The 55,417-nt window shown below is 71.5% G+C and carries 51 protein-coding genes, 1 tRNA gene, 2 pseudogenes and 1 riboswitch (1 of these 55 only partly in view); of the genes and pseudogenes, 20 read left to right on the forward strand and 34 right to left on the reverse strand.

The features are described 5' to 3' along the window. Positions 1-87, reverse strand: the 5' end (the start) of a protein-coding gene (locus ACFZCY_RS37360) for a response regulator transcription factor (protein ID WP_123101300.1). 594 nt of this gene lie to the left of the window's left edge; 87 of the gene's 681 nt are visible here — the first part of the coding sequence; the start codon lies at positions 85-87; its stop codon lies beyond the left edge, outside the window. Between the two features lie 355 nt (positions 88-442). Here ACFZCY_RS37360 and ACFZCY_RS37365 point away from each other — a divergent pair, with 355 nt between their 5' ends. Continuing rightward, positions 443-1,972 (forward strand): oligopeptide:H+ symporter, encoded by a 1,530-nt coding sequence (locus ACFZCY_RS37365; RefSeq protein WP_391183820.1) that lies wholly within the window; start codon positions 443-445, stop codon positions 1,970-1,972. Positions 1,973-2,125: 153 nt separating this feature from the next. On the opposite strand, the gene ACFZCY_RS37370 is transcribed toward ACFZCY_RS37365, so the two are convergent. The 6 genes from ACFZCY_RS37370 to ACFZCY_RS37395 form a co-directional block, all read right to left on the reverse strand. Continuing rightward, the gene (locus ACFZCY_RS37370; RefSeq protein ID WP_391183823.1) at positions 2,126-3,448 is read right to left on the reverse strand and encodes a hypothetical protein; all 1,323 of its coding nucleotides are present in this window, start codon (positions 3,446-3,448) and stop codon (positions 2,126-2,128) included. A gap of 14 nt (positions 3,449-3,462) precedes the next feature. Next, entirely contained in the window at positions 3,463-4,494 is a 1,032-nt protein-coding gene (locus tag ACFZCY_RS37375) for a neocarzinostatin apoprotein domain-containing protein (protein WP_391183825.1), read from the reverse strand. Beyond that, entirely contained in the window at positions 4,491-5,396 is a 906-nt protein-coding gene (locus tag ACFZCY_RS37380; RefSeq protein WP_391183828.1) for a hypothetical protein, read from the reverse strand. Before ACFZCY_RS37380 ends, ACFZCY_RS37375 begins: the two co-directional genes overlap by 4 nt. 10 nt (positions 5,397-5,406) lie before the next feature. Beyond that, positions 5,407-6,192 carry an LPXTG cell wall anchor domain-containing protein gene (locus ACFZCY_RS37385; protein ID WP_391183831.1) on the reverse strand — a complete coding sequence of 262 codons (786 nt, stop codon included), beginning with the start codon at positions 6,190-6,192 and terminating at the stop codon, positions 5,407-5,409. Between the two features lie 253 nt (positions 6,193-6,445). Continuing rightward, positions 6,446-6,967, reverse strand: a complete 522-nt coding sequence (locus ACFZCY_RS37390) for an ATP-binding protein (protein WP_361483804.1) — start codon at positions 6,965-6,967, stop codon at positions 6,446-6,448. Positions 6,968-7,150: 183 nt separating this feature from the next. Then, positions 7,151-7,519, reverse strand: coding sequence for an STAS domain-containing protein (locus ACFZCY_RS37395; RefSeq protein WP_055557610.1), 369 nt, complete (start codon positions 7,517-7,519; stop codon positions 7,151-7,153). A gap of 253 nt (positions 7,520-7,772) precedes the next feature. Between ACFZCY_RS37395 and ACFZCY_RS37400 the strand changes: the two genes are divergently transcribed. Further along, the gene (locus ACFZCY_RS37400; protein WP_391183835.1) at positions 7,773-8,720 is read left to right on the forward strand and encodes a SigB/SigF/SigG family RNA polymerase sigma factor; all 948 of its coding nucleotides are present in this window, start codon (positions 7,773-7,775) and stop codon (positions 8,718-8,720) included. Between the two features lie 80 nt (positions 8,721-8,800). Here ACFZCY_RS37400 and hutI read toward each other — a convergent pair whose 3' ends face one another. From hutI to hutU, 4 genes are all read right to left on the reverse strand, one after another. Further along, entirely contained in the window at positions 8,801-9,997 is a 1,197-nt protein-coding gene (hutI, locus tag ACFZCY_RS37405) for an imidazolonepropionase (RefSeq protein WP_391183837.1), read from the reverse strand. 74 nt (positions 9,998-10,071) lie between these two features. Then, positions 10,072-11,451, reverse strand: coding sequence for a formimidoylglutamate deiminase (locus ACFZCY_RS37410; protein WP_391183839.1), 1,380 nt, complete (start codon positions 11,449-11,451; stop codon positions 10,072-10,074). Beyond that, positions 11,442-12,629, reverse strand: a complete 1,188-nt coding sequence (locus ACFZCY_RS37415; RefSeq protein WP_391184007.1) for an allantoate amidohydrolase — start codon at positions 12,627-12,629, stop codon at positions 11,442-11,444. The genes ACFZCY_RS37410 and ACFZCY_RS37415 overlap by 10 nt, the downstream gene beginning before the upstream one ends. 95 nt (positions 12,630-12,724) lie before the next feature. Continuing rightward, positions 12,725-14,383, reverse strand: a complete 1,659-nt coding sequence (gene hutU / locus ACFZCY_RS37420) for a urocanate hydratase (RefSeq protein WP_391183842.1) — start codon at positions 14,381-14,383, stop codon at positions 12,725-12,727. A gap of 338 nt (positions 14,384-14,721) precedes the next feature. Here hutU and ACFZCY_RS37425 point away from each other — a divergent pair, with 338 nt between their 5' ends. Then, positions 14,722-15,075 carry a hypothetical protein gene (locus tag ACFZCY_RS37425; RefSeq protein ID WP_391183844.1) on the forward strand — a complete coding sequence of 118 codons (354 nt, stop codon included), beginning with the start codon at positions 14,722-14,724 and terminating at the stop codon, positions 15,073-15,075. Here ACFZCY_RS37425 and ACFZCY_RS37430 read toward each other — a convergent pair. Further along, positions 15,068-15,274: a hypothetical protein gene (locus tag ACFZCY_RS37430; RefSeq protein WP_391183847.1), complete on the reverse strand. Its 207-nt coding sequence runs from the start codon at positions 15,272-15,274 to the stop codon at positions 15,068-15,070. The genes ACFZCY_RS37425 and ACFZCY_RS37430 overlap by 8 nt on opposite strands. 96 nt (positions 15,275-15,370) lie before the next feature. Here ACFZCY_RS37430 and ACFZCY_RS37435 point away from each other — a divergent pair, with 96 nt between their 5' ends. Together ACFZCY_RS37435 and ACFZCY_RS37440 are read left to right on the forward strand one after the other, a co-directional pair. After that, entirely contained in the window at positions 15,371-16,390 is a 1,020-nt protein-coding gene (locus ACFZCY_RS37435) for a zinc-binding dehydrogenase (protein WP_391183849.1), read from the forward strand. 94 nt (positions 16,391-16,484) lie between these two features. Beyond that, on the forward strand, positions 16,485-17,852 hold the full coding sequence (locus ACFZCY_RS37440; RefSeq protein WP_391183852.1) for a diaminopimelate decarboxylase: 1,368 nt from the start codon (positions 16,485-16,487) through the stop codon (positions 17,850-17,852). A 21-nt stretch (positions 17,853-17,873) separates the two neighbouring features. On the opposite strand, the gene ACFZCY_RS37445 is transcribed toward ACFZCY_RS37440, so the two are convergent. From ACFZCY_RS37445 to ACFZCY_RS37455, 3 genes are all read right to left on the reverse strand, one after another. Then, positions 17,874-18,434 (reverse strand): hypothetical protein, encoded by a 561-nt coding sequence (locus ACFZCY_RS37445; RefSeq protein WP_391183855.1) that lies wholly within the window; start codon positions 18,432-18,434, stop codon positions 17,874-17,876. A 77-nt stretch (positions 18,435-18,511) separates the two neighbouring features. Further along, entirely contained in the window at positions 18,512-19,477 is a 966-nt protein-coding gene (locus ACFZCY_RS37450; RefSeq protein ID WP_391183858.1) for a MurR/RpiR family transcriptional regulator, read from the reverse strand. Next, a complete protein-coding gene (locus ACFZCY_RS37455) occupies positions 19,474-21,075 on the reverse strand; it encodes an aromatic amino acid lyase (protein ID WP_391183861.1) in 1,602 nt (533 codons plus the stop codon). The genes ACFZCY_RS37450 and ACFZCY_RS37455 overlap by 4 nt, the downstream gene beginning before the upstream one ends. A 175-nt stretch (positions 21,076-21,250) precedes the next feature. Between ACFZCY_RS37455 and ACFZCY_RS37460 the strand changes: the two genes are divergently transcribed. From ACFZCY_RS37460 to ACFZCY_RS37480, 5 genes are all read left to right on the forward strand, one after another. Further along, a complete protein-coding gene (locus ACFZCY_RS37460; RefSeq protein WP_391184010.1) occupies positions 21,251-22,351 on the forward strand; it encodes an ATP-binding cassette domain-containing protein in 1,101 nt (366 codons plus the stop codon). Then, the gene (locus ACFZCY_RS37465) at positions 22,348-22,989 is read left to right on the forward strand and encodes an ABC transporter permease subunit (protein WP_391183863.1); all 642 of its coding nucleotides are present in this window, start codon (positions 22,348-22,350) and stop codon (positions 22,987-22,989) included. Before ACFZCY_RS37460 ends, ACFZCY_RS37465 begins: the two co-directional genes overlap by 4 nt. A 1-nt stretch (position 22,990) precedes the next feature. Further along, positions 22,991-23,668 carry an ABC transporter permease subunit gene (locus ACFZCY_RS37470; RefSeq protein ID WP_391184013.1) on the forward strand — a complete coding sequence of 226 codons (678 nt, stop codon included), beginning with the start codon at positions 22,991-22,993 and terminating at the stop codon, positions 23,666-23,668. A gap of 63 nt (positions 23,669-23,731) precedes the next feature. Further along, positions 23,732-24,667, forward strand: a complete 936-nt coding sequence (locus ACFZCY_RS37475; RefSeq protein WP_391183867.1) for a glycine betaine ABC transporter substrate-binding protein — start codon at positions 23,732-23,734, stop codon at positions 24,665-24,667. An 8-nt stretch (positions 24,668-24,675) separates the two neighbouring features. After that, on the forward strand, positions 24,676-26,106 hold the full coding sequence (locus ACFZCY_RS37480; RefSeq protein WP_391183870.1) for a cytosine permease: 1,431 nt from the start codon (positions 24,676-24,678) through the stop codon (positions 26,104-26,106). Here ACFZCY_RS37480 and ACFZCY_RS37485 read toward each other — a convergent pair. The 4 genes and pseudogenes from ACFZCY_RS37485 to ACFZCY_RS37500 all read right to left on the reverse strand — a co-directional run bounded on the left by ACFZCY_RS37485 (position 26,090) and on the right by ACFZCY_RS37500 (position 28,380). Further along, complete coding sequence (locus ACFZCY_RS37485; protein WP_391183873.1) at positions 26,090-26,449, reverse strand: DUF397 domain-containing protein; 360 nt, start codon at positions 26,447-26,449, stop codon at positions 26,090-26,092. The genes ACFZCY_RS37480 and ACFZCY_RS37485 overlap by 17 nt on opposite strands. A 47-nt stretch (positions 26,450-26,496) precedes the next feature. Further along, positions 26,497-27,060: a hypothetical protein gene (locus ACFZCY_RS37490; protein WP_391184024.1), complete on the reverse strand. Its 564-nt coding sequence runs from the start codon at positions 27,058-27,060 to the stop codon at positions 26,497-26,499. Positions 27,061-27,200: 140 nt separating this feature from the next. Beyond that, positions 27,201-27,422 (reverse strand): annotated as a pseudogene (locus tag ACFZCY_RS37495) (transposase family protein); the annotation flags it as partial. 226 nt (positions 27,423-27,648) lie between these two features. Then, the gene (locus tag ACFZCY_RS37500; protein ID WP_391183875.1) at positions 27,649-28,380 is read right to left on the reverse strand and encodes an SDR family oxidoreductase; all 732 of its coding nucleotides are present in this window, start codon (positions 28,378-28,380) and stop codon (positions 27,649-27,651) included. 87 nt (positions 28,381-28,467) lie between these two features. Between ACFZCY_RS37500 and ACFZCY_RS37505 the strand changes: the two genes are divergently transcribed. Then, a complete protein-coding gene (locus ACFZCY_RS37505) occupies positions 28,468-29,064 on the forward strand; it encodes a TetR/AcrR family transcriptional regulator (protein ID WP_210947016.1) in 597 nt (198 codons plus the stop codon). A 174-nt stretch (positions 29,065-29,238) separates the two neighbouring features. Next, positions 29,239-29,411 (forward strand): annotated as a pseudogene (locus ACFZCY_RS37510) (IS5/IS1182 family transposase); the annotation flags it as partial. A 25-nt stretch (positions 29,412-29,436) separates the two neighbouring features. On the opposite strand, the gene ACFZCY_RS37515 reads toward ACFZCY_RS37510, so the two are convergent. After that, positions 29,437-30,780, reverse strand: coding sequence for a tetratricopeptide repeat protein (locus ACFZCY_RS37515; protein WP_391183879.1), 1,344 nt, complete (start codon positions 30,778-30,780; stop codon positions 29,437-29,439). Positions 30,781-31,130: 350 nt separating this feature from the next. Between ACFZCY_RS37515 and ACFZCY_RS37520 the strand changes: the two genes are divergently transcribed. Then, positions 31,131-31,919, forward strand: a complete 789-nt coding sequence (locus ACFZCY_RS37520) for a helix-turn-helix domain-containing protein (RefSeq protein WP_391183881.1) — start codon at positions 31,131-31,133, stop codon at positions 31,917-31,919. A 20-nt stretch (positions 31,920-31,939) separates the two neighbouring features. On the opposite strand, the gene ACFZCY_RS37525 is transcribed toward ACFZCY_RS37520, so the two are convergent. Beyond that, complete coding sequence (locus tag ACFZCY_RS37525; RefSeq protein WP_391183884.1) at positions 31,940-32,215, reverse strand: hypothetical protein; 276 nt, start codon at positions 32,213-32,215, stop codon at positions 31,940-31,942. A gap of 100 nt (positions 32,216-32,315) precedes the next feature. Then, positions 32,316-33,698, reverse strand: coding sequence for an AMP-binding protein (locus ACFZCY_RS37530; RefSeq protein ID WP_391183886.1), 1,383 nt, complete (start codon positions 33,696-33,698; stop codon positions 32,316-32,318). Between the two features lie 84 nt (positions 33,699-33,782). Between ACFZCY_RS37530 and ACFZCY_RS37535 the strand changes: the two genes are divergently transcribed. Then, positions 33,783-34,187, forward strand: a complete 405-nt coding sequence (locus tag ACFZCY_RS37535; RefSeq protein WP_391183888.1) for a hypothetical protein — start codon at positions 33,783-33,785, stop codon at positions 34,185-34,187. A 248-nt stretch (positions 34,188-34,435) separates the two neighbouring features. Here the strand turns inward: ACFZCY_RS37535 and ACFZCY_RS37540 are convergent, their stop codons facing one another. Continuing rightward, entirely contained in the window at positions 34,436-35,821 is a 1,386-nt protein-coding gene (locus ACFZCY_RS37540; RefSeq protein WP_391183891.1) for a cystathionine beta-synthase, read from the reverse strand. A 190-nt stretch (positions 35,822-36,011) separates the two neighbouring features. Here ACFZCY_RS37540 and ACFZCY_RS37545 point away from each other — a divergent pair, with 190 nt between their 5' ends. From ACFZCY_RS37545 to ACFZCY_RS37555, 3 genes are all read left to right on the forward strand, one after another. Continuing rightward, a complete protein-coding gene (locus ACFZCY_RS37545; RefSeq protein ID WP_391183893.1) occupies positions 36,012-37,019 on the forward strand; it encodes a GDSL-type esterase/lipase family protein in 1,008 nt (335 codons plus the stop codon). A gap of 965 nt (positions 37,020-37,984) precedes the next feature. Further along, a complete protein-coding gene (locus ACFZCY_RS37550) occupies positions 37,985-39,205 on the forward strand; it encodes an acetyl-CoA C-acetyltransferase (protein WP_391183896.1) in 1,221 nt (406 codons plus the stop codon). Between the two features lie 237 nt (positions 39,206-39,442). Continuing rightward, positions 39,443-40,399, forward strand: a complete 957-nt coding sequence (locus ACFZCY_RS37555) for a hypothetical protein (RefSeq protein WP_391183898.1) — start codon at positions 39,443-39,445, stop codon at positions 40,397-40,399. Between the two features lie 21 nt (positions 40,400-40,420). Here ACFZCY_RS37555 and ACFZCY_RS37560 read toward each other — a convergent pair whose 3' ends face one another. Next, positions 40,421-40,759 (reverse strand): hypothetical protein, encoded by a 339-nt coding sequence (locus ACFZCY_RS37560; protein ID WP_391183900.1) that lies wholly within the window; start codon positions 40,757-40,759, stop codon positions 40,421-40,423. 123 nt (positions 40,760-40,882) lie between these two features. Between ACFZCY_RS37560 and ACFZCY_RS37565 the strand changes: the two genes are divergently transcribed. Then, on the forward strand, positions 40,883-41,113 hold the full coding sequence (locus ACFZCY_RS37565) for a DUF4287 domain-containing protein (protein ID WP_055557681.1): 231 nt from the start codon (positions 40,883-40,885) through the stop codon (positions 41,111-41,113). Between the two features lie 148 nt (positions 41,114-41,261). On the opposite strand, the gene ACFZCY_RS37570 is transcribed toward ACFZCY_RS37565, so the two are convergent. Further along, positions 41,262-42,158, reverse strand: coding sequence for a Bax inhibitor-1/YccA family protein (locus ACFZCY_RS37570; protein ID WP_391183902.1), 897 nt, complete (start codon positions 42,156-42,158; stop codon positions 41,262-41,264). A gap of 206 nt (positions 42,159-42,364) precedes the next feature. Beyond that, positions 42,365-42,447: transfer RNA gene (locus ACFZCY_RS37575), tRNA-Leu, on the reverse strand. A gap of 400 nt (positions 42,448-42,847) precedes the next feature. Between ACFZCY_RS37575 and ACFZCY_RS37580 the strand changes: the two genes are divergently transcribed. Beyond that, on the forward strand, positions 42,848-43,630 hold the full coding sequence (locus ACFZCY_RS37580; RefSeq protein WP_391183906.1) for an ATP-binding cassette domain-containing protein: 783 nt from the start codon (positions 42,848-42,850) through the stop codon (positions 43,628-43,630). A 77-nt stretch (positions 43,631-43,707) separates the two neighbouring features. After that, on the forward strand, positions 43,708-46,254 hold the full coding sequence (locus tag ACFZCY_RS37585) for an FtsX-like permease family protein (protein WP_391183908.1): 2,547 nt from the start codon (positions 43,708-43,710) through the stop codon (positions 46,252-46,254). 75 nt (positions 46,255-46,329) lie between these two features. Here ACFZCY_RS37585 and ACFZCY_RS37590 read toward each other — a convergent pair whose 3' ends face one another. The 8 genes from ACFZCY_RS37590 to ACFZCY_RS37625 form a co-directional block, all read right to left on the reverse strand. Continuing rightward, the gene (locus tag ACFZCY_RS37590) at positions 46,330-47,646 is read right to left on the reverse strand and encodes a class I SAM-dependent methyltransferase (RefSeq protein ID WP_391183911.1); all 1,317 of its coding nucleotides are present in this window, start codon (positions 47,644-47,646) and stop codon (positions 46,330-46,332) included. 245 nt (positions 47,647-47,891) lie between these two features. Further along, positions 47,892-49,280 (reverse strand): FAD-dependent oxidoreductase, encoded by a 1,389-nt coding sequence (locus tag ACFZCY_RS37595; protein ID WP_391183914.1) that lies wholly within the window; start codon positions 49,278-49,280, stop codon positions 47,892-47,894. Between the two features lie 396 nt (positions 49,281-49,676). Continuing rightward, positions 49,677-50,639, reverse strand: a complete 963-nt coding sequence (locus tag ACFZCY_RS37600) for an exopolyphosphatase (RefSeq protein WP_391183917.1) — start codon at positions 50,637-50,639, stop codon at positions 49,677-49,679. Further along, positions 50,636-51,181, reverse strand: coding sequence for a DUF501 domain-containing protein (locus tag ACFZCY_RS37605; RefSeq protein WP_391183920.1), 546 nt, complete (start codon positions 51,179-51,181; stop codon positions 50,636-50,638). The genes ACFZCY_RS37600 and ACFZCY_RS37605 overlap by 4 nt, the downstream gene beginning before the upstream one ends. 67 nt (positions 51,182-51,248) lie before the next feature. Then, complete coding sequence (locus tag ACFZCY_RS37610; RefSeq protein ID WP_391183922.1) at positions 51,249-51,722, reverse strand: septum formation initiator family protein; 474 nt, start codon at positions 51,720-51,722, stop codon at positions 51,249-51,251. Positions 51,723-51,873: 151 nt separating this feature from the next. Further along, positions 51,874-53,160 (reverse strand): phosphopyruvate hydratase, encoded by a 1,287-nt coding sequence (gene eno, locus ACFZCY_RS37615; RefSeq protein ID WP_199831129.1) that lies wholly within the window; start codon positions 53,158-53,160, stop codon positions 51,874-51,876. A 114-nt stretch (positions 53,161-53,274) separates the two neighbouring features. Beyond that, the gene (locus ACFZCY_RS37620; RefSeq protein WP_391183925.1) at positions 53,275-53,946 is read right to left on the reverse strand and encodes a transglycosylase family protein; all 672 of its coding nucleotides are present in this window, start codon (positions 53,944-53,946) and stop codon (positions 53,275-53,277) included. A 6-nt stretch (positions 53,947-53,952) separates the two neighbouring features. Beyond that, positions 53,953-54,119, reverse strand: a riboswitch (cyclic di-AMP (ydaO/yuaA leader). A gap of 254 nt (positions 54,120-54,373) precedes the next feature. After that, positions 54,374-55,315, reverse strand: coding sequence for a transglycosylase family protein (locus ACFZCY_RS37625; RefSeq protein ID WP_391183928.1), 942 nt, complete (start codon positions 55,313-55,315; stop codon positions 54,374-54,376). Positions 55,316-55,417: the final 102 nt, after the last annotated feature.

The following is a 55,417-nucleotide window of genomic DNA, read 5'->3' on the forward strand; positions in this document are numbered from 1 at the left end:
CTCCACCTCGTACCCCTCACGGCGCAGGGCGCGGGCGAGGGGCTCCGAGATCGATGCGTCATCCTCGGCGAGCAAAACTCGGGTCATGAGGTGATGGTAGTCCGCTTGAGTTCACGCACGGGGCGCGCACGTGGCGACGCTGGGAGCACGACCGGTTGCGCAGCGATTCCGTGAGCTATGTCTCACCCGAGAGCGTCAAGTGCGTGTCGTATGGTGAAACAACGTCTGTAGCACTCCTCCGGGGCCTTTGGTGGTTCGACGCACCGAAGGTCTCTGTCATGTCCGGTCCGGGCATCGGGAGTCAGCGGAACGGACGGAGCCGGCAACGACCTAACCGAGCCTCGAAAAGGGATGGCCGCCCGGCGCTCAGCCACCCCCACGGGCGCTTCTACGCGTGTCGACGCGCGGCAGTGCACCCCTGAGTTCTGTAAGGAACCCCCACATGGCGTCCAGTATGTCGAAGGGCGCGACCGCGCAGGAGACCCCTGCCAGCGGTGGCAAGACCTTCTTCGGCCACCCGCGCGGCCTCGCCACGCTCTTCATGATCGAAATGTGGGAGCGCTTCAGCTTCTACGGCATGAGAGCGCTCCTCGTCGTCTATCTGATCTCCGGCGGCCCGGACGCCAAGGACGGCGGTCAGGGCGGCGGCCTCGGAATGACCGAGGGCAACGCGGTGGCCATCTACTCGGTCTACCTGGCCATGGTCTATCTGCTGGCCATGCCGGGCGGCTGGGTCGGCGACCGGGTCTGGGGGCCGCGCAAGACCGTCGTGGTGGCCTCCGGGATCGTGATGGCCGGGCACCTGGCGCTCGCCGTCCCCGGTGAGCCGACCTTCTTCCTCGGCCTCCTGCTGGTGGCGCTCGGCTCCGGGCTGATCAAGGCGAACATCTCCACGATGGTCGGTCAGCTCTACGACGGACCGCAGGACCCGCGCCGCGACGGCGGCTTCACCATCTTCTACATCGGCATCAACCTCGGCGCGTTCGCCGCCCCGCTGGTGATCGGCACCGTCGGCCAGTCGTACAACTGGCACCTGGGCTTCGCGCTCGCGGCACTCGGCATGGCGCTGGGCCTGGTCCAGTTCCTGATCGGCACCCGCCACTTGAGCCCCGCGAGCAGCACCGTGCCGACGCCGCTGGCGGCCGAGGAGCGCCGGTCCTGGCTGCGCAAGGGCCTGATCTGGCTGGCCGTCGCCGCCGTCTTCTACACCGGCGTGGTGCTCAGCGGCAGCTGGACGATCAACTGGGCGCTGGTCCCGATCACCCTGCTCGGCCTCATCATCCCGATCGGGGTGCTGGTGCGGATCAAGCGCGACCGGGAGCTGTCGGCGGTCGAGCAGACCAAGGTCAGCGGCTACATCTGGTTCTTCGCGGCCGCCGCCGTGTTCTGGATGATCTTCGACCAGGGCGGTTCGACGATGTCCGCCTTCGCCGAGGTCAAGACCGCGGACACGATCTTCGGGCTGCACTTCCCGTCCTCGTGGTTCCAGTCCGTCAACCCGCTGCTGATCATGGCGATGGCCCCGGTCTTCGCCTGGCTGTGGCTGTGGCTCGCGCGGCGTGACCGGGAGCCGAACACCACGCTGAAGTTCGCCTTCGGTCTGGTCATGATCGGCGCCTCGTTCTTCGTCTTCGTGCTGCCGATGCAGATGGCCTCGGACGGGACGAAGGTCAGCCCCCTGTGGCTGGTGTCGATCTACCTGATCCAGACCACCGGCGAGCTGTGCCTCTCGCCGGTCGGCCTCTCGGTGACCACCAAGATGGCGCCCGCGAAGTACGCCAGCCAGCTGATGGGCGTGTGGTTCCTCGCCGTCACCGCCGGCGACTGCGTCACCGGGCTGCTGTCCATCGCCGGGGTCGACCTGAGCGGTCCGGGCGTCATCGCGCTGGAGGCGACCGCGGCGGTGCTCGCGGGCCTCGCGGTCTTCACGTACCGCAAGAAGGTCGTGGCGCTCATGGCCGACGTGCACTGATACGGCCGACGAGGGCCCGGCCGCTGAACCAGCGACCGGGCCCGTCGCCCTGAGCCCGTCGACGGCCGTCCGCGTCATCTCGCCGAGAACGCAGCGTCGCGGCACCGCCGTTCGCCCCACCACACGGTGTGCGGCGGGGCGGGGCGGGCTCGTTCAGCGGGTGCCGCGCAGCTTGCGCCACGGGGTGAGGGTGAAGATCGCGCCGCCGAGCAGGATCGTCGTACCGGCGATCAGGCCGAGCGCCGTGAGGCCGCCGTGGTCGTTCGAACCGGTCTCGGCCAGGCCGCCGCTGGTGCCGCTGCCCGAGGTGCCGGTGCCGCCGGAGGTGCCGGTGCCGCCGGAGGTGGTGGTGCCGCCTGTGGTGCCGCCGGGCTGGGCCGTGGTGTCCAGCTCGAGCGAGGCGCCGGGGTCCTTGGCGGGGGTGCAGGTGGTGGTCGTACCGAGCGCCTTGACGGTCAGCACGCCCGGGGTGAGCGTCGACTTGCCGCTCGCGCCCGGCTTGTAGGTGCCGGTCAGATCCGGGATCTCGATCGGGGCACCGGACTTGATGGGCTCCTTGTTGGTCGGACCCTGCACCGCGACGGTGCCCTTGTCCGCGCCGCCGACCTTGACCGCCATGGACGGCTTGACCGAGTCCGCGGGGATGTCGGCCGGGCTGTCCATCACGGACTTGCTGAACTTCACGGTCAGGGCGAAGCCGCCGCCGCTCTTCTTGGCGTCGATACGGACCGGGGAGGTCGCGGTCTTGTCGCCGATGGGCGTCTTGCAGGCGTACTCGACCTGCACCTCCTTGCCGGTGTGCGAGTCGCCCCCACCGCCGCCGCCACCGGCGGTGGTGCCGCTGGTGGTGCCGCTGGTGGTGCCGGACGTCGTACCGCTGGTGGTCCCGGACGTCGTACCGCTCGTGGTCCCGGCCGTCGTGCCGGAGGTGGTGCCGCCCGACGTGCTGCCCTCCGTCACCTTGATGGTGGCGGCCGCCTTCACGGTCTCCTTCGCCGTGCACTTGGTGTCGGTCGACAGCGGCTTGCTGACGTTGATGTTGTACGCGCCGGGCGTCAGCGTGACCTCACCGGCCTTCGTCAGCTTCAGCTTGGCCTTCATGTCCGACAGCTTCATCGGGCTGTCCTTGGGGATCGCCGGATTCTCCCGCGGACCCTGCATGGCCAGTTCACCGGTCTGCGCGCCGCCCACCGTGAGCGTGCCGGTGGGCTGCACGGTGTTCTCCTCGATGTCGAGGATGGGCGGGTTCTTGGAGGCGGCCTGGACCGTCTTCCACACCACCTCGACCTCGTCGCCGACCTTGGCCGTCGCCGGGGCCTGGACGTCCACGGTCGTGGTGCCCTCCACCGGGGGCAGCCCGGAGATGGGCGGCGGCAGGCATTCGGTCTCGTACGAGACCTCGGCGCCGTACGCGGTGCTCGCGCCGAGCAGCACGCCCGCACCGCCGAGCAGCAGTGCGACGGCGGCCGCACTCACTCTTCGTTGCGTCCTCACGTCGTTCCCTTCGGGTTCGGTCGGTTCTCCTCGGACGGTGCGGAAAGGTGGTGCGTCGGTGTCCCCGGCAGCGTGTCCGGGGTGAACCAGGGCAGGGCGGTGGCCGGGGAGGCCGAGGCGGCCTTGTCGGCCTTGTCGGCTTCGCCGCCCGGGGGTGTACGTGGCCGTACCTTGTCCACGACGGCCATGCCGATGCGGAAGACCGCCGCCGGGACGACGACGCACAGCAGGATCCAGAAGAGGGTCACGCCCCAGGGCCGCCCCACGCCCCACGGCTGTTCGACGAGCACCTTGCGCCCGTACTCGAGCGACACCCGGTAGTCGCCGTGCGCGCCCGCCGACAACTCGACCGGCAGCTTGACCTGGGCCTTCTTCCCCGGCTGGATCGTGCCCCGCCACTGCTGCTCCTCCCAGTCGGGGGCGAAGACGCCGTGCGCGGTGCCCACCCGGAAGACCGGGTCGCGGGCGGGGGTCGAGCCGATATTGCCGACGGTGACGACGAGCCGTCGCTGCGGGGGCGCGCCGAACCAGGTCAGCAGCCCGCTCGACCCGTCGAGCCGCGCGGAGAGCACGCTGAGCCGTTCGCCGCCGGTGCGCTGCTCGGGCAGGGGCGCGACGGGATGTCCGGCGACCTTGAACGCCACGTCCGCGGCGGCGGCTTCGCCGGTCACGGTCGCGACGTGGACGACGCAGGGGCAGGGCTTGGGCGGTTCGGTGACCGGCAGTTTCCGGCGGAACGTGCCGTCCGCTTCGGTGGTGACCGCCCTGCCGTCGGCGTTGGCGCAGGAGTTGGTGCCGCCGATCATGTTCTGACCGCAGATGAGCAGGGTGAGCAGGGCGCGCGGCCGCCAGCCGGTGCCGCTCACGGTGATCGTGCCGCCCGTGCCCGCCTGCTGCTGGGACACCTTCGCGGCCGGGCCGTCGTCGGCCGCGGCGGCGGGCCCGGGGGCCGGTACGACGAGGGCGAGCGCGGTGAGCAGGGCGGCCAGCAGCCCGGCGTACCGACGGTGGTGTGTACCGGCGTTCACGCGCTCGCTCCTGACTCCGTACCGTCCATCCGGCTCCGTCTGCGTGTGCGTGTGCGTCTGCGCACCAGCCAGGTGCCGCCGCCCGCCGCGCCCAGCGCCGTGCCCGCCGCGGCGGCGAGCAGCCACCCGGGGGCGGCGGTGTACGTGGCGGAGGCCGCCGCGTGCGCGCCGCCGCCCGCGGTGACGGTGAGCCTCACGTCCACCGCGTCGAGGGCGGGGGCGTCCGGCCAGCGCTCGGTGAGCCGTACCCGCTTGCCCGGCGGCACCTGGACGGGGAGGGTGCGGGCGTCCCGGCGCAGCACCGCGCCGAAGAGGCCGTCGGCGCGTACGGCCAGCCGTGGCGTCAGCGCGGTGTTGCCGCGATTGACGACCGCGTAGCGGATGGCCGCCCCGCCGCCGTCCCCGGTCCGTACGACCCGTAGGTCCTCGACGGAGAGCGCGGACAGCGTGGCCCCGCTGATCCGCAGACGCATCCGTACGCCGGTCCGGTGGCCGTCGCCGGTGACGACGAGCGCGCCGGAGCGGTCACCGGGCGCCGCGTCGGGCGGAAGGGTGACGGTGAAAGGCACATCGGCGCGGGTGCGGGCCGGGACGCTGACCGTGCGGGCGGAGAACGCGATCCACGTTCCCTCGGCTCCCTCGCCCCGGAGCCGGAGGGTGTGGGGGCGCTGGTCCTTGTTGGTGACCGAGAGCTTGTCCCGGAGTACGGTGCCGGGCCGCCCCTCCAGGTAGAAGTACGGGCGGTCGGCGGCGCCCGGCGCGCTGCCCGCGCCGGGCGCGGGCGCCGCCGACCAGCCGGGCCCGGCGGCAGCGGCGGGCGTCGCGACCACGCCCAGCGGTGCCGCGGCCACGGTCAGTGCGGCGGCGCACGCGCGTAACGCGGCGCCGGTACGGGACGGCATCGCCCGCGCTCTAGCGCGCGGCCCGCCGGCGGCGGGTCAGCCAGAGCGCCCCGGCCGCCCCGGTGAGGAGCACCGTGCCGCCGAGGGTGCCGAGCGCGATGGCGGAGTCGGCGGGTCCGGTCTGCGGCAGCTGGCCGCCGCCGCTCGTACCGCCGCTGCCGCTCGTACCGCCGGTGCTGCCGGTGCCGCCCGTGCTGCCCGTACCACCGCTGTCGCCCGTACCGCCGCTGCCGCTCGTGCCCCCGGTGGAGTCGGAGCCGCCGGAGCCGCCCGCGGCCGTGACGTCCAGGGTCAGCGAGGGCTTGGGGTTGTTGCCCGGCGTACAGGTCGTGGTCGTGCCCAGCGCCTTGATGGTCAGGGTCGAGGCGGTGAAGGTGACCTTTCCGCTCTTTTTGGGGGTGTACGTGCCCGTCAGGGTGCTGATCTTGATGGGCGTGTTGGCGGGGATGGCCTGCGAGTTGGGGGGACCCGACACCGACACGGTCCCGGTCTCCGCGCCGCCCAGCTTGATGAGCGCGCTCGGATGCATGGCCCCCTTGCCCAGTTCCACCGGGCTGGAGGAGACGCCCTTCTCGAAGGACATGGTGAGCTTGTAGGCGCTGCCGCTCGGAACGCCCTTGATGTCGATGGGCGATACGGCGCTTTTGTTGCCGATCGGCGTCTTGCACTGATAATTGACGTCCACCGTGGCCGCGTGGGCGGCCGGAGCGGTGAGCAGTACCGCCGAACCGGCCACGGCCGCGGCCAACGTGAGGGCGCCGCCGCGACTGGCCGTACGGCGTTGTGGTCGGGACACCTGAGATCCCCTCTCGCCAAGCGCCGCAGCCGCAAGCTAACTGACGGCACATCAGATCGGGCGCCGACAGTACGCCGGGGACCTTGCCGAGGGAAGACAAAGAGCACGCCGAATCGGCGTGAAATGGATGAACTGGGTGCGACACTTCAGCACGGAGCCGAGACGGGCCGTACGACGGCCCGGAAGACGGCCCCGGAGAGCCGTACTAGAGGGCGCTCGACACCCGGGCGGTAAGGGGCCGGGGCCGTGCTCTTCAGGCGGGCGCGGCCAGCTCGGCCCAGACGGTCTTGCCGGATCCCTCCGCGTTCCGCACGACCCCCCAGTCGAGGCACAGCCGCTGCACGATGAACATGCCATGGCCGCCCGGCCGCCCGGCGCGGTGCGGGGTGCGGGGGGCGGGCGTACCGGTGCCGAGGTCCACGACTTCGAGGCGGAGCACCTTCGCGTTGCAGCTGACCCGCAGTTCCTCGGGGCCGTCGGCGTGCAGGCAGGCATTGGTGACCAGCTCGGAGACGACGAGCAGCACATCCTCCGCGGCGGCCCGCTGATCGGCGGTCGCGGCCGGAAGCCAGCCCCAGTCACGCAGCGCCTCGCGCGTGAAGTCCCGGGCGCGCGGCACCGCACCGCTGGCCCCGATCAGATGGAGCCTGCGGAGCTGACGGATCCGCCCGGGGGGCGGCCCGGGGGGAGGAGTGGCCGGTGGGGCAGCCGAAGCGGCAGGGCCGTCCGGATCCGGGCCGCGGTCGCCCGGCGGGTACGGCCGGGTGGTGCTCATCAGCGCTTCACCTCACCGATTCACCGATTCAGGGACAAGGGATACCTGATCTCTTCAACAGTTTCAGCCTGTCTCCTGCCCGGCCAAAGCGTGAGAACACCCACTTCTCCGGTACGGCTCATGTGACGCGGACAACGCCTCGATGACACCCTGCCGACACACCGGAAACAGGAGTGGCGGAGATCACTCGACCAGCGCTGCGTCAAGGGATTCATGGACCGTAAAGACGGCCTCCGCGCCCGTGATCTCGAACACACGGGCAACGACCGGCTGCATGCCGGCCAGATGGACGGCCCCGCCTTCGGCCTCGGCCTTCAGACGGGCGCCGAGCAGCACGTTCAGCCCGGTGGAATCGCAGAACTCCAGATGCGAGCAATCCACCACCAGTCGCACGCGTCCCCCCTCCACGCACTTCTCCAGCGGCTCTCGCAGCACCTCGGCGGTGTGGTGGTCCAACTCACCCGTCGGTGTCACGACCGCGCTCGCCCCGTGGTGCCGAACCTCGACCTGGAGCCGGCCCTTGCTGGCGCTGCCGACCATCCCGCGGTCCATGTGCGCACCTCTTCTGGCGTCTCGTTGCTTTCGATTGCGCGCAATGAACCTTACGCCTTTGGCCGGTCCTCCGGTAGCCGAACATTTCGCATAGTTCGGCAAATATGGACAACGTGGACTTGCCACGCACCAGCGAATACGGGTAGGCGTAGTAAGAACACATCCGAACCACGGCCCGGCTTTGGAGGCGCCGCTCACCGGAGCAGCACGTCATGGCATCGGCAGCCATATGCCGAGAACGACGGAGGAGACTATGTCACCCCAGCTCGACGACTCGCGTACCGACCCGTCTTGGAGTACCAGGGCCACCGTCTCGTCGACTCACGTACCCGAACAGTTCGTCCCTGATGCGGATGCCCAGGCGATCGCCGGATATTCCCTCGATGAATTGACCGAACTGTCCGATCTGCCGGAAATCCCGTCGTTTGAGACGGTGAGTCCGGTCGATGCGAGGGCCCTCTCGAAGACGCTCTTCGAGCGGATCGAGGTGCTCGAAGAGGGCACCCACGAGTACGCCTACGTCCGCAACACCCTGGTCGAGCTGAACCTGGCACTGGTCAAGTTCGCCGCCTCCCGCTTCCGCTCCCGCAGCGAACCGATGGAGGACATCGTCCAGGTCGGCACCATCGGCCTCATCAAGGCCATCGACCGGTTCGAACCGGGTCGGGGCGTCGAGTTCCCCACCTTCGCGATGCCGACCATCGTCGGCGAGATCAAGCGCTTCTTCCGGGACACGAGTTGGTCCGTGCGCGTTCCCCGGCGGCTGCAGGAGCTGCGGCTGGACCTGGCCAAGGCCGGTGACGAACTGGCCCAGCGGCTCGACCGCGCGCCGACCGTCGGCGAGTTGGCCGAGCGCCTGGACATCACCACCGCCGAGGTCGTCGAGGGCATGGCCGCGAGCAACGCGTACACCGCCAGCTCGCTGGACGCCCAGCCCGAGGAGGACGACTCCGAGGGCGCGCTGGCGGACCGCATCGGGTACGAGGACCACGGGCTCGAAGGCATCGAGTACGTCGAGTCCCTGAAGCCGCTGATCGCCGATCTGCCCGCCCGGGACCGCCAGATCCTCTCCCTGCGCTTCGTCGCCAACATGACACAGTCGGAGATCGGTGAGGAACTGGGCATCTCCCAGATGCACGTCTCCAGGCTGCTGTCGCGCACCCTCCGTCGGCTCCGCAAGGGACTGATGATCGAGGAGTAACGCTTCCGCAGACGGATAAGGGCCCGCCCCCGCTCGTTCGGGACGGGTCCTTATTCGTGCCCGGTTTCTCTGATGTGCGGTCAGACGAGCGTGCCGGCGCGCCAGACCGCCGAGACCAGCGGCACGCCGGGGCGGTACGCGAGGTGGACGTGGGAGGGCGCGTCCAGCAGCGCGAGGTCGGCCCGGGCGCCGGGGGCGATCCGCCCCACGTCGTCGCGGCGCAGCGCCCGCGCCCCGCCCGCGGTGGCCGCCCAGACCGCCTCGTCGGGGGTCATCCCCATCTCCCGTACGGCCAGGGCGACGCAGAACGGCATCGAGCTGGTGAAGGACGAGCCGGGGTTGCAGTCCGGCGACAGCGCGACCGTGGCGCCCGCGTCCAGCAGCCGGCGCGCGTCCGGATAGGTGGAGCGGGTGGAGAACTCCGCCCCGGGCAGCAGGGTGGCGACGGTGTCGCCCTGCGCCAGGACGTCCACATCGGCGTCGGTGAGATGGGTGCAGTGGTCGGCGGAGGCCGCGCCCAGCTCGACGGCGAGCTGCACACCGGGGCCGTACGAGAGCTGGTTGGCGTGGACGCGCGGGATGAGCCCGCGCTCCTTGCCCGCGGTGAGGACGGCGCGGGCCTGGTCGCCGTCGAAGGCGCCCTGTTCGCAGAAGACGTCGACCCAGCGGGCGTGCGGGGCGCACATGTCGAGCATCGGGCCGGTGACGAGGTCGACGTACGCGGCGGGGTCGTCGGCGAACTCGGGGGCGACGATGTGCGCGCCGAGGAAGGTCACCTCGTCGGTGTGGGCGGCGGCGATGGACAGGGCGCGGGCCTCGTCCTCCGAAGTGAGGCCGTAGCCGGACTTGATCTCCAGGGTGGTGGTGCCCTGGTGCAGGGCCTCCACCACATAGCGGGCGACGTTGGCGTTCAGCACATTGTTCGAGGCCGCGCGGGTGGCGGCCACGGTGGTGCGGATGCCGCCCGCGCTGTAGGCCCGGCCGGACATCCGGGCGTTGAACTCCTCGGTGCGGTCGCCCGCGAAGACCAGGTGGGAGTGGGAGTCGACGAAGCCCGGGATGGCGGCCCGGCCCGCCGCGTCGACCCGGTTGTCGGTGGCGGGTGCTTTGCTTGTCTCACCGACCCAGGCGATGCGGTCACCGTCGATGACGACCGCCGCGTCCTGGATCAGACCGAGGGGGCCTTCGCCGAGGGAGGGGTCGTTGGTGACGAGGCTGGAGATGTGGGTGAGGGCGGTCGTGGTGGGGGTCGCGACCGTGTCCGTGGCGGTGGTCATGGTGGGGGCGTTCTCCTTGATCAGCCGGCTCGGCCTGGTCGGCCTGGTCAATGTGGTCGGCCTGGTCGGCCTGGTCAGCCGTGCAGGGCCGCGATGGCTCCGGCCAGTGCTTCGGGGACGCGCGGGACGAGCTGGTGGGCCCCGTCCCGTACGACATGGCGGCCGCCGACCACGGTGTGCCGGACGTCCGCGTTGGTCGCCGCGAATATCGCCGTCTCGGCGCCCAGCCGGGCCGGCGGCCCCGCCGTGCGGACCGAGTCCAGCGCGATCGTGGTGAGGTCGGCGAGCGCGCCCACCTCGATGCGGCCGGTGTCCGCACCCCAGCCGAGCGCCGCGTGACCGTCGGCGGTGGCGGCGCGCAGCAGCTGGGCGGCGGTCCAGTGGCCGCGGGTGCGGGTGTGCAGCCGCTCGTCCAGCTCCATGGCGCGGGCCTCTTCGAGGATGTCGATCATGGCGTGGCTGTCGCTGCCCAGGGACAGCGGTGAGCCCGCCTGGCCCAGCTGGGCGGCCGGGCCGATGCCGTCGGCGAGGTCCCGCTCGGTGGTCGGGCACATGCACACACCGGTGGCCGAGTGGCCCAGCAGCCGGATGTCGCCGGGGGTGAGGTGGGTCGCGTGCACGGCGGTCGTGCGCGGGCCCAGCACCCCGTGGTCGGCGAGCAGCCGGGTGGGGGTGAAGCCGTGCGCCTCCACGCAGGCGTCGTTCTCGGCGGTCTGCTCGGAGAGGTGGACGTGGAGGGGCGCCGCCTGCCCCTCGGCCCAGCCGGACACCGTCGCGAGCTGATCGACGGGCACGGCCCGCACCGAGTGGATGGCGGCGCCGATGCGGGTGTTGCCGTCGCCCTTCAGCGCGGAGACCCGCTCCGCCCAGGCGTCCGCGGTGCCGTCCGAGAAGCGGAGCTGGTGCTGGTCCGGCTCCTTGCCGAAACCGGAGGAGAGATAGCAGGTGTCGAGGAGGGTGATGCGGATACCGGCCTCGGCCGCGGCCGCGATCAGGGCCTCCCCCATGGCGTTGGGGTCGGCGTAGCGGCCGCCGCCGGGCGCGTGGTGCAGATAGTGGAACTCGCCGACGCAGGTGATGCCCGCCATGGCCATCTCGGCGTACACGGCCCGGGCGAGATCGAAGTAGCTGTCCGGGGTGAGCCGGTCGGCCACCTCGTACATCACCTTCCGCCAGGTCCAGAAGGAGTCCGGCGCCGCCCCGTCCGACGGGCGCGCCGAGGCGCCCGCCTGCACGATGCCGCGCAGGGCCCGGTGGAAGGCATGGCTGTGCGCGTTGGCCAGGCCGGGGACGGTCAGACCGCGCAGGGTGACGGAACCGGCCGGATGCAGGGGGCTCCCGGGCCGCACGGCCTTGATCCGCCCGTCCGTGGCCACCACGATGACCACGTCCGGCACCACCTGCCCGTCCAGCCAGGCGTACTCCGCCCAGTAGGTCTGCGCCGTCAGTGACACGCCAACCCCTCCAGTACCTGCGCGAGCGCGGCCACACCGGCGAGGCAGTCATCCTCGCCCGCCGTCTCCGCGGGTGAGTGCGAGACGCCGGTGGGGTTCCTTACAAACAGCATGGCGGTCGGAACCGACGCGGACAAAATGCCCGCGTCGTGCCCGGCCCCGGTGGGGAGGACCGGAACGCCGCCGAGCAGGCCCGACAGCTGGTCACGCAGGTCGTGGGCGAATTCCACGATGGGGGTGAAGGACTCCCGGGTGACCCGGACGTCCACCCCGTCGCGCTGCCCGCGCTCGACCGCGGCGCGCTCGATCTCGCCGACGACGGCGGCCAGGGTCTCCTCGTCGGGGGCCCGCGAGTCCAGCCAGCCGCGCACCAGGCTCGCGATCGCGTTCACCCCGTTCGGCTCGACGCCGACCTTGCCGAAGGTCGCGAGCGCCCCGGCCAGGCGGGCCTTCTTGCGGGCCGCGAGCACGGTGTTCGCGTAGGTGAGCATCGGGTCGCGGCGGTCGTCCAGCCGGGTCGTCCCGGCGTGATTGGCCTCGCCGTGGAAGTCGAACCGCCAGCGGCCGTGCGGCCAGATCGCGGAGGCGACGCCCACGGGGTCGGCCGTGTCGTCCAGGGCGCGGCCCTGCTCGATGTGCAGCTCCACGAAGGCGCCGATGCGGGCCAGCCGCTCCGGGTCCGGCCCGATGGCCTCCGGGTCGTACCCGGCGCGCTCCATGGCCTCGGGCAGCGTGACGCCGTCCGCGTCCCGGAGGGCGTGCGCCTGCTCCGGGCCGAGCTGTCCCGCGGTGAGTCGGGACCCGACGCAGGCCAGGCCGAAGCGGGCGCCCTCCTCGTCGCCGAAGTTGACGATGGCGAGGGGTTTGGCGGGCGCGACGCCGCGTGCCCGGAGCTCGTCCAGCGCGGCGAAGGACGAGACGACGCCGAGGGGGCCGTCGAAGGCGCCGCCGTCGGGGACGGAGTCCAGGTGGGAGCCGGTGACCACGGCGTCTCCGGCTGCCGGGTCGCCGAGCCAGGCCCACTGGTTGCCGTTGCGGTCCAGCTCGTAGGTGAGGCCGCGGGCCTCCGCCTGTGCCTGGAACCAGGCCCGGCAGTCGGTGTCGGCACCGGTCCAGGCGTAGCGGCGGTAGCCGTTGGTCGTGCCGTTGCGGCCGATCGGCGCCAGGTCGCGCCACATCTCGTGGAACGACGCGCCGGTCGTGTGGGGTGCGCCCACTGTGGTCTCAGCCTCCGTTTCGTGAGCGGGTGCGGGCCGGTGGGCGGGCACAACGCTCACTCCGACTCCCTCATGGGGACCCTTACGTTACGTTCGGCGGCTACCTCGTCGGCACGGTCGTAACCCGCGTCCACGTGGCGGATCACGCCCATCCCCGGGTCGTTCGTCAGGACGCGGCGGATCTTCTCGGCCGCCAGCGGCGTACCGTCGGCGACCGTCACCTGGCCCGCGTGGATCGAGCGGCCCATGCCGACCCCGCCGCCGTGGTGGAGCGAGACCCAGGAGGCGCCCGAGGCCACGTTGACCATGGCGTTCAGCAGCGGCCAGTCGGCGATCGCGTCCGAGCCGTCGAGCATGGCCTCGGTCTCGCGGTACGGGGAGGCCACCGAGCCGCAGTCCAGGTGGTCGCGGCCGATGGCCAGCGGCGCGGCGAGCGTCCCGTCGGCCACCATCTCGTTGAACCGCTCCCCCGCCTTGTCGCGCTCGCCGTAGCCGAGCCAGCAGATGCGGGCGGGCAGCCCCTGGAAGTGGACCCGCTCCCCCGCCATCTTGATCCAGCGGGCCAGGGACTCGTTCTCCGGGAAGAGGTCGAGGATCGCCTTGTCCGTGGCCGCGATGTCCTTCGGGTCGCCGGACAGCGCCGCCCAGCGGAACGGGCCCTTGCCCTCGCAGAACAGCGGCCGGATGTACGCGGGGACGAAGCCGGGGAAGGCGAAGGCGCGCTCGAAGCCCGCGAGCTTGGCCTCGCCGCGGATCGAGTTGCCGTAGTCGAAGACCTCGGCACCCGCGTCCATGAAGCCGACCATGGCCTCCACGTGCCGGGCCATCGCCTCGCGCGCCCGCTGGGTGAAGTCGGCGGGCTTCTCGGCGGCGTACGACGCCATCTCGTCGAAGTCCACCCCGATCGGCAGGTACGCCAGCGGGTCGTGGGCGCTGGTCTGGTCGGTGACGATGTCGATCGGCGCGTTCATCGCGAGCAGCTGCGGGACCAGCTCGGCCGCGTTCCCCAGCACGCCGATGGACAGCGGGCGGCGGGCGTCGCGCGCCTCGACCGCGAGCTGGAGGGCGTGGTCCAGGCTGTCGGCGCGCACGTCCAGGTAGCGGTGCTCGATACGGCGCTCGATGGCGCGCGGGTCGCAGTCGATGCAGATCGCGACGCCGTCGTTCATGGTGACCGCGAGCGGCTGGGCGCCGCCCATGCCGCCGAGTCCGGCGGTGAGGGTGATCGTCCCGGCGAGGGTGCCGCCGAACTTCTTCTCCGCGACGGCCGCGAACGTCTCGTACGTGCCCTGCAGGATGCCCTGGGTGCCGATGTAGATCCACGAGCCCGCGGTCATCTGGCCGTACATGGTCAGGCCCAGCGCCTCCAGGCGGCGGAACTCCTCCCAGTTCGCCCAGTCGCCGACCAGGTTGGAGTTGGCGATCAGGACGCGGGGCGCCCATTCGTGGGTCTGCATGACGCCGACCGGCCGGCCCGACTGGACGAGCATCGTCTCGTCCTGCTTCAGCGTGCGCAGCGTACGGACCATGGCGTCGAACGAACGCCAGTCGCGGGCCGCCTTGCCGGTGCCGCCGTAGACGACGAGCTTGTCGGGGTGCTCAGCGACCTCCGGGTCGAGGTTGTTCTGCAGCATCCGCAGGGCGGCTTCCTGCTGCCACCCCCGGGCGCTCAGCTCCGTACCACGCGGGGCCCGTACGGGTCGCGGTCCTGACATGGGCCGTGCCTCCCTGTCATTGACTGGATCGAGTTATTCACATCTTGGATGCGATGAATATAGCTAGTCAATAGGGATCGGCGGTGACATACACCCGGGTGGTTCCACGAAAGGGCGCGCCCGCCGCCTCAACCACCGCCACGAACGAACCCGGTAACCACCTGGCCCTTCTCGGACAGCAGTCGCACTCTGCCGTCACAAACAGCACTCAAAACCGACCAAACAGGGCACTTCCTAGCAAATATCGAATACTGGGGTTCTTTCAGTCTTCCGAGTGGAATTCAGGAATCAGTCTCTGCCGGTCGGCAGGTCACGCGCTCGCAGACAGGAGTCCCGACATGTTCAAGCAGATAACGACCCTTGCGGTGGCCACGCTTGTCACCGGGCTGGTCACCGTCCCCGTCGCCGAAGCGGCGCAGACGCGGTCCTCCGCGGCGGGCAGCGTCACGCTGTGCTCGCAGGCGGATCTGAGGGGGACCTGCAAGACGTTCCTCCGGCCCTCACCGCTCAGGGACGTGTCGATCGCGGCATTCACGATGCGATCGGTGAAGAACACCACCACGGGCAAGGTGTTCCTCTACTCGGGCGCCCCCTCGCAGGGCAGGTGCACCGGCCTGTACAGGAGCGTTGACGCCGCCCACTGGAGGAACATCACCCCCGCGAAAACCGTCAGGTGTATCCACTTCACCTGACCCCGCCTCCTTGGCGGCCCGCCGGTTCGACCGGCGGGCCGCCAAGGCCCGTTCGGCAGAGCAGATACCACCCCACCGATACCAGCCACAGCGCGGAGGCCAGTCCGACCAGGGCTCTTCCGGCGATCACCGGAGCGTGCCCGGCCTGACCAGCGGTCACCCCGGCGCCGCCGAGACCGGCCAGGCCGTCCGGGGACACCGGCAGCCACGAAACGCGGGATCTGCGAGATGCCCTGAAGCGATCTCGTCAGCGTCATGGCCTCCCCCGCCGCCGCTCGCCCCCCCGGAGCCCACCGTGTCCCTGCCCGCCACCCATCGCGAGGTGCGCCTCGCCGCCCGGCCCGAAGGGCCGCTCACCACCGACCACTTCGCGGTCGTCCACGCCCCGCTGCCCACCCCCGGCCACGGCCAGGTGCTGGTGCGGAACCGGCTGATGAGCGTCGCCGCCGCCATGCGCCCGCTCACCTCGGCCGACCCCGCCGCCCTCGGCCTGCCGCAGCTGCGCAACCGGGTCGGCGACGTCATGCGGGGCCCCGCCATCGGCGAGGTGGTCAGCGCCCCGCCGGACACCGGGCTGACCCCCGGCGCCCTCGTCCGCCACCACTCCGGCTGGCGCGAGTACGCCGTCCTCGACCCGGCCGAGGCGCCCCCGCTCGACCCCGACGCGCTGCCCGACCCCGCCGCCCACCTCTCCCAGGGCTTCACCGCCTGGCTGGGCGTGGTGCGCGGCGCCGGGGTGCGGCGCGGCGACACCGTGTTCGTCACCGGCGCGGCGGGCGGGGTCGGCACCCTGGCCGGGCAGTTCGCGCGGCTCCACGGCGCCGCGCGGGTCATCGGCTCCACCGGTTCTCGTGCGAAGGCCGACCGGCTCATCGAGGAGCTGGGCTACGACGCGGCCGTCATCCGCGGCGCGGGCCCCATCGAGGAGCAGCTGCGCGCGGCGGCGCCGGACGGCATCGACGTCCTGTTCGACACCGTCGGCGGCGAGCAACTGCGCGCCGCCCTCGCCCTGGCCCGCCGCAAGGCCCGCTTCGCCCTCGTCGGCGCGCTCGCCGCCCAGCTGTCCGACGACGCCCTCGCCACCACCCCGATCAGCACCCTCGCCCTCATCGCCCGCGGCGTCACCCTCCGCGGCATCAGCGGCTACGACCACCCGGACGCGGCCCCGACGTACGTGCGCGAATTCGGCCGCGCGCTGCGCGAGGGCGCCATCACCTACCCCCACACCCGCCTCACCGGCATCGCCCAAGCGCCGCGCGCCCTGGTGGAGTTGCTGGAGGGCCGCCACCTGGGGGCGGTGCTGGTGGAGCTGTGAGTCGGAGCCGGGGCTCCAGCCGTGCCGGGCGCCACGGCGCCCGGCACACCCGCCGGCCTGGCCCGGGGCCCGGCTCGGGTGGTTGGCTGAGGACATGACTGCGAACCCGGTCTCGAACCCGACCCCGGCCACCGCCGTCGAGCGGCGTGAGCGGGCCGTGCGCGCCGCCGTCGAGCAGGGCCTGCTCGGGCCCGAGCAGCCCGTCGTGGGGCTGCTCGACGTCACCGGCATCCGCGCCGCCGCGGCCGAGTTGCGCGCGGCCTTCGACGAGGTCGTGGCGCCCGGCACGCCCGTTCTGCACGCCTTCGCCGTGAAGGCCGCCGCGCTGGTTCCCGTCCTGCGGCTGCTGACCGACGAGGGGCTGGGCTGCGAGGTGGCCAGCCCCGGCGAGCTGGCCCTCGCCCGGGCCGCCGGGGCGGACCCCGGCCGCATCGTCCTCGACTCGCCCGCCAAGACCCCCGCCGAGCTGCGCGAAGCCCTCGACCTGGGCATCGCCGTCAACGCCGACAACCCGCAGGAGCTGGCCCGGCTCGACGCGCTCGTGGGCGCCGCCTTCCCCCGGTCCCCGCTGGGCCTGCGGGTCAACCCGCAGGTGGGCGGCGGCAGCATCGACGCGCTCAGCACCGCCACGGCGACCTCCAAGTTCGGGGTCGCGCTGCGCGACGTAGGGGCGCGCGACTGGGTCGTACGCGCCTTCGCCGAGCGGCCCTGGCTGACCCGGCTGCACGCCCACGTCGGCTCGCAGGGGTGCCCGCTGGAGCTGATGGCGGCGGGCGTCCAGGCCGCGTACGAACTCGCCGAGGAGATCAACGAGACCATCGGCCGCCGTCAGATCGACACCCTCGACATCGGCGGCGGCCTCCCCGTGAACTTCACCTCCGACGAGATCACGCCCAGCTACCGGGAGTACGCGCGGCTCCTGCGGGCCACCGTGCCGGGGCTCCTCGACGGGCGGTACGGCCTGGTCACCGAGTTCGGGCGGTCGCTCCTCGCCAAGTCGGGGGTGGTGCTGGCGCGCGTCGAGTACGCGAAGTCGGCGGGCGGCCGCCCGATCGCCGTGACGCACGCGGGCGCGCAACTGGCCACCCGTACGGTCTTCGCCCCCACCTCCTGGCCCCTACGGGTCGCCACATACGACGCGGACGGCCGCCCCAAGCGCACGGGCCCCGACGGCCCGGTCACCCAGGACATCGCGGGCCCCTGCTGCTTCGCGGGCGACCTGGTGGCCGAGAACCGGGCCCTGCCGGAGCTGGCGGCGGGGGACCTGGTGGCCCTGCTGGACACGGGGGCGTACTACTTCTCCAACCACTTCGCCTACAACAGCCTGCCCCGGCCGGGCGTGTACGGATTCGCACCCAGCACCGACGGCGTCCGCTTCGCGGAGGTCCGGAAGCCGCAGACGGTGGCGGAAATCGTGGCCGAGAGCGGCGGCGCGGAGGCCGAGGGCCTGACGGCCCTGTAGGGCGGGGAGCCGCAGGCGGGGTCACCGCTTCGCGCCGCCCGGCCCCGCGTCGCCCGCCGCCGGACCCGTCGTCTGGTAGGCGCGGACGGCGGGGCCCGCCGGGCGGCCGTGGGGGACCCAGTCCGTGCGGACCCACAGCAGGGCGTCGTGGGCCTGCTCCCAGCGGCCCAGCCACAGCGCCTTGGCCCAGAGCCCCGCACCGAGGCCCGCCAGCAGCAGGCCGCCCGCGGCGGGGACGGCGAAGGACGAGGCGACGGCGGCCAGGAAGGCCAGGAGCAGCCACCACCGCAGGGCGCTGCGGCGGGTTCGCAGGGTCACCGCGCGGTCCTGCAGGAGCACCGACTTGCCCGCGCGGGTCGCCTCCTGGGCCAGCGTCAGATACCGGCCGCGCCGCACGGCGAAGACCGCTGCGGCGGCGAGCAGGAAGAGCGCCGCCCCGGCCAACAGGCCGATGCGGCGTCCGGTGAGGCCGGGGATCAGCGTTCCGATGCCCGCTGCCAGGAGGCCCGGCCACCACAGCCATCCGGCGGATGCCCGTACGATCACGGCAACCCGTACCAGCGCATACGTCCCGCGTCCCACTGCCGACCTCCTCGACGTCTCAGGCCATCGAGCGCGGACTGTAGTCAGGGTGGCTGAGAAAAAGGTGAGACGGGGGCCTACTCCACGAAAAGGCCGCGCGCGGCCGCCCGCGCGTCGAACTCCTCCAGCCGCGCCTGCGCGTCCGGCAGCGCGTCGCACATGGCCTCCAGCAGCACCCGGCCCAGCAGCATCGGCGCGCAGGCGGTGTCGAAGGCCAGCCCGGTCCCGACGGCGGCGGGCAGCAGCAGGTCGCTGTGGCGGGCGACCGGGGCGAAGGTGCTGTCGGCGACGGTGACGACGGTCAGACCGGTGTCGCGCGCGTACTCCAGGCCCTCCACGACCTCCCGCGGATGGCGCGGCAGGGCGAAGCACAGCAGGGCGGTGGCGCCCGCGCGGTGGGCGGCGTCGACACGGTCGGCGAGCATCGTGCCGCCCTCGTCCAGCAGCCGGACGTCGGGGTGGACCTTGCGCGCGAAGTAGGTGAAGCCGCGCGCCTGGGCGGAGGCGGCGCGCAGGCCGAGGACCGGCAGCGGGCGGGACGCGGCGAGCAGCCGGCCCGCGCGGAGGACGGGTTCGGGATCGGCGAGCAGGGCGGCGAGGTGGCGCAGGTTGTCGATCTCGGACTGCACGGCCTGCTGGTACTCGTTGTACGCCCCGTCCCCGGCGGCCCGCTCCTCGGCGGCGGGGGCGACGTCGCGCAGGTGCTTGCGCAGCGCGGGGTAGCCGTCGAAGCCGAGCGCGACGGCGAAGCGGGTCACGGAGGGCTGGCTGACCCCGGCGAGTTCGGCGAGTTCGACGCTGGAGAGGAACGGGGCGTCGGCCGCCCGCCGCACCATGCAGTGGGCGATGCGGCGCTGGGTGGGGGTGAGGCGGTGCCCCTCGAACAGGGCCTGGAGGCGGGCGGCGCTCCCCGATCCCGCCCCGTTGGCCACACCGGCCCCGTTGGCCACACCCGTCGCCCCGGCCACGCCCGCCTCCGCACCGGCCGTCTCCGTCTCCGTCTCCGCACCGGCCACGTCCGCCACCCCGTTGTCCGTACTCATCGGTCCTCCTGACCCTCGGCACTCTCACGAGCCACGGCAAGCTCAACGGCCTCGCACACGTCGGCCAGCGGGTCCAGCAGACCCACCGCGTCCGCCACATCCTCCGTCAACGGCCGGTCCTCCATCCGCGGATCGAGAACTTCCGCCGCCAGCGCGTAGGCGGTGGCCGCCGGTACCCCGGGCTCCGGTTCCATGCCGCGCTGCCGCAGCGCGCGTACGGCCGCGACCAGTTCGCACGCCAGCACCTGCCGGTAGTGGTCGGCCACCCGCAGCGTCTGGCGGGCGCCGAGCGAGGCGAAGCTGGCCTGTTCCTCGACGCCGCGGGAGAGCACGGCGTGGCCGAGGGAGGCGGGGTGGGAGACGGCCCGCATCTCGCCGAGGGCCGCGCCCGCCGCGTACTCCAGGATCATCACGCCGGAGCTGGCGGGCGCGGGGTCGCCGAGGAAGGGCCGCAGCCGGGTGAAGTCGGGTTCGCTGAGCGCGGCGAGCCGGGCGGTGGACAGCCGCGCGGTCTGCAGGGCGGCGAGCCGGAAGTGGTCGAGGGCGAGGGCGGCGTGCGCGACGTAGAAGTTGCCATTGTGGTACGCGGCCTCGTCCTCGGCGCTGATCAGCGGGTTCTCGGCGGCGGCGTTGACGTCGACGTCGAGCACCCGCTCCAGCATGTCGGCGGCGTCCAGCGCCGGGCCGTGGATCTGCGGCAGACAGCGGAAGCCGTACGGGTCCTGGATGCGGCCGAGCGGCGGGGTGGGCCGGGCGGGGACGCCGATGAGGGCACGTATGTGGGCGGCGGCGCGGATGGAGCCGGGGTGCGGACGGGCGAGCTGGACGGGTTCGGCGTACGCCTCGTACGAGCCGCCGACCGCGATCAGCGAGAGCGCGGCGACGGGGAGCGAGGCGGACAGCAGTCGCCGCAGGTCGGCGAGGGCGAGCGCGGCTTGACCGAGGGTGAGGGCGTTGCTGCTGATGAGCGCGAGGGCGTCGTTGCTGTCGAGGGTGATGGGGTCGGGGGCGCGGCCGCCGGGGGCGGCATCGCTGAGGTCCCAGGGGTGTTCGCCGACCAGGGCGAGCCCGGCCTGGGCGAGCGCGGCGATGTCGCCGGTGCCGACCGCGCCGAATTCGTTGACCACGGGGTGGACACCGGCGTCCAGTGCCTGGACGAGGGAGGTGACGACGGAGGGGCGCAGCCCGGCGCCGCCCGCGAGCACCTGGTTGGCGCGGACGGCCATCATGGCGCGGACCTCGCGGCCGGGCAGCGGGGCGCCGATGGCCCCGGCGTGGCTGCGCAGCAGCCGCAGGCCGTGGTCGGCGCCGGGGCCGACGTCCTCGGTGCGGTTGGCGCCGACGCCGGTGGAGCGGCCGTAGACCCGTCCGGTGGCGGCGAGCCGGTCGGCGGTCTCCCAGGCGCGTTCGGTGAGGGCGAGGGCGGCGGGGTCGGGGGCGGCGGGTAGGTTTCTGCGGTCGGCCAGGCGTACGACGTCGGCGACGCGCAGGCCGCGGCCGTCAAGCGTGATCCGCGGCGCGGCGGCGGCAGCAGCAGTGCGGTCCGCCGTCGTGGCCGATGCGGCGGTCGCCGCGCCGATGGCCGTCGAATCCAGCATGTGAGACACCATCCAGGGCAACCCCTTCCGAACGCACCCTTATCGGGCTAGCCACCAAGCGTTTTCGTCCCATATTGCGAGCAGAAGTAACCGGCGATTAACGCAGACCTATTGACTTCTATTCACTCGACTATGACTGTGCATGACTATATGCAGACAGGGCAAGGGGAAGCGGATGATCAGCTTCAAGCACGTCAGCAAGCACTACCCGAACGGCACCACTGCCGTCGACGATTTGAGTCTTGAACTACCCGAGGGCGACATCACCGTCCTGGTCGGCACCTCGGGCTGCGGTAAGACGACCACCCTCCGGATGGTCAACCGCATGGTGGAGGCGAGCAGCGGCACGGTGAGCGTCGGCGGACGTGACGTCCTCCAGGCCGACGCCGCCGAGCTGCGGCGCGGCATCGGCTATGTGATCCAGCAGGCGGGACTCTTCCCGCACCGCACGATCCTGGACAACATCGCGACCGTCCCGCTGCTGCTGGGCTGGGGCCGCCGCAAGGCGCGGGCGCGCGCCGCCGAGCTGCTGGAGCTGGTCGGGCTGCCCGCCGGGTCCGGCAAGCGCTATCCGCACCAGCTCTCCGGCGGTCAGCAGCAGCGCGTCGGCGTGGCCCGGGCACTGGCCGCCGATCCGCCGGTGCTGCTCATGGACGAGCCGTTCGGCGCGGTCGACCCGGTCGTCCGCACCCAGCTGCAGAACGAGCTGCTGCGACTGCAGAGCGAGCTGCACAAGACGGTCGTCTTCGTCACCCACGACATCGACGAGGCGGTCCGGCTCGGCGACCGGATAGCGATCTTCCGCACCGGCGGCCACCTCGTGCAGTGCGCGCCCCCGGCCGAGCTGCTGGCCGCCCCCGCCGACGACTTCGTGGCGGGCTTCCTCGGCGCGGAGCGCGGGCTCAAGCTGCTCTCGCTGTCCACCCTCGCCGACGTTCCGCAGGAGCCCGCCTCCGCCGCCGACACGGACCGCTGGCGGCTGGTCACCTCCGGCCGCGGCGAGCCGCTGGGCTGGCGCGACACCGAGGGCCCGGACGGCGACGAGGCCCCGCTGCTGCCGGTGCGGCCGTTGCGCGACACCGACACGCTGCTGGCCGCCCTCGACGAGTCGCTGGCCTCCCCCGCCGGGCTGGTCGCCCGGGTGGACGCGGACGGCGTGCTGACCGGGGTCACCGGGCGCGACCGGATCCACGAGCACGCGGGCCGCCGCCACGCGGAGGCGGGCCGTACCAACGCCCCGCAGGCTCCCGACCCCGACGCGAGCGTGACCGCATGACCATCGACTGGGGCTGGTTCCCCGACCATGTGGACGACCTCACCACGCTCACCTTCGACCACCTCTCCACCGCCATGCCGGCCGTCCTCTTCGGCCTGCTGATAGCGGTGCCGCTGGCGGTCGTCGCGCATCGCGTACGGCCGCTGCGCGGCGTCCTCCTCGGCATGTCGAACGTCCTGTTCACCATCCCGTCCATCGCGATCTTCGTGCTGCTGCTGCCGATCACCGGCCTCACCCGCACCACCGCGATCACCGGCCTCACGATCTACACCCTGACCGTGCTGCTCCGGAACACCGTCGAGGGCCTGGACAGCGTCCCCGCCAAGGCGCGCGAGGCATCCACCGCCATGGGCGCGCGCCCGCTGCGCACCCTGCTCACCGTCGAGCTGCCGCTCGCCTTCCCCGTGATCATGGCGGGCGTACGGGTCTCCAGCGTGATGGCGATCTCCCTGGTCAGCGTCGCCAGCTACATCGGGTACGGCGGCCTCGGCCAGTTCTTCACCGACGGCTTCCAGCGCAACTACCCCACCCCGGTGGTCGCCGGAGTCGTCCTGTCCCTGCTGCTCGCCCTGGCCGCGGACGCCGTCCTGGTCGCCATCCAGTGGCTGTGCACCCCCTGGCTGAGGAGGCGTGCCTGACATGATCGAACTGCTGCAGAACCTCGGCCGCTGGCTGACCAGCGGCGCCCAGTGGTCCGGGCCGGACGGCATCACCACCCGCCTCCTGGAACACCTCCAGTACTCGCTGCTGGCCACGCTGGTCGCCGCCCTCATCGCCCTCCCCGTGGGGCTGCTCATCGGCCACACCGGGCGCGGCGCGTTCCTCGCCATCAACCTCTCCGGCTTCGGCCGCGCGCTGCCCACCGTCGGCCTGGTCACCCTGGTCTTCCTGGCCAGCGGGCTGAGCATGTGGCCCATCTACGTCTCGCTGGTCGCCCTCGCGATCCCGGTCATCGTCACCAACACCTACGCGGGCATGGCCGCCGTCGACCCCGAGGTCCGGGACGCGGCGCGCGGCCAGGGCATGCGCTGGCACCAGCTCCTCTTCCAGGTCGAGCTGCCCCTCGCCCTGCCCCTGATCATGACCGGGCTGCGGCTGGCCTGCACCCAGGTCGTCGCCACCGCCACCATCGCCGCGTACGTCAGCTTCGGCGGCCTCGGCCGCTACGTCTTCGACGGACTCGCCCAGCGCGACCTGGTGCAGGTGCTGGGCGGCGCGGTACTGGTCGCCATCCTGGCCATCGCCCTGGATCTGGCCCTGGCCGGAGTGCAGCGCCTGCTCTTCCGCAACCGCCCCGCCCCCTCCCAAGCGCACTGACGACAGCCGCGCGCCCTGACGACAGTCGCGCGCACCGAGACCTGCCCCAAGGAGACCCGACCCATGAACCGCAGGAAACTGCTCGGCGGCCTGCTCGCCGGAGCCTCCGTACCCACCCTCGCCGCGTGCAGCGGCGGCGTCACCTCGCTCAAGGGCGACGGCTCGGGCGGCGGGGGCGGCGGCAGCAGCGCGGGCGGCCTCGTCATCGGCACCGCCAACTTCACCGAGAACCAGCTCCTCGGCTACCTCTACGCCGAGGCCCTGAGCGGCGCGGGCGTCAAGGCCAGCGTCCGGCCCAACCTCGGCTCCCGCGAGATCGTCCTCCCCGCCCTCCGCCAGGGCGACATCGACCTGCTCCCCGAGTACCAGGGCAATCTGCTCCTCTACTTCGACGACAAGGCCCCCCAGACCCAGGCGGGCGACCTCCAGAACGCCCTGACCGTCGCCCTCCCCTCCGGCCTCGAAGCCCTCTCGTACGCGGCCGCCGAGGACAAGGACGTCTTCTGCGTCACCAGCGAGACCGCCGACAAGTACGGCCTGCGCAGCTTCTCCGACCTCAAGAAGCAGAACGGCAAACTCGTCTTCGGCGGCCCAGCGGAGGACAAGAACCGCGTCGTCGGCCTGGTCGGCCTCAAGAACCGCTACGGCGCCACCTTCAAGGAGTTCAAGGCCCTCGACGCCTCCGGCCCCCTGGTCAAGGGCGCCCTGAAGAAGGGCGACGTCGACGTCGCCAACCTCTTCTCCACCGACCCCGACATCGAGGGCAACGGCTGGGTGATCCTCGCCGACCCCAAGGCCCTCATCCCCGCCCAGCACATCGTCCCGGTCATCCGCAGCGCCAAGGCCGACACCAAGGTCCGCAAGGCCCTGGCCAAGCTCGGCGTCGCCCTGACCACCCATGAGCTGGCCAAGCTGAACAAGCTGGTCGACAAGGAGAAGAAGGACCCGGACGAGGTGGCCGCCAACTGGGCCGCCGACCACGGCCTCACGAAGAAGTAAGGCCCGGGATGCCCACCTCCCTGGTCGAAAGGCGCTCGATCGACGTCGTCCCCGACGCGGAGCGCCATGGCACCGCCTTCAGCCAGTTCACGCTGTGGCTCGGTGCGAACCTCCAGATCACCGCCGTCGTGACCGGCGCCCTGGCCGTCGTCTTCGGCGTGGGCGCCTTCTGGTCGGTCATCGCCCTGCTGGTCGGCAACGTCCTCGGCGGAGCGGTCATGGCGCTCCACTCCGCCCAGGGACCACGGCTCGGCCTCCCCCAGATGATCTCCTCCCGGGCCCAGTTCGGGGTCCGTGGCGCGATCGTCCCGCTGCTGCTGGTCATCGTCATGTACGTGGGCTTCTTCGCCAGCGGCAGCGTGCTGGCGGGCCAGGCCGTCGGCGAACTCACCCATCTCGGCGACACGACCGGCATCGTCCTCTTCGCCCTGATCACCGCCGTGGCCGCCGCCGTCGGCTACCGCCTGATCCACACCCTGGGCCGGATCGCGGGAGTCATCTGCGCCCTGGCCTTCGTCTACCTGGGGATCCGGCTGCTGGACCGCGCCGACCTGGCCACCCTCCTCCACGACCGGAGCTTCGACTTCCCGCTCTTCCTCCTCGCGGTGTCGCTCTCCGCGTCCTGGCAGCTCGCCTTCGGCCCGTACGTCGCCGACTACTCCCGCTACCTGCCGCGCACCACCTCGGCCAAGGCCACCTTCTCCTGGACCCTCGCGGGCACCGTCCTCGGCTCGCAGTGGTCCATGACCTTCGGCGCCCTCGCGGCCGCCGCGGCCGGCGACGCCTTCGTCGGCCACGAGGTCAGTTACGTCGTCGGCCTCGGCGGCGGCGCGGCCGTGATCACCTCACTGCTGTACTTCGTCATCGCGCTGGGCAAACTGACGATCAACGTCCTCAACACCTACGGCGGCTTCATGTCGATGGTGACCAGCGTCAGCGGCTTCCGCGGCAACGCCACCCTCTCGCCGCGCGCCCGGACCGCGTACATCGCCGGGATCATGGTCGCGGGCACGGCCGTCGCCCTGCTCGGCAAGGACAGCTTCCTGTCCTCCTTCAAGGACTTCCTGCTGTTCCTGCTGACCTTCTTCACCCCGTGGAGCGCGATCAACCTGGTCGACTACTACGCCATCGCGCGCGAGCGCTACGACATCCCGGCGCTCAGCGATCCCCACGGCCGCTACGGCGCCTGGCGCTGGAAGGCCCTGACCGCCTATGCCCTCGGCGTCCTCGCCCAACTCCCCTTCCTGTCCACCACCTTCTACACCGGCCCCCTCGTCACCCCACTGGGCGGCGCCGACATCTCCTGGCTCATCGGCCTGGCCGCCCCCGCCGCCCTCTACTGGCTCCTGGCCCGCCGCGACACCCACCACGTCCCGGACCGGATGATCCTCACCCCGGAACCGGCGCCCGGTCGCTCGTACGTCACCGGGTCGGGGTGAGGTGGTCGAGGCCGCCGCGCTTGGCGGTGCGTATGAAGACCCCGAGCGAGGCGGGGGTGATGGTGACGACCTCTGCGGGGTCGTCACTCTCGCGCAAAGAGATCTTGCCGTCCAGAGCGGCAAGTTCCACGCAACGATTTTCCGGATTGGTGCCGGAGAACGAAGACTTGCGCCAGACTCCAAAGCTGACCATGGCCGACCTTTCACAGTTCCTGTGTGAGGCGGTGGATGAAGTCTCGCGACTCCTCTGCCGCCAATGAGGAGAGCGCCGCCCGGTCACGCAGCGCGCGACACCTTGCAAGCTGCGACTCCGCGTCCATCCACAGTGAACCGTGCCAGGCATCGAGCTGTACGGTGTCGAGCTTGGCCGTGGCAGCGCATGCAGCCCGATCACCTGGGGCCGGTCGCCTCGACGGTGACGTCGGCGACCACTTCCACCATGTCCGGACCGTACGCGTCCGAGTTGAGCACCTTCAGCAGGAGGCAGAAGACCCCATCGAGCCCGTAGCGGGAGGCAAGCTGGACGTGGTGCCGGACCAGGTAGCGTATAGCTGCCTGATTGTTTACCCCGCGCTGGCCGGAGGCAAGGAAGATCGGACGATCGCCCTCTGGTGTGGTGAGGCGGGCGAGCACCACATACTCGGCTACGCCCTTGGACAGCCGGTACACCTCACCACCGATGGTGAATGCCAAACCGTCGGGAATGTTCTCGTAGTCGGTGTTCACCGCGATCCCCGGCAGTAGCGAACGCATATGGGCCTCGGTGCGACGGTTCGACGTCGGGCCACCGACGCAGAACTCCGTCCGTGCGCCGAAACCCAGGCGGGCGACGTCGTGCGCCACGATCTCCGCACGCGCTCCGCACTCCTTGATGAGAGCGGAGAGTTCGAGGAGTGCGAAGGCATCATGGCGCGAGACACTGTGGCCAGGCGCGCTCGGGTCCTGGTTGACCACGAGCCCGCCAGCTCGTGCTCAACTCGCCCGAGCGGGCAACCCGGTATTTCGGACCACGGACTGACGGCTCCATCCAGGCCGCGCGGCTCGTCCGGCTGGCCCCCTCCGGGGCCGCCGCGCTGGACCGTGCCGAGCACTGAGCGGTTCGGGCCGCAGCGGGCATGACGGAAGATCCGCCAGGACTTGAGGCGGGCGACGCCATGCTCGGCCGGGGCGCGGGTCCGGGCCAGCGCCCGGTTCACGGTCTTCTGGGTGGGAGTGAGGCCGTGGCGCGGCCGACGCTTGACGCCGGTGGTGACCCAAGGACCTCCTCCTTGGTAGGCGAGGTCGGCCAGGATGGGGATGTCCTGGCGTTCGCAGACCGCCTTGTCGGGGCCGCCCTTCGAGCCAGTACCGGGCTGGAGTTCGGCGCAGGCGAGCCGCTGGGGCCGTAACGCCCCGCCCACGGGCGGGTTGGCGGGGGCACCAGGTGCTGCCGCCAACCCTCCCACCTGGTCACCACGGGACGTAGGCAAGCAGTCAGGCCCCATGGGCAAGGCCGTCCGGTGAACCAGGGTGCCCGGTATGCCCACCGCATGAAGGGCGCGGTCAGACCTGCGCCTGGCCTCCGTCGACGAACCAGTCGACGCCGTTGACGAAGCTGGAAGCGTCCGAGGCCAGGAACGTCGCCACGGCGGCGATCTCATCCGGGCGGCCGATCCTGCCGAGCGGCACCTCCGAGGCGAGCTGGTGGTCCGGGCCTACGGCGCCGACCAGGCCCGGGGTCTCGGTCGGGCCGGGGCTCAGCACGTTCACCCGGAACTTCCGTTCCCGCGCGCTGAGCGCCCAGCTGCGCACCAGGTTGCGCACCGCTGCCTTCGATGCGCCGTAGACTTCCAGGCTCGGTCCGGGGCGGAGGGTGCTGGTCGATCCTGTCACTACGATCGAGGCGCCGTCCGACAGCAGGGGCAGCGCCTTCTGCACGGTGAAGATCGTGCCCTTCACGTTCGTACCGAAGGTGGCGTCGATGGCTTCCTCTGTGATCTCACCGAGACGCTGAGGGACAGCGCTGCCGGCGTTGGCGACAAGCACGTCGATGCGGCCCGCCTCCTCGCGCACGACCGAGTAAAGGTCATCGAGGTCCGTCTGAACCGAAACGTCGGCCCTCACACCGGTGGCCGCCGGCCCGATCTCAGCGACGGCCGCGTCGAGCGGCTCCTGACGGCGACCGGCCAGGAACACCCGTGCCCCCTCCGCGGCGAACCGCTTGGCGATGGCAAGCCCAATGCCGCTGTTGGCTCCGGTGACCACTGCCACCTTGCCTGCGAGTACTTCCGTCATAACGCGCCCACTCCTCAGTTCTTGACTGGTTCGTCCATAACGCTAACCGTTATGGACGAACCAGTCAAGAATGGGTAAGCTGCCCCCATGGCACGACCTAGGAAGTTCGACGAGCAGCAGGTACTGGACACTGCCCGGGAGCGGTTCTGGTCGGGTGGGTACGCCGCCACGCGCATGGAAGACATCGCCGAGGCAACGGGGCTCGGCAAAGGCAGCCTGTACGGCGCGTTCGGCGGAAAGCAGGAACTGTTCCACCGCGTGTTCGACGATTACTGCGGCTCCGTCGTCGATGCTGTGAGCCGGCAGCTGCGCGGCAACGACGCGGACGCCTACGCGCGGCTGTCCGCCCACGTGTACGCGGTGGCGGCGGCGACTGCCGCAGACACCGCCCACCGGGGATGTCTGTTGGCCAAGGGCGCCGCCGAGCTAGCCGAACACGACGAGACGGTGGCCAAGCGGGCGCGCGCGGCCATCGAGGCGCTGCAGGCGCTGCTGGAGGGCGACATCGCAGCCTGTCAGCGCAATGGCGATATTGCCGCGGACGCGGATCCGGGAAAGCTGGCTGCGCTGGTGCTCGCCGTACTGCGCGGCATTGAAGCGCTGGGCAAGGCCGGAGCGAGCGAGGAGACGCTGACCGATATAGCCCGGACAGCCCTTGCTGTACTGCCCCGCCCCGCTCACTGAGCTCTTCAGTCTGGCCACCGATCGAGGGATGGCCGAGGATGCGTGACAGACGAGACCCCCGGGTTGTTGGTGGAGATGTCTGACGTCTCAACCAAGCAGCCCAGGGGCCTCGTCGATCATCTATCCTGCCGCACTCGACGTGTCACATGCGCTCGTGGAGTGGGTCACCATCACGACTTCACTCCCACCCAGAAGACCGTGAACCGGGCGCTGGCCCGGACCCACGCCCGGCCGAGTGTGGCGTCGCCCGCCTCAAGTCCTGGCGGATCTTCCGTCACGCCCGCTGCGGCCCGAACCGCATGACATCAATCGCCAAAGCCGTACTCACCCCGGAGCGGCGCCGATGAAGAAGCTCACTCCTGACGGGCCTCGTTACGCGAGGGCGGCGGTGATGCGTTCGCGCAGAGCGGCCGCCCGCAGGTCGTCGTAGGAGGCGAGCGCGCGCAGGGCCTCGGCCCAGTGCCGCCGCGCCTCCTCCTCGGCTCCCGTCTCGTCCGCCTCGCGCAGTGCACCGGCGAGGCCGTCGAGGGCGAGCGCCGTGTGCCACTGGTCGTCCAGCTCCCGGTGGGCCGCCACCGCGCGGCGGTGGAAGTCGGCCGCCTCCGCCGGGCGTCCGAGCCGCCGGTACGTCTCCCCCGCGCCGTCCCACGCCAGCGCCTCCCGCGACCGGTCGCCGAGACGGCGCTGGAGCGAGGCGGCCCGCTGGAACGAGACCAGGGCGTCGCCGAACGCGCCGTTGGCCTGCTGCGCCCGGCCCAGCTCCAGCAGCCAGTAGCCCTCCCACATGTGATTGCGGTGGGCGAGGGCGATGTCCAGCGCGTCCTGGGCGGACCGCAGCGCCTCCTCCGGCTGCCCGCTCTCCCGCTGGACGGCGCTCAGGATGCGCAGGGCGTTGCCCTCGCCGCCCTGGTTGCCCAGCTCGCGGTGCATCTCCAGGGCGCGGTGGACGAAGTCGGACGCCTCGTCCAGTTGGGCCAGCCCGTACGTCACCTCGGCGAGGTTCGACAGTACGACGGCCTCCCAGTGGGCGGCCTCCAACTCCCGGAACAGGGTCGCGGCCTGCTCGAAGTGGTGCTTCGCCGCCTCCAGCCGACGCCCCCGCAAGTGGATCAGCCCGATGTCGTTGAGCGACAGCGCCTCCCCGAGCCGGTCCCCCGTCTCCCGGCGGGCGGCCAGGGCGCCCTGGTGGTACTCGGCGGCCTCCTCAAGGCGATGGGACTGCGTGCAGGCCATTCCCAGGCTCTCCAGAAGCTCGGCCTCCGCCGTGCGGTCGCCCACCCGGCGCGCCGCGCCCAGCCCGATCCGGCTCATGGTGAGCCATTCCTCGAACGGGTTCAGGATCATGTGCACGCTCCGCAGCACCGCCGGAAGCTGCCAGGCGATCACATCGAGACCGGCCTCCTCTGCGGCGCGCGTGGCGGCCAGCAGATTGCCGCGCTCCGCCTCGTACCACCGCATGGCCTCGTCGTAGTCCGCGAAGGTGGCGGGGGTGACGCCCTCACTCAGCGGTTCGAGCGGGATATGGGCCTCGTGCGGGTTGATCCAGGTCTGGGCCGCGTCCGCGGAGTGCAGATACCAGAGCAACACCCGGCGCAGCGCCGCCTCGCGGTCCTCGGGCGGCTCCTCGTGCCGCGCCTGGTCGGCCGCGTAGGCGCGCAGCAGGTCGTGGAATTCGTAGCGATCGGGCCCGGGGACCGCTGGCGGCTCCCCGCTCACTGGGCCGTTCCGCCCGTCCACCGGTTGGACTCGGCACCTGACCTGGGCACGCAGCGTAAACATCGGCACGGTGGCCACGCCGAGGTGAGCAGGGGAGCCAGCGGGCCGCTGCTGATGACCAGCACTTCGGCGCCCCACGTCCGGCCACTGTCACGGGACACACGCATACTCATGAGCCGCTCCCCTCTTGCCGCCCTGTCCATCGCGATCCGCCCTTTCTGTCGCGTTCGGTCGTGATGGTGCCGTCGGCGGCCAGACCATCGCGACGACAGAAAGGGCGTTGTTCGGACGTCCCCCAAAAGGCGTCATTTAGGTGTCATTGACGGGCATCTGAGGCTAGCGTGGACGCCATGACGACCGAGGTGCACGTACCGAACGACGCACTGCGGGCCGTGCGGATCGGCCTGCGGATGAGCCAGGACGACCTGGCGAGAGCGCTTCGCCGAGCAGGTGTGGAGCTGGGTGAGCCGAACGAGGCCAGCAAACGGCTGGTCCAACGCTGGGAATCCGGTATCAGCAGGTCGCCGAGGCCGGTCTACATCCGCGCGCTGGAGAAGGTCACAGGGGTGCCGGTCGAGTCGTTGGGCTTTGCCCCGCAGGTGCCCATGGCGCGAGTGCGGGGCGATGGGGCGGGAGGCCACGACATGGCGCCGAGCACGGAGGGCACCGTCGGTATCGCCCCCGCATCCGCCGACACCCGGGCGAGCGGGCAGACGACGGGAGACAACTTCAGCGGCGTCTGGCTTTCCCGGTACGAGTACTACTCGTCAGGCCGTGAGGACGTCTACGAAGGCAGGCATCACGTGGTGCTCGTCCAGCACGGCAACCGCCTGACGGGACGGTCACTGAACGGGGCGTCCCTGAACCCCGATTCACCACTCTCCCTGGACCTCACCGTCGACCGCAGCGTGGTCACGGGCACCTGGACCGAGCAGACGGCCACGGACGGCTACTACCAGGGGGCGTGTTACCACGGCGCGATCCAGATGCTCGTGGAGCCGACGGGTCGCCGCATGGCCGGCAAGTGGGTCGGGTTCGGCAAGGACTTCGACGTCAACACAGGGCCGTGGGAATTGCGGCTGATGGACACCTCGACATCGAAGGCGACCCTGGAGCGGTACAGCGTCCCACCGGAGTGACCGACTCGCGGCGGAGACGGTCAAGCCCGGGCATCGGGTATGTCCGGCTTCGCGGCGCTCAGGGTGGCACCCGGGATGACGACGAGCCGCTCGTCCGGGGCGATGCTGGCGTCCTCGGGGAGTTTCGCGCGGTAGGCGTCGGTCAGGTCACGGCCGATGACCGCGATGTCACCGTTGTCGAGCTGCCAGATGTCGGGGCATCCGTCGCGCCCTCCGGTCTTTCCGAGTTCGCGCGCCGACTTGCCCAATCGGCGCGCGAACGATGCGGAGCGGTCGGCTTCCCAGGCGCGGGCCATCGGTCTCTCCAGTCATCCGTCTGTCCGGAATGGCCAACGGTAGACAGGGAGTTCATGGGTGGCAATGGCGCCTGGACCCCGACCGAGGGTCCGGCCCCGGTCAGGCCGGGGGCAGGAGCTTCTTCTGGGGCTTGCCCATGGCGTTGCGGGGGAGGGCGTCCAGGAAGCGGACCTTGCGGGGGCGCTTGTGGACGGAGAGCTGGGTGGCGACGAAGTCGATCAGGTCCTGTTCGCCGATGCCGTCGGCGACGACGTACGCGACGATCTGCTGGCCGAGGTCGTCGTGCGGGGCGCCGACGACCGCGGCCTCACGGACGGCGGGGTGGTCGAGGAGGGCGTTCTCGACCTCGCCAGCGCCGATGCGGTAGCCACCGGACTTGATCATGTCGGTGGAGGCGCGGCCGACGATGCGGTGGAAGCCGTCCGGGTCGACCGCGGCGATGTCGCCGGTGCGGAACCAGCCGTCGTCGGTGTACGAACCGGCCGTGGCCTCGGGGCGGTTGAGGTAGCCGTCGAAGAGGGTGGGTCCGGTGAGCTGGAGTTCGCCGATCTCGGCGCCCTCCTCGGCGACGATCCGGGTGCGGATGCCGTTGATCGGGGTGCCGACGGAACCGGGGCGGCGTTCGCCGTTCGCGCGGGTGGAGATGGTGATGAGGGTTTCGGTCATGCCGTAGCGCTCCACCGGGCGCTGGCCGGTGAGCTGTTCCAGGTCGCGGAAGACCGGGGCGGGCAGCGGCGCCGAGCCGGAGACCAGCAGGCGGGCGGCGGACAGTGCGCGGGCGGACTCGGGGTCCTGGACGACGCGGTTCCACACCGTCGGTACGCCGAAGTAGAGGCTGCCGCCCGCCGCCGCGTACGCCGCCGGGGTCGGCTTGCCGGTGTGGACGAGGCGGCTGCCCGTTCGCAGCGCGCCCAGGACGCCCAGCACCAGGCCGTGGACGTGGAACAGCGGCAGCCCGTGGACCAGGGTGTCGTCCGGCGTCCAGGCCCAGGCCTCGGCCAGCCCGTCCAGGTCGGCGGCGACCGCGCGGCGCGAGATCAGGGCGCCCTTGGGCGCGCCGGTGGTGCCGGAGGTGTAGAGGATGAGCGCCGTCGACTCCGGGTCGGGCTCCGGCTTCGTCCACGCCGCCCGTTCGGCCAGGCTCACCGGGATCGTCTCGATCGGCGCCTCCACATCGGCGTCGCCGGTCAGCAGCAGCGTGGCGCCCGAGTCGCGCAGGATGTGGTCGCGTTCGGCGGGCCCGGAGTCCGGCGGTACGGGGACCACGGGCACCCCGGCGAGCAGGGCGCCGACGACCGCCGTGACCGTCTCCGCGGTCGCGGTCGCCCGGACCGCGACGACCGGCGCCCCGGCCACCCGGGCGGCCACCGCGCCCGCGGCGCCCAGCAGTTCCTCGCGCGAGAGGGCACGGCCGCCGACGGTGAGCGCGTCGGGGCGGTCACCGTCCGGTGCGGCGAGGGAGGTGAGGAGAGGTGCGGTCACGGAACTGACTCCTTTCGGGCCCCCTATGCCTTTCGGGGGCTGGCCCTACCGACACAGCGTCCCCGTGACCGTACCTTTCGATGCATGGACGGCTATGAGCCCGATCTCAAGAAGGAACTCGACGCGACCCTGCAGGCCCGCAAGGAACTGGGCGCGGAGTACGAGTCGGAACTGATCGACGCCTTCCTGGAGAAGGTCCAGCAACGCTTCGACGCCACGTCGGACCGGGAGCTGCGCCGCCAGCAGGCCGAGCGCCAGATGGCCGCCGCGCGCGGCGCGCGCCCCTCCCCGGGCGGGGAGGCGGCGGGGCTGGGGCTCGGTGAGCGGTTCGCCTTCGTCGGGGTGTCCCTGGTGCTCGCGGTGCCGCTGTCGGCGATCGGCGCGGTCAACGCCGGGGAGACCGGGCTGCTGATCACCTGGGCCGGGATCGTCGGCGTCAACGCGGTGCACGCGCTGGGCTTCTTCTCCCGGTTCCGCCGGGACCGATGAGTGGCGCGGGAACCGCCGCACCCCGGCGTATGCCGAGGGCGGGACGACGGCGGTTCCCGCGAGGGACGCGGCAAGCCGCGTCCCGGGCGACCATGGAGGTCCGGGAGCCGCTCCGGAGGTCCTGTCGCCACATCCAGGGTGTCGGTGTCGTCCTTTCCGACATCCCCTAATCTGCCGGAGCTGTGTTAACCCTGTGCTGCGGGAGCGTGACGCTCACGTACCACTTCGCCGAAGCGCCAACCCGGGGGTCACTTCGCGCCGTTGGCCAGGTAGGCGAGCAGGTCCTGACGGCTCACCACACCCTTGGGCTTGCCCTCGACCAGTACGACCGCCGCGTCCGCCCGGCCCAGGACGGCCATCAGGTCCTCGACCGCCTCGCCCGAGCCGACGTGCGGCAGGGGCGGGCTCATGTGCTTTTCGAGCGGGTCGCCGAGGGAGGCGCGCTGGGCGAACAGGGCGTCGAGCAGTTCGCGTTCCACGACCGAGCCGATGACCTCGGCGGCCATCACGTCGGGGTGTCCGGCGCCGGGCTTCACGATGGGCATCTGCGAGACGCCGTACTCCCGCAGGACCTCGATGGCCTCCCCCACGGTCTCGTCGGGGTGCATGTGGACGAGCGAGGGCAGCCCGCCGGTCTTGCCCTGGAGGACGTCGCCGACGCGCACGGCCGGGCCGTCCTCCTCCAGGAAGCCGTAGTCGGCCATCCACTCGTCGTTGAAGATCTTGGAGAGGTAGCCGCGGCCACTGTCCGGGAGCAGCACGACGACCACGTCGTCCGGGCCGAGCCCTTCGGCGACCTTGAGCGCGCCGACGACCGCCATGCCGCAGGAGCCGCCGACCAGCAGCCCCTCCTCCTTGGCGAGCCGCCGGGTCATCTGGAAGGCGTCCTTGTCGGATACGGCGACGATCTCGTCGGCGATGGTCCGGTCGTACGCGGTGGGCCAGAAGTCCTCGCCGACGCCCTCGATCAGGTACGGGCGCCCGCTGCCGCCGGAGTAGACGGAGCCCTCGGGGTCGGCGCCGATGACCTTGACCCGGCCCTCGCTCACTTCCTTCAGGTAACGGCCGGTGCCGCTGATCGTCCCGCCGGTGCCGACGCCCGCCACGAAGTGGGTGATCTTGCCATCGGTCTGTTCCCACAGCTCGGGGCCGGTGCTCTCGTAGTGGGAGCGCGGGTTGTCGGGGTTGCTGTACTGGTCGGGCTTCCAGGCGCCGGGGGTCTCGCGCACCAGGCGGTCGGAGACGTTGTAGTACGAGTCGGGGTGCTCGGGGTCGACGGCGGTCGGGCAGACGACGACCTCGGCGCCGTACGCCCGCAGCACGTTGATCTTGTCGGTGGAGACCTTGTCCGGGCAGACGAAGACGCACTTGTAGCCCTTGCGCTGGGCGACCATCGCCAGACCCACACCGGTGTTGCCGGAGGTCGGCTCGACGATCGTGCCGCCGGGCTTCAGCGCGCCGGACGCCTCCGCCGCCTCGATCATGCGTACCGCGATGCGGTCCTTCACCGAGCCGCCGGGGTTGAAGTATTCGACCTTGGCCAGAACGGTCGCCCGGATGCCCTCGGTCACGGTGTTGAGCTTGACCAGCGGGGTGTTGCCGACCAGCTCAATCATCGATTCGTAGTACTGCACGCCTGCTCCTGGTCCGGAATCCGCGGGATCTCCGCGTCGGGACGGCCGCGTCGCGGGCCCGTACAGCCAGCTTATTGCGCGGAACCGCCCGCCGGCCCGTGTGGTTGGGGTCGAGCACGCAGGGGGCACCAACTGGTCAGCAAGGCGTACAAAGGTACAGAAGGCGTTCGGACGGAGGTGGGCTGGACCCATGTCGATGTCGAGGGCGAGGGTTGCGCGGCGGATCGCGGCCGCGGCGGCGTACGGCGGCGGCGGGATCGGGCTGCTGGGCGGGGTGACCGCCGTGCTGTTGCTCACCGAGGTGTCCCTGGCGAAACGGATCGTGGGCGGGTCGGAGGAGGCTCCGCCGCGCGCGGACGGCCGCTACGGCTTCGCCTTCGCCCGAAGGACCGGCCAGCCCCCGCTGCGGCTGGCCTTCCTCGGCGACTCCACGGCCGCCGGACAGGGCGTCCACCGCCCTAGTCAGACGCCGGGCGCGCTGCTGGCCTCGGGGCTCGCGGCGGTGGCGGAACGCCCGGTGGACCTGCGGAACGTGGCGCTCCCCGGCGCGCAGTCCAGCGATCTGGAGCGGCAGGTCACGCTGGTGCTGGACGATCCGGAGCAGCTGCCGGACGTCTGCGTCATCATGATCGGCGCGAATGACGTCACCGGGCGGATGCCGCCCGCCCAGTCGGTGCGGCTGCTGGCGGAGGCGGTGCGGCGGCTGCGCGGGGCGGGGTGCGAGGTCGTGGTCGGCACGTGCCCCGACCTGGGCACCATCGAGCCCGTCTACCAGCCCCTGCGCTTCGTCGCACGACGCCTCAGCCGCCAGCTGGCGGCGGCGCAGACGATCGGGGTGGTGGAGCAGGGCGGCCGTACGGTGTCGCTGGGCGATCTGCTGGGGCCGGAGTTCGCGGCCAATCCGCGAGAGCTGTTCGGCCCGGACAACTACCACCCCTCGGCGGAGGGGTACGCGACGGCCGCGATGGCCGTGCTGCCCACGCTGTGCGACACGCTCGGGCTGTGGCCGGAGGAGGCGCCGGAGACTCGCGACGAGGGCATCCTGCCGGTGGCCACGGCGGCGGCCGAGGCCGCGGCGGAGGGCGGCACCGAGGTGACGGCGGCCCGAGGGCCGTGGGCCCGGCTGTTGCGGCGCCGCCAGCCGCCCACCGAGACCCCTGCCGAGGGTTCCGCCCCGGCGCCCCCGCTGCCGCACTGAGGGGGGCTTGTTCCCCACCCCGCCCCTTCCCGCAGCACCGGATATGCGGCTCCGCCGCGTGAGGGGCTCCGCCGCGTGAGGGGCTCCGCCACGTGAGGGGCTCCGCCACGTGAGGGGCTCCGCCACGTGAGGGGCTCCGCCACGTGAGGGGCTCCGCCACGTGAGGGGCTCCGCCCCGTCCCCCGGGTGGGGGCTCCGCCCCCACACCCCCGCTCCTCAATCACCGGAGGGGCTGGGGTGAGGCGTCTGCTCCGCAATCGCACCCCGGTGGGGCGGGACCCACAGCACACCCCGGAGGCCCCGACGCGCTCCAGACCGGCACGCCCGGTCGGGGCAGGGCGATGGGGCCTCTGTCCCGGACTCGCGGCCCGGTTCGGCCGGACAGCGGCCTCGCTGTCCCGGGCCGGCCGCCCCGGCCCGGAGCGGCGGGCCCGGGAGGCTCCCAGAAGCGTCGCTGGGCGGCGGGCCTCCGGACCGGACCGCGCCCCGGAGAGGCAGCCTCCGCCCGCCACGGCGGCCCCGGCAGGGCCGGGTGCCGGGCCCCGAACCCGCAGTCCCGACGGCCGGATGGCGGCCCCCTCCGGGCCCCGGCGCCCAGGCCGGAACTGGCGGACCCCGGACCGGCGGCCCCTGGGCCGGGGAGCGGGCCCGCTGGGCGGGTGGCCCCCTGGGCCGAAGGGGCGTTGGCCCTGGGCGCTGCGCCTCGCCGTCCGCGCCGGACAGCCGGGCCGCCAGGCCAGCCCCCGACAGGGCGCCGGGGCGGCGCCCGGTCGGGGGCCCGGGGGCGCAGCCCACGGTTTCGGGGAGGGGCGGGGTGGGGGAAGACCCCCCGGGTGGGGCGGCTGAGCGTACGCTTAGGAAAAAGAGTTCCGCGTCACAGCACTCGCCCCGTGACCCCCGCTCTACGTGCGGGTAACTTCCCTCACAGTCCCAGTCGCACCCCCGATCCGCCCCATGGAGCCGTGATGCCCGAAGCCGTGATCGTCTCTGCCGCCCGTTCGCCCATCGGCCGTGCCTTCAAGGGGTCGCTCAAGGATCTGCGTCCCGACGACCTGACCGCCGAGATCATTCAGGCCGCGCTCGCCAAGGTTCCGCAGCTCGATCCGCGGGAGATCGACGACCTGATGCTCGGCTGCGGGCTGCCCGGCGGGGAGCAGGGGCACAACCTGGGGCGGATCGTGGCCGTGCAGATGGGGATGGACCATCTGCCCGGGTGCACGATCACCCGGTACTGTTCCTCGTCCCTCCAGACCTCGCGGATGGCGCTGCACGCCATCAAGGCGGGCGAGGGGGACGTATTCATCTCTGCGGGCGTCGAGATGGTGTCGCGCAGCGTCAAGGGCACCTCGGACGGGCTGCCGGACACCCACAACCCGCTGTTCGCCGACGCCGAGGCCCGTACGGCCGCGCGGGCCGAGCAGGCGGGCACCGACTGGCACGACCCGCGCGAGGACGGGCTGGTCCCGGACGCGTACATCGCGATGGGGCAGACCGCCGAGAACCTGGCCCGGCTCAAGGGGATCACCCGCGAGGACATGGACGCGTTCGGCGTGCGGTCCCAGAACCTCGCCGAGGAGGCCATCAAGAAGGGCTTCTGGGAGCGCGAGATCACCCCTGTGACGACCCCCGACGGCACCGTGGTGGCCACGGACGACGGGCCGCGCGCGGGGACCACGCTGGAGGGCGTACAGGGCCTGAAGCCGGTGTTCCGCCCCGACGGCCTGGTCACCGCGGGCAACTGCTGCCCGCTGAACGACGGCGCCGCCGCGCTCGTGATCATGTCCGACACCAAGGCGCGCGAGCTGGGCATCACGCCGCTGGCCCGGATCGTGTCCACCGGCGTCTCCGGCCTCTCCCCCGAGATCATGGGGTACGGACCGGTCGAGGCGTCCAAGCAGGCGCTGGCCCGGGCCGGGATGGCGATCGGCGACATCGACCTGGTGGAGATCAACGAGGCGTTCGCCGCCCAGGTCATCCCGTCCTACCGGGACCTCGGCATCGACCTGGACCGGCTCAATGTCAACGGTGGCGCGATCGCGGTGGGCCACCCGTTCGGCATGACCGGCGCCCGGATCACCGGCACGCTGATCAACTCGCTGCAGTTCCACGACAAGCAGTTCGGTCTGGAGACCATGTGCGTCGGCGGCGGCCAGGGCATGGCAATGGTCATCGAGCGCCTGAGCTGAATCCGAGCCGGGCTCCGGCGGATACACGGCCCGAGCGCGAGTTGTGACCCAATCTCCCCCAGGATGTGACCAACGTCCTGGGGGAGCCGCGTCTCCCCAGGTCAGCGGTAGTGGACGGTCCCCTTCCGGGCATGGACTTCGGTCCGCTGGACGACGTCACGCACTGACGCCGAGAGGCGATCCGGGTCAAGCTGAGGTAGGAATTCGGGGGATCGACAGCAACCGGGAGTTACGTCAGTGAGCCCCATGACCCTTGCCCTCCTGCTGGCCGCGGTGGCCGCCACGGCCACCGGCGCCGCAGCCCTGCACACCGCGCGCGGAGTGCGGTGGCAGATCACCGAGCTGCGCGCCGAACTGGCCGCCGCGGTCGCCGCCGCCACCGCTGCCGGCCGGACGGACCGGTCCGGGGAGGACGCCGTCGCGGTGCCCGCCGCCCGCGCGACGCCCGCCGCCGAGATACGGGCGGCCGTCGCCGACGCGCTCGCCGAGGAGCGGGAGCGCGAGCTGGCCGAGGCCCGGGCGTTCTGGGCCGCCCAGGAGGCCCGGGACTCGGCCGGTTCGTCCGACGCCCCCTCGCTGCTCGGCGGGTTGGCCGGGCTCGGCGAGGACGCCCAGCACGACGCGCCGCACGACGCGCCGCTCTTCGTGCCACGCCAGGCAGACCTGGCCGGTCTTGAGCCCCTGCTCGGCCTGGACGCGCTGGGGCCGGACGCCCGCGACTGCGCGGCGGAGCAGGAGCCGGAGGACCCGATGGAGCTGGAGGTGGGCGCCGAGGTCGGCGCGGAGCTGGGCACCGAGACGGAGCAGGAGGCCGAGGCGGTCGAGTCGCCCGAGCTGGCCGCCGCCCGCCGCCGCCACCCCTCGCACCCCGACTTCACGCCCTCGTCGCCGATCGCCGACCACGAGCGGACGGTGGCCCGGCTGACCGAGCTGGCGGAGGCCCGTACGCCGCTGGCGGACGTACGCCCCGGGCCGCTCGGCACGCTCGACGTGTACGTCTTCGCCGACGGCACCACGATCTGCATGACCCCCGGCCACCGGGAGACGGCCGAGCGGCTGGCGGACGCCCTGCGCGAGGGCACCGCCCCGGTGCTGCTCGGCGGCTCGGGCGTCTCGGGCGCGTACGCGCTCACCTTCGGCTGCGGGGACGAGAACGTGTACGTCCTCGCCGACCGCGTCATCGCCTCGCTGTGACCCCGTAGACCCGCGGCCGCCTCAGAGGCCGCAGCGCCCGGCCGCCGCCTCGACGAGCGCGACCGCTTCGGATATGCGCCCGCTTCCCGCGTCCGCGGCGCCACCCGGCGCGCGCTCCAGCGCGTGCACCAAATCATGACCGGCCACCGCGACCTGGTCGGCGATCACGAAAACCCCCGCGTCCGGCATGATCCGCGGCGGGTTCCCGGGCTCCTCCAGACGCTGGGCCCGCACCGACAATTCCCTCGCCAGGGCCAGACCTTCGGCCGCCGCGCCCTGGTGCAGCCGGGACTGCGGGAGGGCACGCAGCCGATCGGCGAGACGGTCTACGGCACGGAGCAACGGGGTCGCATCATCCACGCCGAGAGCGTATGCGCCACCCACGGACTGTTGCCAACGGCCGAACACTCAGGCACGGTGAGCTGAAGGACCCCACCCGGGTGATTGAACCCGGGTCCGGAATGGACGCGTCCGGAGGCGCCGATGTCCCAGATCTTCTCCGACGAGACTCACCGGAACCTACTCTCCCGCATCCCCCAATGCACCGGCCGTGACGTTGCCGACTGGCTGCGCACCGTAGACGAAGGTCCCGCCTTCTTCCGCTTCGAGGAGAAGGTCAGCTGGCTGCGGGGCGAGCACCAGCTCGCCTATGGGCACGCCAAAGCGATCATCCACGAACACGACCTGAGGCGCGCGGCGCGCAAGCTGCTGTAGCCCGCTGCCCGGAGGCTTCCAGCGTGTACCACAGAGGGGCACGAGACGAGAGCGGCTTAGGCCGCAGAAGACCGCGAAGGGCCCGTGGAGGCAATTGCCTCCACGGGCCCTTCAGCGTGATCGGCGACGGGGCCGCCGGCCCCGGACGCTAGTCCCTGAAGATGGAGATCAGCCGGAGCAGCTCCAGGTAGATCCACACCAGCGACAGCGTCAGACCGAACGCGGCCAGCCAGGACTCCTCGCGCGGAGCGCCGTACCGGACGCCGTCCTCGACCTGCTTGAAGTCCATCGCGAGGAACGCGGCGCCGAGCACGACGCCGATGATCCCGAAGACGATGCCCAGCGGGCCGCTGCGGAAGCCGATGCCGTCACCACCGGCGAAGACGGTGAACAGCAGGTTGACCGCCATCAGCAAGAGGAAGCCGATGGCCGCCGCGAGCACGAAGCGCTGGAAGCGCGCGTTCACCCGGATGAGCCGGGTCTTGTACGCGGCGAGCACACCCACGAAGACGGCCATCGTGCCGAGGACCGCCTGCATCGGGGCGCCGGACCAGCGCTCGTTGTACACCTGGCTGATGACGCCGAGGAAGAGCCCCTCGAAGAGGGCGTACCCCATGATGAGCGCGGGCGAGGGCGCGCGCTTGAACGACTGCACCAGGCCGAGCACCATCGCGACCAGCGCGGCGCCGATGCCCGCACCGAGGGGAAGGTGCGCGATCCAGGCGACGGCCGCGGCGACGATGACGGTGCCCAGCGTCATACCGGTGCGCATGACGACGTCGTCCATCGTCATCCGGCCGGTCTGCGGACCGGCCGGGGGCGCTCCGTACATCTGCTGGAGCTGCTCGGGCGTCAGGTTCTGCTGGCCACCGGCCGCGTAGGGATTGGCCGGTGCGGCTTGCGTCTGCGCGTACGGGTTGCTGCCCGCGTAGGGGTTGCCCTGGGCTGCGGCGGGGCCCCCGGCCTGCTGGGCCGCGCCGAAGCCGGCGTAGCCGCCGCTGCGGCTGAACCCCCGTCGCGAGAAGACCGGGTTGCTGCTCCTCATCTCACTCCTCCATGGCCGCCCTGCGCGACCTTGACCTAAGAGTAATGGGTAAGCAAAGAAAGCACCCTAGTGCCCAAGGAGGATCTTTTCACGCGCGTGCGGGCAGCGCGAGGCCCCGCGGGAGCCGGTACGGGGCCGAAGACAAGCCCTGGTCACACGGTGGGCGACCGGCCACGCACGCAGAGTGCGCCTACGAGATCTGGAGGTGCCCGGAACCGGACTTGAACCGGTACGCCCGCGAGGGGCAGCGAGGTTTAAGCTCGCCGTGTCTGCATTCCACCATCCGGGCATCGGCTCACCCTGGGACGTACGTCCTGCGTACCTCCCTCCCCATGGGAGAGCAGCACGAGCCTATCCGGGCCGATGAACCCGAACAGCGAATCACCGGACCGAGGTTGTCTTATTTTATTGGCAACTGAGGGCCCATCAGCAGTGGGTCAGGGTACCCACCGATGCCGGCGCCCGACCGGACCTGCTTATATGCCCTGTGACCCCTTTGACGGCGGATTGACGCAATCTCGATGCCCCCGTTCGGGGGCCTCTCCTACCCAAGGAGGACTCCGGGCCGCGCGCCTACGACCCGAGTCGCGCGCAGAACCGGAGGAGCGACGGATCCCGTCCTTCCTCACGGCAAGGACGATGGAAGGACGTCCCGGACGACCCGCACCGCACGACAGGAGCCCCGCACCGTGACCACCACCACCTCCGGCGTCGAGACCGCCGCCCGTTCCACGACGGCGGCGGCCCGAGCAACGGACCTCTCCAAGGTCTACGGACAGGGCGAGACCCAGGTCGTCGCCCTGGACGCCGTCTCCGTCGAGTTCCGGCAGGCCGAGTTCACCGCGATCATGGGCCCGTCGGGTTCGGGCAAGTCGACGCTCATGCACTGCATGGCGGGTCTGGACTCCGTCTCCAGCGGCTCGGCCCGCATCGGCGACGTCGAGCTGACGGCCCTCAAGGACAAGAAGCTCACCCAACTGCGCCGCGACAAGATCGGGTTCATCTTCCAGGCCTTCAACCTGCTGCCGACGCTGAACGCGCTGGAGAACATCACCCTGCCGATGGACATAGCGGGCCGCAAGGCCGACCAGAAGTGGCTGGACCAGGTCGTGGAGACGGTCGGCCTGGCCGGGCGGCTCAAGCACCGCCCGAGCCAGCTCTCCGGCGGTCAGCAGCAGCGGGTGGCCGTCGCCCGCGCGCTGGCCGGCAAGCCCGAGATCATCTTCGCGGACGAGCCCACCGGAAACCTCGACTCCCGCTCCGGCGCCGAGGTGCTGGGCTTCCTGCGCAACTCGGTGCGCGAACTGGGCCAGACCGTGGTCATGGTGACCCACGACCCGGTCGCCGCGGCCTACGCCGACCGGGTGGTCTTCCTCGCCGACGGCCAGATCGTGGACGAGCTGACCGACCCGACCGCCGACTCGGTGCTGGACCGCATGAAGCGGTTCGACGCCAAGGGCCGTACGAGCTGACGCGAGGCGCGCGCCCGTCACCGCACGACGCTTCCAAGCCTCCGCACGTCTCCCTTCCTCCCCAGGACTGACTTCCCATGCTCCGTACCGCCTTGCGCAATGTGCTCGCGCACAAGGCCCGGCTGCTGATGACCGTCCTCGCCGTCATGCTCGGCGTGGCCTTCGTCTCCGGCACCCTGGTCTTCACCAACACCATCTCCGCCGCCTACCAGAAGAGCTCCGAGAAGGGCTTCGACGGCGTCGACGTCGCCATCACCCCGCACAAGTCCGACTCCGGCTCGGGCGTCCCCGGCTCCACGCCGCGGCTCGGCCAGCAGGTGCTCGACAAGGCGGCCAAGGTGCCCGGCGCCGCCTCCGCCACCGGGGTCGTCAAGGGCTTCACCGCCCTCGCCGACCGCAACGGCGACATGCTCGGCGGCGGCTTCTCCACCCTCGGAGGGAACTACTACCCGGGCCCCGACGGCAAGGACCCGCGGTACACGATGACCGAGGGCCGCGCGCCCAAGGCCGCGGGCGAGATCGCGCTCGACTCCAAGTCCGCCGCGAAGGGCCACTACAAGGCCGGTGACACCATCCGGGTGTCCGTGAACGGCCCGGTGCGCACCGAGAAGATCTCCGGCGTCTTCACCACCGACGACGGCAATGTGGCGGCGGGCGGCAGCCTCGCGCTGTACGACAACGCCACCGCGCAGAAGCTGTTCGCCAAGCCCGGCCAGTTCGACGAGATCGACGTGAAGGCCGCCGCCGGGACCTCGCAGGCCGCGCTGAAGTCCGCGGTCGACAAGGTGCTGCCGCCGGACGCCAGGGCCGCCACCGGCCAGAAGCTCGCCGACGACCAGGCCGAGCAGATCAAGCAGGGCATGAGCAGCATGCAGACCGCCATGCTGGTGTTCGCCGGGATCGCGCTCTTCGTCGGCATCTTCATCATCGCCAACACCTTCACCATGCTGGTCGCCCAGCGCACCAAGGAACTGGCCCTGATGCGGGCGGTCGGCGCGAGCCGCCGTCAGGTGACCCGCTCGGTGCTGATCGAGGCCACCGCCGTCGGCGCCGTCGCGGCCGTCGTGGGCATGGCCGCCGGTGTCGGCATCGGCGCCGGGCTGCGCTCGCTGCTCAGCTCGACCGGGGCCACCGTCCCGGACGGACCGCTGGTCGTCCAGCCGGCGACCGTGGGGGTCTCGCTGCTCGTCGGCGTCGTGGTGACCGTGCTCGCCGCCTGGCTGCCGGGCCGCCGCGCCGCGAAGATCCCGCCGGTCGCCGCGATGAGCAGCGTGCACGCCGCGCCGACGACCCGCGGTCTGGTGGTACGGAACACGATCGGCGCGCTGCTCGCCGCGGCCGGTGTCGCGCTGGTGCTGTACGGCTCCGGCCAGGGCATGGACGGCAAGGGCCCGATGGCGTTCGGCGCGGCGGTCCTGGTGATCGGCGTGTTCGTGCTCACCCCGCTGCTGTCCCGGCCGCTGATCGCCGCGGCCGCGCCGGTGCTGCGGCTCTTCGGGATGTCCGGCAAGCTCGCCCGGCAGAACGCGGTGCGCAACCCGCGCCGTACCGCCGCCACCGCCTCCGCGCTGATGGTCGGCCTCACCCTGATCACCGGCATGACGGTCATCGCGGGCAGCGTCCAGAAGGGCATCGACCAGATGGCCTCGGACGGGCTGAAGTCCGACTACGTCGTCAGCATGGGCGGCGCCGGCGGGGCGCCGCGGCCGCTGTCCCCGGACGTGGCCAAGAAGCTGGAGAAGCAGCCCGAGGTCACCGCGGTCAGCCCGCTGCGCCAGGCGCCGGCCAGGATCGGCGGCGAGACCGACTCCCTGACGGGCGTCAACCCCAAGGCCATCACCGAACTGGTCGGCGTGGACTTCCTCCACGGGTCGTTCTCCGGCTTCGGCGGGCAGAAGGTCGTCGTGGACGACAAGACCGCCGACAGCAACGGCTGGAAGGTCGGCTCGGCCATCCCGGTGACGTACCAGGACGGCCGCAGCGGCAAGCTGACCGTGGGCGGTGTGTACGAGGGCAACCAGATGATCCGCGGGGTCATGGTCGACGCCGCCACCATCACCCCGCACATGGCCACCGTCACCGACTTCCAGGTGATGCTGAAGACCAAGGGCGGGGCGACCGAGGCCAACAAGGACGCGCTGACCAAGGCGCTCGGCAACAACCCGGCCCTCCAGGTCCAGAACAAGCAGGACATCTCCGACAGTATCGCCAAGCTCTTCACGCTGATGCTGAACATGCTCTACGGCCTGCTGGCCATGGCCGTGATCGTCGCGGTGCTCGGGGTCATCAACACCCTGGCCATGTCGGTCTTCGAGCGGTCGCAGGAGATCGGCATGCTGCGGGCCATCGGCCTGGACCGGCGCGGCATCAAGCGGATGGTGCGGCTGGAGTCGCTGGTCATCTCGCTCTTCGGCGGGGTGCTCGGGATCGGCCTCGGCGTCTTCTTCGGCTGGGCGGCCGGTGAGCTGATCTCCACCGGTCTTTCGACCTACGAACTGGTCCTGCCGTGGGGCCGGATGGGCCTGTTCCTGGCGATGGCCGCGGTCGTGGGCGTGCTGGCGGCCCTGTGGCCCGCCCGCCGGGCGGCCAAGCTCAACATGCTGGAGGCCATCAAGGCCGAATAACGGCCCCGGATGACGACCGAACGGGCTCGGTGCGCTGCGCAGCGCACCGAGCCCGTTCGCCGTTCCCGGCGCCGGTCAGCCGCGCCAGTCGCGGGCCCGCAGCGGCAGCCCGGACGCGCCGCTCTCCGGCGTACGGACGGCGAGGACCTGGTTGACGCCGATCCGGTTGCGCTCGAACGACAGGGCGGAGGCGGCCATGTAGAGCCGCCAGACCCGGGCCCGGCCCGGGGAGGTCAGCCGGACGGCCTGCGGCCAGGTCCGCTCCAGGTTGGCGACCCAGCGGCGCAGGGTGAGCGCGTAGTGCTCACGGATCGCCTCCACGTCGCGCACCTCGAAACCGGCCTCCTCCAGCTGGGTCACGGTCCGGCCGACGGGGGCCAGTTCGCCGTCGGGGAAGACGTAGCGGTCGATGAACTCGTCCACGTGGTACGCCTCCTCGTCCGGTTCGGGGCGCCGCGCGATCTGGTGATTCAGCAGCCGCCCGCCGGGGACCAGCAGCCGGTGCAGGATGCCGGTGTACTCGGCGTACCGTACGGAACCCACGTGCTCGGCCATGCCGATCGAGGAGATCGCGTCGTACGGACCGTCGTCGATCTCGCGGTAGTCCTGCACCCGGATCTCGATCTTCTCGGTCAGCCCGGCGTCCGCGATGCGCTTGCGGGCGTAGCTGGCCTGCTCCTCGGAGAGCGTGATGCCGACCGCCCGCACCCCGTACTCGCGCGCCGCGTGCAGCACCATCGAGCCCCAGCCGCACCCCACGTCCAGCAGCCGCTGGCCGGGTTCGAGCGCGAGCTTGCGGCAGACCAGGTCGAGCTTGGCCCGCTGGGCCTCCTCCAGCGTGCTGTCGGGTCTGTCCCAGTACGCGCACGAGTAGACCATCGAGGGGCCGAGCACCAGCTCGTAGAAGTCGTTGCCGACGTCGTAGTGGTGGCTGATGGCCTGCTTGTCACGGCGCAGCGTGTGCAGCGGCCCACGGCTCGCACCGGCCTCCTCGCGCGGCGGGGCGGGCGGCAGTCCGGGGCCCGCGAGGGCGACCAGATCGCGGACGGCGGCGCGCGTCCCCGGGTCGCGCAGGGCCTTCCACGCCGTGGCGAGGCGGGCCGAGCGCGAGGCGGCGGGCTCGTCCTTCTCCCACAGCAGCCCGGCCAGCCGCTCCAGCGCCTCGTACAGGTCGCCCTCGATGTCGAGGTCGCCCGCAACCCAGGCCCGGGCCAGGCCGAGTTCGCCCGGCTTCCACAGCATCCGGCGCAACGCCCGCCGGCGCCGCAGGATCAGGACCGGGGCGCCGGGCGGCCCGGCCTCACTGCGGTCCCAGGCCCGGATGCGGAGCGGGAGCGGGGCTCCCACCACCTCCTCGGCCAGGGCGGCCAGTCGCGCGGCGGCGTGGGTCATGTCGGCACACCTCCATGATGGCGAGTCAGGAAGATTCACTCCCCACGTAAACACCATGGAACCGCCCGTACAGTCCCGCCGACACGTCTGGAATCGGTAAAAAAGCGCGCACGCGAAGGGCGCCCGCCCCACGGATGGCGGACGCCCTCGGCGCTTGCTCGATGTTCAGATATGTCCGATGTTCAGATGTACGGGTGCCCGGTGTACCCGGTGGTGTGGGTGTGCCCGGTGCCGCCGGTCCGGCGTCAGGACGCCTTGGCCTTCTCCGCGGGGACCTCGGCGGCGGGCTTCTTCGCGGCGGCGGCCGCGGAGACCGGGGCGGCGGCCTCGTAGAACTCCTCGCGGGGGTTCTCCATGGCGCCGAGCGAGACGACCTCGCGCTTGAGGAACATGCCCAGCGTCCAGTCGGCGATGACCCGGATCTTGCGGTTGAAGGTCGGCATCGCCAGACCGTGGTAGCCACGGTGCATGTACCAGGCCAGCCGGCCCTTGAGCTTGATCTTCATCTTGCCCATGACGATCATCGCGACGCCCTTGTGGAGGCCGAGACCCGCGACGGCGCCCTTGTTGGCGTGCTTGTACTCGCCCTGCGGGAAGCCCCGCATGCCCGAGATCACGTTGTCGCCGAGGACCTTGGCCTGACGCAGCGCGTGCTGGGCGTTCGGCGGGCACCAGGCGCCCTCACCGGAGGCGAGGTCCGGCACCTGGGCGTTGTCGCCCGCGGCCCAGATGTAGTCGGTGCCCTTCACCTGGAGGGTGGCGCCGGTGTCCACGTGGCCGCGCGGGCCGAGCGGGAGTCCGAACCGGGCGAGCGCCGGGTTGGGCTTGACGCCCGCGGTCCACACGATGGTGTTGGAGTCGACCTCGAGCCCGTTCTTGAGCACCACATGGCCGTCGACGCAGGAGTTCATCGAGGTGTTGAGGTAGACCTCGACACCGCGCTTCTGCAGGTGCTCCAGGCCCCACTGGCCGAGCTTCGGGCCCACCTCGGGGAGGATCTTGTCGGCCGCGTCGACGAGCACGAAGCGCATGTCCTCGCGCTTCACGTTCGGGTAGTACTTGGCCGCGTCGCGGGCCATGTCCTCGACCTCGCCGATGGTCTCCGCACCCGCGAAGCCACCGCCGACGAAGACGAAGGTGAGCGCCTTGCGGCGGATGTCCTCATCCGTGGTGGAGTCGGCCTTGTCGAGCTGCTCGAGGACGTGGTTGCGCAGCCCGATGGCCTCTTCGATGCCCTTCATCCCGATGCCGTTCTCGGCCAGGCCGGGAATCGGGAAGGTGCGGGAGACCGCGCCCATCGCGATGACCAGGTAGTCGAAGGGCAGCTCGTACGACTCGCCGACGAGCGGCTGGACGACGGCGACCTTGCGGTCCTGGTCGATGTTCGACACCCGGCCGGTGAGGACCTCCGCCTTGGGAAGCACACGCCGCAGCGGAACCACGACGTGGCGCGGAGAGATGCTGCCGGCCGCAGCTTCGGGGAGGAAGGGCTGGTACGTCATGTACGAGCGGGGGTCGACGACCGTGACAGTCGCCTCGCCGTACCGCATCTTCTTGAGGATGCGGCGCGCCGCGTACAGGCCTACGTACCCACCGCCTACAACGAGGATCCTGGGACGCTCCGTGGTGCTCATGATTCGAGTATCCAGCACCCCACAGGGGGGACCTCGTGAGCCCCTTCACAAGCAATGTGGGGGTATCTGCTACACTCCGCCGCCCCCGTGACGGACACCATAGCCGTGCGGGGGAACCAGAAAGCGGATCAAGACGTTCGCAGCGCTCTGAGCAGCGATAGTCGTTGAACGCGCGAGTAGACCAACGGGTTCCCGACCGGTCTGTCGTATCGAGCGGGCCGACCCATGATCCAGCCCCTTGTTGAACACCATCACCAAAAGGGGCCCCGGTGCCCCACAGAAGGCGGCCACCAGGCAATTTTTTCATGTGAAGGATTTCACGAACTCTTTTGGCGGCCATCAGCGAAAGGCCCCCGAGGGGGCCCTCCGCTACTGCTCATACGTTATCGATCCCGCTCAGGCGATGCTCCACGCAAGGCCGTCGAGGATGTCGTGTTCGCTCACCACAACCTCCTCGGCGCCGGTCCTTTCCATGATCGAAAGGAGCACGAGGGCGCCCGCCGCGATCACGTCGACGCGGCCCGGATGCATCGCCCCCACGGCCGCCCGTTCGGCATGAGTCGAGGTCAGCAGCTTGCCCACGATCTCGCGGACATGATCGGCCCGAACCCTCGCGTGATGGATCGCGGCCGGGTCGTACTCCGTCAGCCCCAGCGCGATGGCGGCGACGGTGGTGACCGAACCGGCCAGCCCGACCAGGGTGTGCCCGCCCTCGCCCGGGCGGCACGCCCCGGTGAGGGGCACGGTTTCCCCGGCCAGATCCAGCGCCCGGCCGATATCCGTTGTGATGGCACTGATCTGACCAGCCGTTGGCGGATCGGTCACTTGACCCTTTACGACGAGATGCCGCTCCGTCAGCCGCACACAGCCGATGTCGACGCTGCGGGCCGCCCGCACCCCGTCGTCACCGCTGACGAACTCCGTCGAGCCGCCGCCGATGTCCACCACCAGGAACGGACCGCTCAGATGCTCATGTCCGGTCAGCTCCTTGGTCGCGCCGGTGAAGGAGAACTCCGCCTCCTGGTCGCCGGTGATCACCTCGGGCTCGACGCCCAGGATGTCCACGACGCCGCGCACGAACTCCTCGCGGTTCTCGGCGTCCCGGGAGGCCGAGGTGGCGACGAAGCGGACGCGCTCGGCGCCCAGCTCGCGTATGACCTCCGCGTACTCCCGGCACGCGGCGAAGGTGCGCTCCAGCGCCTCGGGGGCCAGCCGCCCGGTGCGGTCCACGCCCTGGCCCAGCCGGACGATCGTCATCCGGCGGTCCAGCTCGGTCAGCTCGCCCGTGGCCGGGTCGGCGTCGGCGACCAGCAGCCGGATCGAATTGGTGCCGCAGTCCACGGCCGCGACGCGGGTCATGCGGTCCCCCCTTCCGTCCCGGCGTCCCCGCAGGGGCTCACGCACGGGCCCTTGCGCCACCACTCGGGCAGCAGCGCGATCGCCTCGTCACCGAGCGGGTTGACCCCGGGCCCGGCCGCGAGGGAGTGGCCGACCAGGACGTGCAGGCACTTCACCCGGTCCGGCATGCCGCCCGCGCTCGGGAAGCCCTTCAGCTCCTCGATGGCGTCGCGGCGGGCGATGTAGTCCTCGTGGGCGGCGCGGTAGGCGGCGGCCAGCTCGGGGTCGCTGCCGAGCCGGGCCGTCATCTCCTTCATCACGCCCTCCGCCTCCAGCGTGCCGATCGCGGACGCGGCGCGCGGGCAGGTCAGGTAGTAGAGGGTGGGGAACGGGGTCCCGTCCTCGAGGCGGGGTGCGGTCTCGACGACATCGGGGTTGCCGCAGGGGCAGCGGTGCGCGACGGCGCGCAGACCCCGCGGTACGCGGTTCAGCTGCTCCTTGACGGCGGCGATGTCCGCGTCGGTGGGCGCGGTGGGCTCCGTCTGCGGAGGGGGCGTGTCCATGAGGGGAAAAGTTCTCTTCGATCGGTGTCGGACCGGGTGCGACCGTGACGGGCGCCGGCGCGGCGCGTCAGCGGTTCGCGGCGGCCGCCTTCGGCGCGTCCGCCGTGTCCACGGTGTCCCAGAGGTTGGTGTACCAGGGGCGGTCGGCCGCGCCCTGGTCGGTGGAGTGCTCGGCGTTGGCGCCGGGGTCCACCATGCTGAAGCCGGTCTCGCCCGGCATCAGGTAGTGCAGATGCTCGCGGGCCCGCCGCTCGATGTACGCGGGGTCGCGCAGCCGGGCCTTCTGCTCGCGCAGCTTGGCCACCTCGGCGCGTTCGCGCTGGGCCTGGCGCCGCTGGTCGGCGATCTCCGAGCGCTGGGAGATGTACTGCCGCATGGGGTAGGCCAGGGCGACCACGAGGGAGCAGACGACCAGCGCGAGGAGGGCGGCCCGGCCGGTGAGCCGGCTGCGGCGCTTGATCCGGGCACGGTAGACCCGGGCGGCGGCGTGTTCGCCGAGCGCCTTGAGCCTGGTCGCGGTGGAGAACCGATCCGCCGGCACGTCGCCTCCCCGGTGATGACTTCGCTTGAGCAGTGCCCGCTTGAGTAGGGGCTGTCCCCGGCCACGGTACGGGACCGCGGCCGGGGACAGGTGTCAGACGTGTCCGCTGTCGACGCTTCGGACGTGTCCGCCGTCGACGCCGTGGACGGGGTCAGCCCTTGAAGCGCGGGAAGGCGGAGCGGCCCGCGTACACCGCGGCGTCGTCCAGGATCTCCTCGATGCGCAGCAGCTGGTTGTACTTGGCCACCCGCTCGGAGCGGGCCGGGGCGCCGGTCTTGATCTGGCCGCAGTTGGTGGCGACGGCCAGGTCGGCGATGGTGACGTCCTCGGTCTCACCGGAGCGGTGCGACATCATGCACTTGAAGCCGCTGCGCTGGGCCAGCTCGACGGCGTCGAGGGTCTCGGTGAGCGAGCCGATCTGGTTGACCTTGACCAGCAGGGCGTTCGCGGTGTCGTTCTCGATGCCGCGGGCCAGCCGCTCGGGGTTGGTGACGAAGAGGTCGTCGCCGACCAGCTGGACCTTGTCGCCGAGCTGCTCGGTGATCGTCTTCCAGCCGTCCCAGTCCTCCTCGTTCAGCGGGTCTTCGATGGAGACCAGCGGGTACGCCTCGACCAGCTCGGCGTAGTACGCGGTCATCTCGGACGCGGTGCGGTCCTTGCCCTCGAACTGGTAGACGCCGTCCTTGTGGAACTCGGAGGCGGCGACGTCGAGCGCGAGCGCGATGTCCTGGCCCGGCTGGTAGCCGGCCTTCTTGATGGCTTCGACGATCAGGTCCAGGGCGTCCCGGTTGGAGTCGAGGTTCGGCGCGAAGCCGCCCTCGTCGCCGAGGCCGGTGGACAGGCCCCGCTCCTTCAGCACGCCCTTCAGGGTGTGGTAGACCTCGGCGCCCCAGCGCAGGGCCTCGGAGAAGGACTCGGCGCCGACCGGCGCGATCATGAACTCCTGGATGTCCACATTGGAGTCGGCGTGCGAACCGCCGTTGAGGATGTTCATCATCGGGACCGGCAGCAGATGCGCGTTCGGGCCGCCGAGGTAACGGAAGAGGGGCAGGTCGGACGCCTCGGAGGCGGCGTGCGCCACGGCGAGGGAGACGCCCAGGATGGCGTTGGCGCCGAGCGAGGACTTGTCCGGAGTGGCATCCAGGTCGAACATCGCCTGGTCGATCAGGCGCTGCTCGGTGGCGTCATATCCGACCAGCTCGGGGCCGATCTGCTCGATGACGGCGAGGACGGCCTTCTCCACGCCCTTGCCGCCATAGCGGTTCTTGTCGCCGTCACGGAGCTCGAGGGCCTCGAAGGCGCCGGTGGAGGCGCCGGACGGGACGGCGGCACGGCCGGTGCTGCCGTCGTCGAGGCCGACCTCGACCTCGACCGTGGGGTTGCCTCGCGAGTCGAGGATCTCGCGAGCTACGACGACGTCGATGGACGGCACGAGGATCTCCTTCGTATGGGTCTTCGGTAGCAGCATGAGCCTAACCGCACCGAAGCCCCGACGGGGTGCACCGTGGGGGCGGCGCACCCGGCCGGGGCTCGTTGACTACGGTGTGGCTGCTCAGCTCAGGTGGAGCTGCTGGCCGGGGAAGATCATGTCGGCCTGCTGGATGATGTTCTTGTTCAGCTCGAAGAGCTTCTTCCAGCCGCCCTTGACGTCCTCCGTCTTGGCGATCTTGCCAAGGGTGTCGCCGGACTTGACCTTGTACTCGCCGTCGCCCTTCTTGATCGGGCCGCGGACCTCGGAGCGCGCGGCGTGCTCGGGCGCGCTGCGCGGCGCGGCCTTCGGCTTGGCGGACGGGGCCGACTGCGAGGAGTCGGACTGGCTCTGCTGCGGGGTGGACGGCGCGGGGGCGGGGGCGCCGCCGCTGGTCAGGCCCTTGCCGCAGACCGGCCAGGCGCCCTTGCCCTGGCTGGCGAGGACCTTCTCGGCCACCTGGATCTGCTGGCTCTTGCCCGCCTTGTCGGCGGTGGGTGCGAACGCGGTACCGCCGTAGGCGGCCCAGGTGGAGGAGGAGAACTGCAGGCCGCCGTAGTACCCGTTGCCGGTGTTGATCGACCAGTTGCCGCCGGACTCGCACTGCGCGACCTGGTCCCACTGGGAGCTGGTGGCGGCAGAGGCGGACGTCGCACCGATGAGCGGAGTGGCCACGGCGGCTCCGGCGAGGCCGACGAGCGCGGTGATGCGGGTGGCCTTGGAAGGACGACGGTGCTTGCCCTGAGCGTTGGACATGTTCGTTCGTTTCCTCACCGACGCCTACGAGGTGAGCTGTCGGGTTCGGGCGTGAGTTGCCCGGCCCGGTGCGGGGTTCGCACCGGGCTTCACCCCTAGCCGTTCGGCCGATTCCGCTGGCCTCCCGGCACTTACCTTGGGTCCCCCGCTCCTGCCTTCGGCGCTGGCGCGTCGGTACCGGACGACCGCCGGCAGGACTCGGCGTGACGGTCGACGGTGCTCGCGGTGGCGAGCGGAAAGACGTTAAACACACGTCCGGGAAACGTTCAAACACCCTTATCGCAGCGAAGAGGGCTGTTATCGATCTCACTCGTCCTACATCGGCGCAGGTGGGGCCGGGTGTGGAGAGACCGGACACGAGGGACGGCCCGGAAAATGTGACGAGAGGTATGTCTCACCGGCGCCAGATCGGGCAAATCACCCCGGATTACTGGCCCCTGATGGTGAGATCAAGTCGCTGACCAGGGAGAATGAGATCCGGGTCGGTTCCGATGAGGTTCTCGTTGCCTTCGTAGATCCGCCGCCAGTCGCCGCCCAATTCCTGCTTTTCGGCGATTGCTGAAAGGTTGTCACCCGGACGCACCGTGTAGCCGCCATCCGTGGGGTTTTCGGCACGATTTGCTCCGCCACGCGAGGCACGGTCGCTCGGTCGCGCGTCCCTCTCCGGCTCGCCGCGGTGCTTGCCGGAGGGCGCGGAGGCGTCGGCCGAGGCGTCGGCCGGGTCCGAGGCGCCCGCGGAGGGGGTCGCGGAGGGGGTCTTGGCGGGTCCTTCGGAGGCGTCCTCGCCGGAGGAAGAGGAAGAGGAAGGGGACGGCGAGGGGTCGGGCGCGTCAGAAGAAGGGGACGGGGAGGGCGCGTCGTCGTCCAGCCCGTCGGGGGCCTTGGAGACGTGGGGCCGCTCCGGCTCTCCGGCGTCCCGGCCCGAGTCGCCGCGCTGCGGGGGCTGCTGGGAGGGGCGCGCCGTGCTGCCCGGGTTCACGTCCGGGGCGTCGCCGTCGTCGGTCAGCCCGGCGTTCAGCGCACAGCTGGGCCAGGCGTCCGGGCCGCGGTCGCCGAGTATCGACTCGGCGACGGCTATCTGCTGGGAGCGGCTGGCGAGGTCGGGGCGCGGGGCGTAGTCGGTGCCGCCGTACTTCTTCCACATGTCGAGGGTCAGCTGGAGACCGCCGTAGAAGCCGTTGCCCTCGTTGGCGCTCCACATCCCGGCGCTCTCGCACTCGGCGACCCGGTCCCAGGTGGAGGCCGGGGCGGCCTGGGCGCCGGTCGCTCCGAAGAGCGGGATGGCGATGCTCGCACCGGTCACCCCCGCCGCGACGACGATGGCCGGAGCCTGGCGGGGGCGGCGGTGACGTCCGTTCCCGGAAAGCATGCGAATCGCCTCTCGTGTGGGGGTCGTTTGTCGGTTGAACATAGCGACGTCACACGATCATCACAAGCCGGTGTATCCCAGGTCACGCCGCGGTCACGCGCC

Origin of the sequence: Streptomyces sp. NPDC007983 (genome assembly GCF_042958345.1) — a bacterium.
Lineage (GTDB): Bacteria > Actinomycetota > Actinomycetes > Streptomycetales > Streptomycetaceae > Streptomyces.

What these genes read in the sequence shown, in the direction of transcription:
- ACFZCY_RS37365 (WP_391183820.1), top strand. Translation starts at nt 443, where the DNA reads ATGGCGTCCAGTATGTCGAAGGGCGCGACCGCGCAGGAGACCCCTGCC.
- ACFZCY_RS37380 (WP_391183828.1), bottom strand. Translation starts at nt 5,396, where the DNA reads ATGCCGTCCCGTACCGGCGCCGCGTTACGCGCGTGCGCCGCCGCACTG.
- ACFZCY_RS37390 (WP_361483804.1), bottom strand. Translation starts at nt 6,967, where the DNA reads ATGAGCACCACCCGGCCGTACCCGCCGGGCGACCGCGGCCCGGATCCG.
- ACFZCY_RS37395 (WP_055557610.1), bottom strand. Translation starts at nt 7,519, where the DNA reads ATGGACCGCGGGATGGTCGGCAGCGCCAGCAAGGGCCGGCTCCAGGTC.
- ACFZCY_RS37400 (WP_391183835.1), top strand. Translation starts at nt 7,773, where the DNA reads ATGTCACCCCAGCTCGACGACTCGCGTACCGACCCGTCTTGGAGTACC.
- hutI (WP_391183837.1), bottom strand. Translation starts at nt 9,997, where the DNA reads ATGACCACCGCCACGGACACGGTCGCGACCCCCACCACGACCGCCCTC.
- ACFZCY_RS37415 (WP_391184007.1), bottom strand. Translation starts at nt 12,629, where the DNA reads ATGTGGCGCGACCTGGCGCCGATCGGCCGCAACGGCACGACCAACGGC.
- hutU (WP_391183842.1), bottom strand. Translation starts at nt 14,383, where the DNA reads ATGTCAGGACCGCGACCCGTACGGGCCCCGCGTGGTACGGAGCTGAGC.
- ACFZCY_RS37425 (WP_391183844.1), top strand. Translation starts at nt 14,722, where the DNA reads ATGTTCAAGCAGATAACGACCCTTGCGGTGGCCACGCTTGTCACCGGG.
- ACFZCY_RS37440 (WP_391183852.1), top strand. Translation starts at nt 16,485, where the DNA reads ATGACTGCGAACCCGGTCTCGAACCCGACCCCGGCCACCGCCGTCGAG.
- ACFZCY_RS37450 (WP_391183858.1), bottom strand. Translation starts at nt 19,477, where the DNA reads ATGAGTACGGACAACGGGGTGGCGGACGTGGCCGGTGCGGAGACGGAG.
- ACFZCY_RS37455 (WP_391183861.1), bottom strand. Translation starts at nt 21,075, where the DNA reads ATGCTGGATTCGACGGCCATCGGCGCGGCGACCGCCGCATCGGCCACG.
- ACFZCY_RS37460 (WP_391184010.1), top strand. Translation starts at nt 21,251, where the DNA reads ATGATCAGCTTCAAGCACGTCAGCAAGCACTACCCGAACGGCACCACT.
- ACFZCY_RS37465 (WP_391183863.1), top strand. Translation starts at nt 22,348, where the DNA reads ATGACCATCGACTGGGGCTGGTTCCCCGACCATGTGGACGACCTCACC.
- ACFZCY_RS37470 (WP_391184013.1), top strand. Translation starts at nt 22,991, where the DNA reads ATGATCGAACTGCTGCAGAACCTCGGCCGCTGGCTGACCAGCGGCGCC.
- ACFZCY_RS37475 (WP_391183867.1), top strand. Translation starts at nt 23,732, where the DNA reads ATGAACCGCAGGAAACTGCTCGGCGGCCTGCTCGCCGGAGCCTCCGTA.
- ACFZCY_RS37480 (WP_391183870.1), top strand. Translation starts at nt 24,676, where the DNA reads ATGCCCACCTCCCTGGTCGAAAGGCGCTCGATCGACGTCGTCCCCGAC.
- ACFZCY_RS37485 (WP_391183873.1), bottom strand. Translation starts at nt 26,449, where the DNA reads ATGCCTGGCACGGTTCACTGTGGATGGACGCGGAGTCGCAGCTTGCAA.
- ACFZCY_RS37500 (WP_391183875.1), bottom strand. Translation starts at nt 28,380, where the DNA reads ATGACGGAAGTACTCGCAGGCAAGGTGGCAGTGGTCACCGGAGCCAAC.
- ACFZCY_RS37505 (WP_210947016.1), top strand. Translation starts at nt 28,468, where the DNA reads ATGGCACGACCTAGGAAGTTCGACGAGCAGCAGGTACTGGACACTGCC.
- ACFZCY_RS37520 (WP_391183881.1), top strand. Translation starts at nt 31,131, where the DNA reads ATGACGACCGAGGTGCACGTACCGAACGACGCACTGCGGGCCGTGCGG.
- ACFZCY_RS37525 (WP_391183884.1), bottom strand. Translation starts at nt 32,215, where the DNA reads ATGGCCCGCGCCTGGGAAGCCGACCGCTCCGCATCGTTCGCGCGCCGA.
- ACFZCY_RS37535 (WP_391183888.1), top strand. Translation starts at nt 33,783, where the DNA reads ATGGACGGCTATGAGCCCGATCTCAAGAAGGAACTCGACGCGACCCTG.
- ACFZCY_RS37545 (WP_391183893.1), top strand. Translation starts at nt 36,012, where the DNA reads ATGTCGATGTCGAGGGCGAGGGTTGCGCGGCGGATCGCGGCCGCGGCG.
- ACFZCY_RS37550 (WP_391183896.1), top strand. Translation starts at nt 37,985, where the DNA reads ATGCCCGAAGCCGTGATCGTCTCTGCCGCCCGTTCGCCCATCGGCCGT.
- ACFZCY_RS37565 (WP_055557681.1), top strand. Translation starts at nt 40,883, where the DNA reads ATGTCCCAGATCTTCTCCGACGAGACTCACCGGAACCTACTCTCCCGC.
- ACFZCY_RS37570 (WP_391183902.1), bottom strand. Translation starts at nt 42,158, where the DNA reads ATGAGGAGCAGCAACCCGGTCTTCTCGCGACGGGGGTTCAGCCGCAGC.
- ACFZCY_RS37585 (WP_391183908.1), top strand. Translation starts at nt 43,708, where the DNA reads ATGCTCCGTACCGCCTTGCGCAATGTGCTCGCGCACAAGGCCCGGCTG.
- ACFZCY_RS37590 (WP_391183911.1), bottom strand. Translation starts at nt 47,646, where the DNA reads ATGACCCACGCCGCCGCGCGACTGGCCGCCCTGGCCGAGGAGGTGGTG.
- ACFZCY_RS37595 (WP_391183914.1), bottom strand. Translation starts at nt 49,280, where the DNA reads ATGAGCACCACGGAGCGTCCCAGGATCCTCGTTGTAGGCGGTGGGTAC.
- ACFZCY_RS37600 (WP_391183917.1), bottom strand. Translation starts at nt 50,639, where the DNA reads ATGACCCGCGTCGCGGCCGTGGACTGCGGCACCAATTCGATCCGGCTG.
- ACFZCY_RS37605 (WP_391183920.1), bottom strand. Translation starts at nt 51,181, where the DNA reads ATGGACACGCCCCCTCCGCAGACGGAGCCCACCGCGCCCACCGACGCG.
- ACFZCY_RS37620 (WP_391183925.1), bottom strand. Translation starts at nt 53,946, where the DNA reads ATGTCCAACGCTCAGGGCAAGCACCGTCGTCCTTCCAAGGCCACCCGC.
- ACFZCY_RS37625 (WP_391183928.1), bottom strand. Translation starts at nt 55,315, where the DNA reads ATGCTTTCCGGGAACGGACGTCACCGCCGCCCCCGCCAGGCTCCGGCC.